This window comes from Kitasatospora sp. SC0581 (assembly GCF_048159585.1).
Lineage (GTDB): Bacteria > Actinomycetota > Actinomycetes > Streptomycetales > Streptomycetaceae > Kitasatospora.
The window spans coordinates 1-55445 of record NZ_JBLRWA010000007.1; the positions used below are offsets into that span (position 1 = coordinate 1).

Annotated in this window: 53 protein-coding genes and 1 pseudogene (1 of these 54 running past the window's edge); 33 read left to right on the top strand and 21 right to left on the bottom strand. The window is 72.8% G+C overall.

The window, feature by feature from the left end:
* Nucleotides 1-138 precede the first annotated feature (138 nt).
* A complete protein-coding gene (locus tag ACLWS4_RS14040) occupies nt 139-336 on the bottom strand; it encodes a DUF397 domain-containing protein (protein ID WP_375874809.1) in 198 nt (65 codons plus the stop codon).
* Nucleotides 337-349: 13 nt separating this feature from the next.
* Complete coding sequence (locus ACLWS4_RS14045) at nt 350-1201, bottom strand: helix-turn-helix domain-containing protein (RefSeq protein WP_416874266.1); 852 nt, start codon at nt 1199-1201, stop codon at nt 350-352.
* A gap of 189 nt (nt 1202-1390) precedes the next feature.
* Here ACLWS4_RS14045 and ACLWS4_RS14050 point away from each other — a divergent pair, with 189 nt between their 5' ends.
* Entirely contained in the window at nt 1391-1735 is a 345-nt protein-coding gene (locus ACLWS4_RS14050; protein WP_416874267.1) for a hypothetical protein, read from the top strand.
* Nucleotides 1736-1744: 9 nt separating this feature from the next.
* Here ACLWS4_RS14050 and ACLWS4_RS14055 read toward each other — a convergent pair whose 3' ends face one another.
* On the bottom strand, nt 1745-2626 hold the full coding sequence (locus tag ACLWS4_RS14055; protein WP_416874268.1) for an alpha/beta fold hydrolase: 882 nt from the start codon (nt 2624-2626) through the stop codon (nt 1745-1747).
* A 56-nt stretch (nt 2627-2682) separates the two neighbouring features.
* Between ACLWS4_RS14055 and ACLWS4_RS14060 the strand changes: the two genes are divergently transcribed.
* From ACLWS4_RS14060 to ACLWS4_RS14070, 3 genes are all read left to right on the top strand, one after another.
* Nucleotides 2683-3282, top strand: coding sequence for a TetR/AcrR family transcriptional regulator (locus tag ACLWS4_RS14060; protein WP_416874269.1), 600 nt, complete (start codon nt 2683-2685; stop codon nt 3280-3282).
* A gap of 109 nt (nt 3283-3391) precedes the next feature.
* The gene (locus tag ACLWS4_RS14065) at nt 3392-3568 is read left to right on the top strand and encodes an e9imm peptide (RefSeq protein ID WP_416874270.1); all 177 of its coding nucleotides are present in this window, start codon (nt 3392-3394) and stop codon (nt 3566-3568) included.
* Between the two features lie 112 nt (nt 3569-3680).
* The gene (locus ACLWS4_RS14070) at nt 3681-4301 is read left to right on the top strand and encodes a plasmid pRiA4b ORF-3 family protein (protein ID WP_416874271.1); all 621 of its coding nucleotides are present in this window, start codon (nt 3681-3683) and stop codon (nt 4299-4301) included.
* Nucleotides 4302-4463: 162 nt separating this feature from the next.
* Here ACLWS4_RS14070 and ACLWS4_RS14075 read toward each other — a convergent pair whose 3' ends face one another.
* Nucleotides 4464-4751 carry a barstar family protein gene (locus ACLWS4_RS14075; RefSeq protein ID WP_380742932.1) on the bottom strand — a complete coding sequence of 96 codons (288 nt, stop codon included), beginning with the start codon at nt 4749-4751 and terminating at the stop codon, nt 4464-4466.
* 130 nt (nt 4752-4881) lie between these two features.
* On the bottom strand, nt 4882-5376 hold the full coding sequence (locus tag ACLWS4_RS14080; protein ID WP_416874272.1) for a hypothetical protein: 495 nt from the start codon (nt 5374-5376) through the stop codon (nt 4882-4884).
* A 127-nt stretch (nt 5377-5503) separates the two neighbouring features.
* Between ACLWS4_RS14080 and ACLWS4_RS14085 the strand changes: the two genes are divergently transcribed.
* Nucleotides 5504-5890, top strand: coding sequence for a hypothetical protein (locus ACLWS4_RS14085; RefSeq protein ID WP_416874273.1), 387 nt, complete (start codon nt 5504-5506; stop codon nt 5888-5890).
* Nucleotides 5891-6062: 172 nt separating this feature from the next.
* Entirely contained in the window at nt 6063-6602 is a 540-nt protein-coding gene (locus ACLWS4_RS14090) for a GNAT family N-acetyltransferase (protein WP_049650069.1), read from the top strand.
* 134 nt (nt 6603-6736) lie between these two features.
* Here ACLWS4_RS14090 and ACLWS4_RS14095 read toward each other — a convergent pair whose 3' ends face one another.
* Entirely contained in the window at nt 6737-7654 is a 918-nt protein-coding gene (locus ACLWS4_RS14095) for a phosphorothioated DNA-binding restriction endonuclease (RefSeq protein WP_416874274.1), read from the bottom strand.
* A 181-nt stretch (nt 7655-7835) separates the two neighbouring features.
* On the opposite strand from ACLWS4_RS14095, the pseudogene ACLWS4_RS14100 reads away from it, so the two are divergent.
* A pseudogene (locus ACLWS4_RS14100) lies at nt 7836-8246 on the top strand (DUF5959 family protein).
* A 592-nt stretch (nt 8247-8838) separates the two neighbouring features.
* Nucleotides 8839-9090 (top strand): hypothetical protein, encoded by a 252-nt coding sequence (locus ACLWS4_RS14105; RefSeq protein ID WP_375874798.1) that lies wholly within the window; start codon nt 8839-8841, stop codon nt 9088-9090.
* A 72-nt stretch (nt 9091-9162) separates the two neighbouring features.
* Here ACLWS4_RS14105 and ACLWS4_RS14110 read toward each other — a convergent pair whose 3' ends face one another.
* From ACLWS4_RS14110 to ACLWS4_RS14120, 3 genes are all read right to left on the bottom strand, one after another.
* Entirely contained in the window at nt 9163-9843 is a 681-nt protein-coding gene (locus ACLWS4_RS14110; RefSeq protein WP_416874275.1) for a lysophospholipid acyltransferase family protein, read from the bottom strand.
* A 109-nt stretch (nt 9844-9952) separates the two neighbouring features.
* Complete coding sequence (locus ACLWS4_RS14115; protein WP_117487049.1) at nt 9953-11554, bottom strand: purple acid phosphatase family protein; 1602 nt, start codon at nt 11552-11554, stop codon at nt 9953-9955.
* Between the two features lie 151 nt (nt 11555-11705).
* Entirely contained in the window at nt 11706-13217 is a 1512-nt protein-coding gene (locus tag ACLWS4_RS14120; RefSeq protein WP_416874276.1) for a purple acid phosphatase family protein, read from the bottom strand.
* A gap of 574 nt (nt 13218-13791) precedes the next feature.
* Here ACLWS4_RS14120 and ACLWS4_RS14125 point away from each other — a divergent pair.
* Nucleotides 13792-14409, top strand: a complete 618-nt coding sequence (locus ACLWS4_RS14125) for a transglycosylase family protein (protein WP_117487051.1) — start codon at nt 13792-13794, stop codon at nt 14407-14409.
* A 143-nt stretch (nt 14410-14552) separates the two neighbouring features.
* On the opposite strand, the gene ACLWS4_RS14130 is transcribed toward ACLWS4_RS14125, so the two are convergent.
* The 4 genes from ACLWS4_RS14130 to ACLWS4_RS14145 all read right to left on the bottom strand — a co-directional run bounded on the left by ACLWS4_RS14130 (nt 14553) and on the right by ACLWS4_RS14145 (nt 20093).
* Entirely contained in the window at nt 14553-16574 is a 2022-nt protein-coding gene (locus tag ACLWS4_RS14130) for an amino acid transporter (protein WP_375877115.1), read from the bottom strand.
* Nucleotides 16575-16826: 252 nt separating this feature from the next.
* A complete protein-coding gene (locus ACLWS4_RS14135; protein WP_416874277.1) occupies nt 16827-18446 on the bottom strand; it encodes a multicopper oxidase family protein in 1620 nt (539 codons plus the stop codon).
* Between the two features lie 146 nt (nt 18447-18592).
* Nucleotides 18593-19105, bottom strand: coding sequence for a hypothetical protein (locus ACLWS4_RS14140; RefSeq protein ID WP_416874278.1), 513 nt, complete (start codon nt 19103-19105; stop codon nt 18593-18595).
* Nucleotides 19106-19199: 94 nt separating this feature from the next.
* The gene (locus ACLWS4_RS14145) at nt 19200-20093 is read right to left on the bottom strand and encodes a LysR family transcriptional regulator (protein ID WP_117487055.1); all 894 of its coding nucleotides are present in this window, start codon (nt 20091-20093) and stop codon (nt 19200-19202) included.
* Nucleotides 20094-20228: 135 nt separating this feature from the next.
* Between ACLWS4_RS14145 and ACLWS4_RS14150 the strand changes: the two genes are divergently transcribed.
* Nucleotides 20229-21311 carry a YncE family protein gene (locus ACLWS4_RS14150; protein WP_416874279.1) on the top strand — a complete coding sequence of 361 codons (1083 nt, stop codon included), beginning with the start codon at nt 20229-20231 and terminating at the stop codon, nt 21309-21311.
* A 37-nt stretch (nt 21312-21348) separates the two neighbouring features.
* Here the strand turns inward: ACLWS4_RS14150 and ACLWS4_RS14155 are convergent, their stop codons facing one another.
* Nucleotides 21349-22395 carry a VanZ family protein gene (locus ACLWS4_RS14155; protein ID WP_416874280.1) on the bottom strand — a complete coding sequence of 349 codons (1047 nt, stop codon included), beginning with the start codon at nt 22393-22395 and terminating at the stop codon, nt 21349-21351.
* Nucleotides 22396-22796: 401 nt separating this feature from the next.
* Here ACLWS4_RS14155 and ACLWS4_RS14160 point away from each other — a divergent pair, with 401 nt between their 5' ends.
* The 10 genes from ACLWS4_RS14160 (at nt 22797) to ACLWS4_RS14205 (ending at nt 32487) form a co-directional block, all read left to right on the top strand.
* Nucleotides 22797-22937: a hypothetical protein gene (locus ACLWS4_RS14160; RefSeq protein WP_158077701.1), complete on the top strand. Its 141-nt coding sequence runs from the start codon at nt 22797-22799 to the stop codon at nt 22935-22937.
* A 34-nt stretch (nt 22938-22971) separates the two neighbouring features.
* Nucleotides 22972-23289 (top strand): hypothetical protein, encoded by a 318-nt coding sequence (locus tag ACLWS4_RS14165; protein ID WP_074002493.1) that lies wholly within the window; start codon nt 22972-22974, stop codon nt 23287-23289.
* 183 nt (nt 23290-23472) lie between these two features.
* Nucleotides 23473-25113: a Rieske 2Fe-2S domain-containing protein gene (locus ACLWS4_RS14170; RefSeq protein ID WP_416874281.1), complete on the top strand. Its 1641-nt coding sequence runs from the start codon at nt 23473-23475 to the stop codon at nt 25111-25113.
* Nucleotides 25114-25124: 11 nt separating this feature from the next.
* Nucleotides 25125-26195, top strand: a complete 1071-nt coding sequence (locus tag ACLWS4_RS14175) for a glycosyltransferase family 2 protein (protein WP_416874282.1) — start codon at nt 25125-25127, stop codon at nt 26193-26195.
* Nucleotides 26192-27289, top strand: a complete 1098-nt coding sequence (locus tag ACLWS4_RS14180) for an NAD-dependent epimerase/dehydratase family protein (RefSeq protein ID WP_416874283.1) — start codon at nt 26192-26194, stop codon at nt 27287-27289. Before ACLWS4_RS14175 ends, ACLWS4_RS14180 begins: the two co-directional genes overlap by 4 nt.
* Before the next feature lie 20 nt (nt 27290-27309).
* Complete coding sequence (locus tag ACLWS4_RS14185) at nt 27310-28329, top strand: decaprenyl-phosphate phosphoribosyltransferase (protein ID WP_375877123.1); 1020 nt, start codon at nt 27310-27312, stop codon at nt 28327-28329.
* Nucleotides 28323-29486, top strand: a complete 1164-nt coding sequence (locus tag ACLWS4_RS14190) for an endonuclease/exonuclease/phosphatase family protein (protein WP_079272117.1) — start codon at nt 28323-28325, stop codon at nt 29484-29486. Before ACLWS4_RS14185 ends, ACLWS4_RS14190 begins: the two co-directional genes overlap by 7 nt.
* Nucleotides 29479-30498 carry a glycosyltransferase family 2 protein gene (locus ACLWS4_RS14195; protein WP_117487062.1) on the top strand — a complete coding sequence of 340 codons (1020 nt, stop codon included), beginning with the start codon at nt 29479-29481 and terminating at the stop codon, nt 30496-30498. Before ACLWS4_RS14190 ends, ACLWS4_RS14195 begins: the two co-directional genes overlap by 8 nt.
* Entirely contained in the window at nt 30495-31553 is a 1059-nt protein-coding gene (locus tag ACLWS4_RS14200; RefSeq protein ID WP_416874284.1) for a lysylphosphatidylglycerol synthase domain-containing protein, read from the top strand. Before ACLWS4_RS14195 ends, ACLWS4_RS14200 begins: the two co-directional genes overlap by 4 nt.
* Nucleotides 31528-32487, top strand: coding sequence for an aldo/keto reductase (locus ACLWS4_RS14205; RefSeq protein ID WP_416874285.1), 960 nt, complete (start codon nt 31528-31530; stop codon nt 32485-32487). The genes ACLWS4_RS14200 and ACLWS4_RS14205 overlap by 26 nt, the downstream gene beginning before the upstream one ends.
* Before the next feature lie 64 nt (nt 32488-32551).
* Here ACLWS4_RS14205 and ACLWS4_RS14210 read toward each other — a convergent pair whose 3' ends face one another.
* The 3 genes from ACLWS4_RS14210 to ACLWS4_RS14220 all read right to left on the bottom strand — a co-directional run bounded on the left by ACLWS4_RS14210 (nt 32552) and on the right by ACLWS4_RS14220 (nt 36407).
* A complete protein-coding gene (locus tag ACLWS4_RS14210) occupies nt 32552-33529 on the bottom strand; it encodes a helix-turn-helix domain-containing protein (protein ID WP_049656999.1) in 978 nt (325 codons plus the stop codon).
* A 181-nt stretch (nt 33530-33710) separates the two neighbouring features.
* Nucleotides 33711-34412, bottom strand: coding sequence for a YoaK family protein (locus tag ACLWS4_RS14215; protein ID WP_388045120.1), 702 nt, complete (start codon nt 34410-34412; stop codon nt 33711-33713).
* A gap of 114 nt (nt 34413-34526) precedes the next feature.
* Nucleotides 34527-36407 (bottom strand): amidohydrolase, encoded by a 1881-nt coding sequence (locus ACLWS4_RS14220; protein ID WP_416874376.1) that lies wholly within the window; start codon nt 36405-36407, stop codon nt 34527-34529.
* Nucleotides 36408-36882: 475 nt separating this feature from the next.
* Here ACLWS4_RS14220 and ACLWS4_RS14225 point away from each other — a divergent pair, with 475 nt between their 5' ends.
* The 3 genes from ACLWS4_RS14225 (at nt 36883) to ACLWS4_RS14235 (ending at nt 39003) form a co-directional block, all read left to right on the top strand.
* A complete protein-coding gene (locus tag ACLWS4_RS14225; protein WP_388045119.1) occupies nt 36883-37545 on the top strand; it encodes a hydrolase in 663 nt (220 codons plus the stop codon).
* 29 nt (nt 37546-37574) lie between these two features.
* A complete protein-coding gene (locus ACLWS4_RS14230) occupies nt 37575-38057 on the top strand; it encodes a DoxX family protein (protein WP_380462156.1) in 483 nt (160 codons plus the stop codon).
* 181 nt (nt 38058-38238) lie between these two features.
* Nucleotides 38239-39003 carry a GPR1/FUN34/YaaH family transporter gene (locus ACLWS4_RS14235; RefSeq protein ID WP_416874286.1) on the top strand — a complete coding sequence of 255 codons (765 nt, stop codon included), beginning with the start codon at nt 38239-38241 and terminating at the stop codon, nt 39001-39003.
* Nucleotides 39004-39225: 222 nt separating this feature from the next.
* On the opposite strand, the gene ACLWS4_RS14240 is transcribed toward ACLWS4_RS14235, so the two are convergent.
* Complete coding sequence (locus ACLWS4_RS14240) at nt 39226-39780, bottom strand: Dps family protein (RefSeq protein WP_388045117.1); 555 nt, start codon at nt 39778-39780, stop codon at nt 39226-39228.
* A 251-nt stretch (nt 39781-40031) separates the two neighbouring features.
* Here ACLWS4_RS14240 and ACLWS4_RS14245 point away from each other — a divergent pair, with 251 nt between their 5' ends.
* Nucleotides 40032-40868: an alpha/beta fold hydrolase gene (locus tag ACLWS4_RS14245; RefSeq protein WP_416874287.1), complete on the top strand. Its 837-nt coding sequence runs from the start codon at nt 40032-40034 to the stop codon at nt 40866-40868.
* 283 nt (nt 40869-41151) lie between these two features.
* On the opposite strand, the gene ACLWS4_RS14250 is transcribed toward ACLWS4_RS14245, so the two are convergent.
* Nucleotides 41152-42039, bottom strand: coding sequence for a helix-turn-helix domain-containing protein (locus ACLWS4_RS14250; protein WP_416874288.1), 888 nt, complete (start codon nt 42037-42039; stop codon nt 41152-41154).
* Nucleotides 42040-42649: 610 nt separating this feature from the next.
* Here ACLWS4_RS14250 and ACLWS4_RS14255 point away from each other — a divergent pair.
* The 9 genes from ACLWS4_RS14255 (at nt 42650) to ACLWS4_RS14295 (ending at nt 53319) form a co-directional block, all read left to right on the top strand.
* On the top strand, nt 42650-43108 hold the full coding sequence (locus tag ACLWS4_RS14255) for an SsgA family sporulation/cell division regulator (protein ID WP_416874289.1): 459 nt from the start codon (nt 42650-42652) through the stop codon (nt 43106-43108).
* A gap of 139 nt (nt 43109-43247) precedes the next feature.
* Complete coding sequence (locus tag ACLWS4_RS14260; RefSeq protein ID WP_416874290.1) at nt 43248-45998, top strand: helix-turn-helix transcriptional regulator; 2751 nt, start codon at nt 43248-43250, stop codon at nt 45996-45998.
* A 417-nt stretch (nt 45999-46415) separates the two neighbouring features.
* On the top strand, nt 46416-47153 hold the full coding sequence (locus tag ACLWS4_RS14265; protein WP_416874291.1) for an alpha/beta fold hydrolase: 738 nt from the start codon (nt 46416-46418) through the stop codon (nt 47151-47153).
* Between the two features lie 130 nt (nt 47154-47283).
* On the top strand, nt 47284-48471 hold the full coding sequence (locus ACLWS4_RS14270; RefSeq protein ID WP_416874292.1) for a sugar ABC transporter substrate-binding protein: 1188 nt from the start codon (nt 47284-47286) through the stop codon (nt 48469-48471).
* Nucleotides 48443-49381 (top strand): carbohydrate ABC transporter permease, encoded by a 939-nt coding sequence (locus tag ACLWS4_RS14275; RefSeq protein ID WP_416874293.1) that lies wholly within the window; start codon nt 48443-48445, stop codon nt 49379-49381. Before ACLWS4_RS14270 ends, ACLWS4_RS14275 begins: the two co-directional genes overlap by 29 nt.
* Nucleotides 49378-50196 carry a carbohydrate ABC transporter permease gene (locus ACLWS4_RS14280; protein WP_416874294.1) on the top strand — a complete coding sequence of 273 codons (819 nt, stop codon included), beginning with the start codon at nt 49378-49380 and terminating at the stop codon, nt 50194-50196. The genes ACLWS4_RS14275 and ACLWS4_RS14280 overlap by 4 nt, the downstream gene beginning before the upstream one ends.
* Before the next feature lie 119 nt (nt 50197-50315).
* Nucleotides 50316-51272, top strand: coding sequence for a helix-turn-helix domain-containing protein (locus tag ACLWS4_RS14285; RefSeq protein WP_416874295.1), 957 nt, complete (start codon nt 50316-50318; stop codon nt 51270-51272).
* A gap of 439 nt (nt 51273-51711) precedes the next feature.
* Nucleotides 51712-52638, top strand: a complete 927-nt coding sequence (locus tag ACLWS4_RS14290) for a ribosome-inactivating family protein (RefSeq protein ID WP_416874296.1) — start codon at nt 51712-51714, stop codon at nt 52636-52638.
* A gap of 279 nt (nt 52639-52917) precedes the next feature.
* On the top strand, nt 52918-53319 hold the full coding sequence (locus tag ACLWS4_RS14295) for a YccF domain-containing protein (RefSeq protein ID WP_416874297.1): 402 nt from the start codon (nt 52918-52920) through the stop codon (nt 53317-53319).
* An 81-nt stretch (nt 53320-53400) separates the two neighbouring features.
* Here ACLWS4_RS14295 and ACLWS4_RS14300 read toward each other — a convergent pair whose 3' ends face one another.
* Together ACLWS4_RS14300 and ACLWS4_RS14305 are read right to left on the bottom strand one after the other, a co-directional pair.
* Nucleotides 53401-53832, bottom strand: coding sequence for an SRPBCC family protein (locus ACLWS4_RS14300; protein WP_049656735.1), 432 nt, complete (start codon nt 53830-53832; stop codon nt 53401-53403).
* A 64-nt stretch (nt 53833-53896) separates the two neighbouring features.
* Nucleotides 53897-55445 carry the 3' portion of an AMP-binding protein gene (locus tag ACLWS4_RS14305; RefSeq protein WP_416874298.1) on the bottom strand. It continues 83 nt past the right edge of the window, so 1549 of the gene's 1632 nt are visible here — the last part of the coding sequence; its start codon lies beyond the right edge, outside the window; its stop codon occupies nt 53897-53899.

The window sequence follows — 55445 nt, forward strand, 5'->3', positions numbered from 1 at the left end:
GCGCCGGCCCGCCGCCCCCGCCGGTGGGGGGGGTTCCTACGCCGCCGGCCCCTCCTACCCCCCCACGCTGGGGGAATGACGGCGGCCCGTGCCCCAGGACGCCTGGGGCACGGGCCGGAAGGGTGCACTCCGCACAGGTCACGTCGTCAGGTGGTCGAACTCCCCCGCCTTGACGCCGCACAGGAGTGCGCCGAGCGCGCCGGGCGAAGTGGAGAGGACGATGCCGGGGTCATCGCTCTCGCGGATCTGAACAGCTCCGTCGGCGACCGCTGCGACGTAGATGCAGTTGGCGGCGTCGCCACTGAACGAGGACTTCTGCCAGTTGTGGAAGGCCATACTCAGTCCTGTCTCAGATACGCTGCGCGACACGGCGGATGAGGTCGCGGGATGGATCGGGCTGGAGCGCGATCGTCTCCAAGCGGTCCATCACAGCCCGATACTTAATCAACTGCGGCTCAGTGTCGATGAACTCGGATCGATCTCCATCAACCTGGACACTGTCCAATCGTGCGACCTCGGCCTCGAAGTACACAATCCCGGCGCCAGAGCCGGGGTAGCTTCCGGTATCGAACGGAATCACCCGCAGGTCGATGTGAGGTTGCTCGCTTACGGTCAGCAGATACTCCAGTTGCTGACGAGCGACCTTCGGACCGCCGAAGCCTATGCGCAGAGCTGCCTCGTGGACGATCGCAGACAGCGGGACCGGCTGCTCGCCATGGAGCACTGCCTGCCGTTTGATTCGGTGGGAGACGAGGTGTTCCACTTCCGGTGGCGAGAGGGGTGGAACGACGTCCCGAAAGAGCGCGCGAGCGTGTTCCGGGGTCTGGAGGAGTCCGGGGATGTGAATCGCGGAGGCGATCCGCATCGCTTGCGCGTGATGCTCGAGTTCCGCCAGGTCGAGCGCTCCGGCCGGGAGGATCTCGCGGTACTCCTCCCACCAGCCACGCGTGCGGCCGCCAGTCATGTGCGTCAGTGCCTCGATCAGGGCGTCGTCCGCGCAACCGTAGAGACGCGCCAGGGTCCGTACGCGGTCCGCGCTCACCGGGTACCCGCCGGATTCGATGTTGCTGATGCGGGACTGCGGGGTGCCGTGCAGTTCCCCGGCTCGTGTGACCGAGAGTCCCGCCTGCTCGCGCAACCGGCGCAGCTCCGCGCCGAGTCGCCGCTGCCGGATGCTCGGCGGAGTCTTGCTGGGCGGCATCCGCTGTCTCCTCGCTCTCGACCGCCATCGTCGGCGCCCGTCACCCATGGGAGTGGTAGTGATACAGATTCCTCAAAGGCGGTGGACTACATACTACCGACTGGCTACTTTTGACTCTGCGTCATGGATGCCCGCTGCCGGCGGTGACAGCAGTGCGGCGTCCAACTCCCCTACATGTAGGAGACTTCCATGAGCGCTACGCCCTCGCCAAACTCCCGCCCGACCACGCTCCGCCCGCCGGTCGAACCGACCTTCGAGCAGGAGCTGTGCGGGCTCGTGCTCGACACCGCGCCCCGGCTGTTCGCCGTCGTCCAGGTGTGCGGCAACGACGCTGACGGGTGGGTCGCGGCCTGGGGGCTCGCCGACTCGGACGGCCGGAGCCACGTGATCAGTATCGATGGGCGGACGCGGATGACCCTCCCCTCGCCCGAGCGGGCCGTGCGCCACTTCTCCAGGCGGCCGGGCATCACCGCCCGACTGATCTGGCTCTCCCCGCCGGAGGCCGCCACCGTGAGCCATGCCGCTGCGGCCTGAACCTCCCCCCTACTCCCGCTCGACAAAGGCCAGCAGGCGCTCGTTGACCAGCTCGGGCTGCTCCAGGTTGAGTCCATGCCCGGCACGTTCCAGAATCTCCGCCCGCACGCCGGGGATCAGGCGGGTGACCCGCTCCACCACCTGGCGCGGCCGCAGCAGCGCACTGCGCCTACCCACCAGGACGAGCACCGGCAGCTCGATCGACGCCAACTCCTCGTCCGTGAACGGCCGGGCCGGCGGGCGGCCGCCCGGCTTGTAGCTCCGCATGGCGAGCATCAGCGGTGCGATCATCTCGCGCGGCGCGCTCAGTGCCGGGTTGGCCAGCAGCCGGCCGACGGCCGGGCGGAGCGGGCGCGGGGCGAGCAGGCCGAACAGGCCGCCGACCATGTGGGCGTAGAACCGCGCGGGGACCTTCTCGATCCCGCCCGGGTCGAGCGGCGTGACCGAGGCCAGCCGCTCGGGCGCGTGGATCGCCTGGTTGAGCGCCAGCCAGCCGCCGTACGACACCCCCACCAGGTGGACCCGCTCCAGCCCGAGGCCGGCCAGCACCTCCCCCAGCCAGGCCGCGTTCTCCTCCGACCCGGCCGCGACGGCGCGTTGCACGCTGCGACCCGGGTCGTCCAGGGTGTCGATCGCGTAGACGGGGTGCCGCTCGCCGAGCGCCGCGATCTGCGGGTACCAGTTGGACGGGTGCCCGGCGTGGCCGTGCAGCAGGACGATCGGCTCGCCGGTCGTCGCGCCGTAGCGGTGGACGTGGACGCTCCCGTACGCGGTCTCGACGTCGAGTTCCCGGCGCGGGCCCGGCCAGAGTTCCATCGCCCGGTCGTACGCCTCAAGGAACTTCGCCCGAGCCGGCTCGCTGACGAAGTGTCCGACGCTGGTCCTGGTCATGATCCCTCCCTGTTTGATGGTATGGTTGTACCACAAAAAGATCCGGAAGGAACCCGATGCCGAAGCTGGTGGATCACGAGGAGCGGCGGGCCCACATCATCGACGCCCTGCTCCGCTCGGCGGCGAACAGCGGCCTGCACTCCGTCACCATGCGGTCGGTGGCCATCGAGGCCGGCGTCTCGGTGCGCCTCGTGCAGTACTACTTCGACACCAAGGAGCAGTTGCTGCTCGCCGCCATGACCCGGCTGACGGCCCGCATGGGCGAACGCGTCCAGCGGCGCGTCCGCGCGATCGGCGCCACCGACCCGCACGGCATCATCGAAGCCGTCCTGCTCGAAGCCGTCCCCACCGACGAGGAGAGCCGGGCCTTCCACCTCATCCACACCGAGTACGCGGTGCTCTCCGTCACCGATCCGGCGCTCGGCGGGCCCCGGTTCCTCGCCGCGCCCAACGAGATGGAGGCCTTCCTCACCGCCCAGCTGACCGCCGCCCAACAGGCCGGAACCGCCGACCCGCAGCTGGACCCCCGCCAGGAGGCCGTCGTCCTCCTCGCCGTCTCCGCCGGCCTCGGCCTCAGCGTCCTGCTCGGCCAGCGAACGGCGGAGGCCGCCGCCACCGTCCTGCGCTACCACCTCGGGCGGCTCTTCCCCGGCTAGGAATCTGTCCGGTCGATCACGTGACTCACTAGACTCTCTCCTCATCCCGGAGGGGGTGGCTGAAGCAGTGATGACTCGTGAGTCGGCCCTTGCGATGGTGCAGAAGATCATGGATGGGGACTGCTACAACGACGCCGAGATCGACCGCACGCTGGAGGCACTGGACAGGGGTCTTGGCTGTCCGAGCGGCTACGTCAGCGACTTGATCTACTCGGCCGACGGGCCGGAGCCGACAGCGGCCGAGGTCGTCGAACTGGCCCTGGCCCACCGACCGTTCGCGCTGTGAGAACGACAACCGCTCGGACGTGCTTCAGCCAGTGCAGCGCATCGTCACGCGGGCGGGTGAGCCGACGGCCGACGCCCGTACGGGAACCGGTGCCGCTGACAGGATGGCGGCCATGTCGAACACCAGGCGCGTGAAGCCGCCCACCCGTTCCCGGACCGCCCCGGGAACGTCCGTCCACACGATCAAGGTCACCCTGTCCGGCTCCAAGCCCCCGATCTGGCGTCGCCTTCAGGTGCCGTCGGGCACGGATCTGCGGCGGCTGCACGACCTGGTCCAGGCCTCGTTCGGCTGGGAGGACTACCACATGTGGGCCTTCGAGACCGGGCGGGAACGGTACGGCGTCACCGATCGGGACCTGGGGATCCGCAACGCGACGGCGATGCGCCTCGACCAGATCGCCCCCGGCGTCGGCACGCGGTTCCGCTACATCTACGACTTCGGCGACAACTGGGAGCACGACATCCTCGTCGAGGCCGTAGGAGACGCCGAACCCGGTGTCTCCTACCCTCACTGCCTCACCGGCCGACGGGCCGGCCCGCCCGAGGACTGCGGCGGGATCTGGGGATACGAGTACCTCGTCGAGGTTCTCACCGACCCCGGCCTCGAAGAACACGAGGAACGACTCGAATGGCTCGGCCTCGACTCGGCCGACCAGTTCGACCCCGCCGCGTTCGACCCAGCCGAGATCAACACCGCCCTGGCCGACTACACGACCGTACTCGTCCACGACTGAAACCGGACCGCGCCCAGCCGATCGCGCCCCCACCCCCGCCGGGGGGGCGATCAAGACCCTCGCAGGATCAACGCGGTGCTGCACCGGTAGTGCTTTGTCAGGTCAGTGCTGGTCTTGGCCTGGGTCAAAGCACTACAGGAGCCTGACTCTTCGACGGGTTGGTCAGTGGACGACGAGCCGGTTCTGCTCTCCGTCGAAGATGTCAGCCAGGACGTCGGCCTCCCTCCGGTGCCCTTCGAAGAAACCCCGCCGGTCGACGTGCACGACCAGGATGTCGTGGCTGTCGATCACCTCGGAGATGCCCCGGGTCTCGATCGTGTCCGACCACGCGTTCAGATTCCGGCCGAACCACTCCGGCAGCCCGCAGGGCTCGCTCACCGCGTCCCAGAAGTCGTTCAGTGTCTCGATCCGCCGACCGCGCAGGTCGACTATCAGCTCGCTGTCCGTCATCCCAGCAGGGTAGCGAGCCGACTGCCGGCCAAGAGACACACTCCGACCGAGGAAGCCTCGAGAGTGCTACCGGCCGGCGGTGATCGACGGCTGCCCGACGGATGCCGGACCGACCCGGTCGACGCGGTCGTCAGAAGTAGCCGAAGAAGCGGTCCGACCAGGTGGGCCGCTGAATGTACGAGGGCAGTCGGCTCGGCCCGTCGTAGTCGCTCTCCAGCAGTTCCTCGGCAACCACGACATAGCCGAGTTCGACCAGCGCCCGGTTGACCCTGGCGAGGTCCGCGTCGTCCAGCTTGCCCTTGGCCTGGGCTTCCTCCGTCCCGAGGAAGACGCCCGGGTTGTCGGCGCAGACCAGCGCCAGTGAGCCGAACTTGCTGACGCAGACGACGATCCGGGTTCCGCAGACGGTCGCGTCCCCGGGAACGACGACACGTCCGTACTCGCTGGAGTCCTGGGCGTCCTGCTCAGCCGGGCAGGGAGCAGCGAAGTCGCCTTCGAGTCGAGCCACCAGAGCACCGAAGCGAACCGCGGTCCCGCGACGGTCGTAGCGCTGCGGCCACTCCAGCCACGCCGGATCATCGAGCTCGCGCAGCAGCGCCGGCAGGTCCGCTTCGCTCTCGGTCATGCGCTCATCCTGGCGTGGCAGCCGCCCCCGGAACAGTCCCGGGCACCGGCACACTCACCGCTCCCCGACCTCACCCGCTCAGATTCAGTAGCATCAGGGATTCCGATCATGAAGGAGTGCCGACCGCGTGAGACTCGTCAGCGACCCCGTGTACGGTGAAGTGGATCTGACGGCGTCGGCGGAGGAGCTGAACCGTCTGGCGGACGCGGTGGCCGAGGGCAAGGGGCTTCTCGGCTCGACCTCCTCGCCGGACGCCGACGCCCTGGCGGGGATCGAGGTGAAGGGGACCGCCGGCCCCGGTGTCCTTGTCCGTCTGGACTCCGAGCGGCAGTTCCTCGTGATCAGCGGTGACTCCGCCGGCCGGGCGGTACTCGCGGGCGACCTGCGCGGCATGGCCTCCGCCGAGGACGGCGGCCACCTCCACATCGACTACTTTCCCGGGCACTTCTACCTTGCCGAGGGTTCCCTGCCGCTGGTGGTCAACAGTCCGCACGGAGGCATGCCGACCCGCTGAACCGGCCGTTGGTTGTTCGTGGTGACCGAGGATCCGACCAGCGGGATGCCCGCCGGGGCGGTGGTCGCTTCGTCAGTCCTGGAGCCGGCCGAGCAGTCTCCTCCTGAGCGGCGGTAGCGGTCCCGGAGAAAATGGATTGCCTTGGGGGCGGCGCTCACGTTGGCTGGGCAGCATGGCTGAACTGCGTACCGATCGCCTCGTGCTCCGTCGATGGCAAGACTCCGACCTTGAACCGTGGGCGGCTATGAATGCCGATCCTGAGGTTCGGGAGCACTTGGGCGACCTGCTCACCCGTGAACGGAGCGATGCCTCCGTGGCGCGGTTCCAGGCCGAGTTCGACCGGCGAGGCTACGGATGGTGGGCGGTTCAAGTGCAGGCCACGGGCGAGTTCATCGGCTTCGCGGGCTTGGACCAGGTGGATGATGACATGCCGTTCACGGGGGTAGAGATCGGTTGGAGGCTCGCTCGCTCGGCCTGGGGCCAGGGTTACGCCACCGAGGCCGCCCTGGCCGGTCTTGCCTTCGGCTTCGAAACGCTTGAACTCCCCGAGATCCTTGCAGTGACGACCGCCACCAACATCCGTTCCCAAGCAGTGATGCGCCGGATCGGCATGACCCGCGACCCGGCCGACGATTTCGACGACCCCACCGCGCCCGAAGGGCCATTGCGTCCGAACGTGCTGTACCGAATCGCGCGTGGTGTGAGGGCCTGACGCGCTCCCTCCTGGTCGGTCGACCTGCGCACACGGACAGGCTCAGCCACCACACCCCCAACGGTCGCATCGGACGTCTCCGGACATCCAACTGCTCGAACCGCCGATCCGGCGAACCTTCCCGGTCAGTACGACTAGACCAAGGCCCCCTGCTCCGCGGGCCGGCGCGGGACGCCGTGGAACACCTGGCGCATGTGCCACTGCCGGTGGCGGTCGGCGACCGGGGGGCGGCCGGACTGGGGGCCGATGAGCGGGCGGCCGGAGAGCGCGAGCACGTGGCGGCGGCTGGCCTCGCTGCGGCCGAAGAAGCGGTCGGAGACCAGGATGCGATGGCCCTCGCCGAGGCCCAACACGCCCTTGTCGAAGAGCTTGTGGTGCAGTGAGCACAGGCACAGGCCGTTGTCGACCTCGTCCGGCCCGTCGTGCGACCACCAGCGCACGTGCGCGGCCTCCAGTCCGACCGGGCTCGCCCCGAGGGCGCCGTCGTAGCCGCAGAAGGCGCACTGGAACTCGTAGGCGGTGAGTATCAGTTCACGCATCCGCCGGTCGCGCTGCCGCCGGGCCGCGGCCTCGGGCCCGCCCACGGCCCCGGTCTCGGCCCGCTCCAGGTCGAGGCCGACCGCCTCGCAGAGGTCGGCGTGCAGGGACGTCGGGAAGTGGGCGTCCAGCAGCACCCGGGCCATCCGGCCCAGCAGGGCCGGCTCCTCGCCGAGCGCGGCCCGCAGCGCGGGGGCGAGCCTGCCGGCGGCCCCGCTCGCCCGGAGGACCCCGACCCCGCTGCCGGGGCTCCCCGGCCCCTGGTCGGTGCGGACCTCCCACACCCCGTCGCTGACCAGGTGGTGGAACGGGTAGGCGGGGGTCGTCGGACGCGGCGGGCCGTACTCGACGAGCAGCCGCTTCAGCTCCTCCTCGACCGCGCTGTACCGCAGTTCGCCGCCGGCGTCCCGCTGGTAGCCGCCGAGCGCGTAGAGCAGCAGCAGCGGCTTGTGCGGCGCACGCTCGCCGCCCTTCGTCCAGCGCCTCAGCCGCGCCACCCGATCGAGCCAGTCCATGTCGGCCAGCGTAGTTCGCGGCACGACGAAGGGATCACCCGGGCCGACGGGTCTGCCCCCGGCTCCCCGAGCCGGTCGAGGTCACTCCGGCCGGAATGCGCTGGCCTCGAGCGTGGCGGGTGAGCCACGATGCCCTCTCGTGCCGGTTGAACGGGGGAGAGTCATGGCTGAGGTGGCTCCGATGGATCTTGTCGTTCTCGCTGACGACGAGGGCAACGGCGTCGGCATCACGGTCCTGGGGCGGCACCCGCGATGGTCCGGCGGGCTTGCCGCCGAGATCGCCGTGGCGACGCCCTTCGTGAGTGGGCGCATCGACCTGGTGCTGTCGGCCTCGAAGTTGGAGGAGTGGGGCCTGGCCCTGGACAGGCTCGATGTCGGCCAGGACATCGAGTGGATCTAGATGGACAGCGGACCGTCCGTCTTCATCCAGCTCACCGGTGAGCGCGGGTGCCCCGAGGTGGTTGTCGAGGACGAGTCGGGCTCGATGGTCACCGTGCGGGTTCCGATCGACCTGCCGGAAGGGTGGATCGCGGACCACCGCGAACGCCTCCGGAACCTGCTGGACGCCTGGAGCCCGATCCCGTCAGTGTAGGGATGGCAACGGCCCGGCCTGCTGTCGGCCGGAGGCGAACTGGTCGTACTGGTCGTACTGGTCGAGGAGTTCGGACGTCGCGGCTTGGTCCGGCGCGACCTCCAGGGCTGCGGCGAGGTGGTGGCGCGGCGGGCGGGGCCGGGTCGAAGGATCGGTGGAATTTTTTTCCGGATCGACCGGATGCCAACCACCCAACGGCGGCAGGCATTGTCGGCATGCCATCCAAAAGTGCCCACGAGAGCGGCCCGTCCCGCAAAGTTCGGACTTGCGGGCTGGAACGGCGTCGAAATGTGGTGCGCTTCTTTCTGCGGCGATTTCACGAATTCGCAGGTGGAGATGTGTGCTCCGTAGACGAAACCATGGCTCTGACCTGCGGAGATCAGCAATAATTTATATCAATCTGCACTACTCCAACGGCCGGTACAGGACCGTCGCTTCGGAATCAGGAGGCGGTCCACACCCTGCCCGAGCGTGGGTATCCTCGTCACCGGACCCGCAGACGGGCATGAAATGGGCGCCGCTCCCTCGCCGGAACGGCGCCCGTATGCCTCATCGGGTTCGAAATCCGTTATCCGATCCGGAAGGCATTGCCATGCTCTCACAGGAAACACCCGCACCGACCCCGTCCCGGTCGCGGCGACTGCACCTGCGGGTGACCGCCGGCGGTCTCGGCAGCCTGGCGACGGCGGTCGACCTGGGCCTCGGGTGGCGTCTCGTCCGGGCCGGGATGGGCGCGCCCCAGGCCGGGGCGATCTGCTTCGGCCTCCTGGCCGTCCCAGCGTTGGTGGCGCTGACCGCCGTCCTGTGGTCCGCCGACCGACTGGAGGCCTCGCCCCGGAGCTGACCGGGCGAGGACGGTCCGGGCACCCAGTTAATTTACTGGGTGCTCTGACTGCCCTCGCCCGGAAGGGAGTTGTCACAGATCACGTGATCCGTGACCTACCCGGCCCGCCGCACCGCCGCGCCGCTGCTGCGCCGTGCGCCAGGCGGCGGTGACGGCCTGGTGGGCGGCGGCGGTGGCCTCGGGGATGTCGCCGGGCAGGTGGAGCGGGGCGCCGAGGTGGACGTGCAGGGCGGGGCGGCGTACGGGGGCGGTGGCGAGTCCGGCGAGCTGTTTGGCGGTGCCGCCCGAGCTGAGGCGGCGGGCGCCGCACTGGCCGAGCGGCACCACGGGGGCGCCGGTCGCCGCCGCGAGCCGGGCGAGGCCGGTGCGGAAGGCGCCCGGTTCCGCGTCGCGGGAGTCCCGGTGCTTGGGCAGGCCGCCCTCGCCGTAGATGAGGACGACCCGGCCGGCCGCGAGCGCCGCCGCGGCCGCGTCGAGGGCTTCGGCCGCCCGGGCCGTGCCGCGGTGGACGGGGATGTGCCCGCCGGAGCGCAGCACTCCGCCGAGCACCGGTACCCGCCACAGTCCGGCGGTCGCCATCACCACCGGCTCGGTGCCCAGGCGGCGCAGCGCGGCCAGCACCACGCCGGGGTCGGCGGCCGAGGTGTGGTTGGCCGCGACGACGCTGCCCGGGACGACCGGGCCCGGCGTCTCGGAGGTGACGGACAGGCGCCCGAGGACGGGCACCAGGGCGGCGGCGATCCGGCTGAGCATGGCGGGCCCTCCGTGGCCTCCGGCGTCGTGGGACCGCCATCGTCCCGGCACACCGGCCCCGCCCGCCTGAGTAGCGGTACTCAAACGGGACCGGGTGCCGGCCGCCGGGTCAGCCGCGCTGTACGGTGACCCGGTCCACGGCGGTGCCGTCCTCGGTGAGCGAACGCACCTCCATCCGGGCGGGCCTGCCCGCGACGGCGGGGGTCACGTCGACCGCCACCAGGCAGTAGCCGGTGTACCGGACCCTGGACCAGGTGACCTTGACGGTCTGGTTGTGGCCGCTCCGGTCGGAGACCACCATCGGCACGGGCTTGTCGTTGGCGCTCTCGTGCCCGAGGTAGGTGTCGGCGGCGGGGAAGGAGTAGAGCCCGCCGCCACCGCCGCCCGCGACGACGTAGGTGGTGCCGTCCTTGACCGGGTCGACGGTGTCGCCGGAGGCGACCTTGCGGGTGGGCTTGCCGGCCCGGATGGGGTCGGTCCGCTCGTAGACGTGGTTGTGGCCGCTGAGCACCAGGTCCACCTGGTACTTGTCGAACAGCGGGGCCCAGTCCTGCTGCGCACCGAGCTCGGCCCCGTTGTCGTGGCAGGTGGAGTACGTGCACTGGTGCAGGTAGACGACGATGAAGTCGATGCCGGTGTCGGCGCGGAGCGCGGCGAGCCGGCTCTCCAGCCACTTCTTCTGCTTGCCCTTGGTGTAGTCGAGGTTGGCGGGGGTGTTGTAGCAGACGTCGTTGCCGTCGAGGCTGATCAGGCCGACGTTCTGGTAGCGCCAGGAGTAGATGCCGGTGGACTGGCTCCAGGCGTTGTCGGGCGTGGTGAAGCGGGCGCGCATGCCGCCGTAGCCGTCGGTCCCGTACCAGGGCTCCATCTCGTGGTTGCCGATCGCCGGCATCCACGGGGTCCGCGCGGCGACGGGTTCGTTCTGCACGAAGAAGGAGTCCCACAGGCGGGCGTCGTACGCGTCGCTGGTCTTGCCGCTGCCGCCGGCGTTGGCGTAGGAGAGGTCGCCCATGTGGAGGTGGAAGGCGGGGTCGAGGCCGGCGATCAGGTTTCCGGTGGCCGCCGCGTTGTACCCGATGCCCTGGTCGCCGAAGGCGGTGAAGGTGAATCCGGCGCCGCGGCCGGGGGCGGGCGCGGTGCGGAAGCTCGCCACGTCGCCGAGCCGGGCGCCCTGGCCGGCCGGGTCGTAGCCCTGGTGGCCGACGACGTAGTAGTAGGTGGTGTCCGGGATCAGCTGGTCCAGCCGCGCGTGCAGGTAGTACTGGGTGACGGTGGTGGGCTTGACGAGGGGCTGGTCCTCGACCGGCTTCTGCCAGGAGAGCTTGCTGACCAGGGTGCGGACCTCGGCGGCGATCGGGGCGCCGTAGTCGCCGGGCTGGACGCCGATGCGGACGAACGGCGCGGTCACCGCGTCCGGCACCTGCCAGGAGACGACGACCTGCTGGGACGGGTCGGCCCCGTAGGCGAGGTGCCGGCCGAAGGGCCGCAGCGCGGACCCGGCGGTCCGCTCGCCCCGGGGCGCGGGGACGGTCGGGGCGGCGGGGGAGGTCGGGGTGACGGGGAGGGTCGGGGTGGCGAGGGCGGTCGGGCGCGGGGCCGCCAGGGCGGTGCCCGGCAGCAGCAGGCCGCCGGCCGCGAGGGCAGCTCCGCCCGCCGCGCCGGCTCGGAGGAGGTCGCGCCGGGAGTGCCGTGGGGTCTCGGTCTCGGACATGACATCAAGTTAGGAAACTTCCCTAACCTTTGACAAGAGGTCCGGCATCACCGGACGTGTTTTCGATTCCCTTTCGCGGTAGGCGAGTTGGCGCGACAGCGAGGGCCCGCCGCGCACCGGGCGGCGCGGCGGGCCCTCGACGACGGGTGCGCTACCGGCGGGCGCCGGCGACCGACCGGCCCTGCGAGCCCTCGCCCTGGGAGTCCTCACCCTGGTCGTCGTCGCCCCAGCCGTCGCTGCGGTCGCGGTACAGGGTGAAGCGGTCGTACAGCACCGGCGTCGGGAGCGGGGCGGCGGCGGTGGCCGGGACGGAGTGGTAGTAGCTGACGGTGATGGCGGTCCGGCCGCCGGGCACCGCCCCCGGGTCGACGTCGAAGACCGCGACGCCGTAGGGGTAGCGGGTGTCCGGGTCGGTGACGGCGGACCAGTGGGCCTTCTCCTTGGCGTCCGGGTCGGCCTTGTAGGTGAGGCGCTGGGTGCGGACGGTGGCCTCGCGGACGCCGTCGGCGTCGGCGGGCAGGTAGACGTCGTCGTGCCCGGCGGTGCCACCGCCGCCGAGGATCAGGTGGACGGTGCCCTGCGAGGTGTCGATCTGCCGCAGGTCGTCGTCGGCGACGGCCGGCGTGAGCAGGCCGCCCGGGGCGGTGCCGCGCACCGGGTGGGTGCGCTCGTAGTCGTGGTCGTGGCCGGCCAGCACGAGGTCGACGCTGTGGCGGTCGAGCAGCGGCAGCAGCTTCTCCCGGATGCCCATGTCGCCGCCGTGGCTCTGGGCGGAGGAGGACATCGCGAACTGGTGCAGGTAGACCACGATCCAGTCCACCGAGCTGCCGCCCCGGGCCCGCGACAACAGCCGGTCCAGCCAGCGGAGTTGGGCGCCGTCGCTGTACCCGCTGATGTAGATCGACTGCCCGGTGGCCGGGTCGATGCTGGCGTCGTCCTCGACCGCGATCTCGTTGCCGTCCAGGCTGACGAAGAGCACCGAGCCGATCTGGAAGCCGTACCAGGTGCCGCAGTGGTCACGCGTGCCGTTGTCCGGCAGTTCGAAGCGGGTCAGGTAGGAGGCGTAGCCGAGCTCCCCGCCACCCGCCTCGACCTCGTGGTTCCCGGGTGTGGGCATCCACGGGCGGTGGGCGGCCGATCCGGACATGTTGTTCATGAACGCGTTCCAGGCCTGCGGCTGGCGCTGCGGGTTGTTGTTGGCGTACGCGAGGTCGCCGTTGAGCAGGTGGAACAGCGGGTCGAACCCCTCGACCTGACGGACCGCCGCCGCGCCGTGGATGGAGGACTTGCTGAACACGTTGTCGCCGGTGCCGAGGTCGCCGAAGCTGGTGAAGCGGAACGCGGCCCGACCGGGCGCGGGAGCGGTGCGGAAGGTGCCGCGGACCGGCTGGGCGCCGTCGTGCAGCACCTCGTAGACGTACGTCGTGTCGGGCCGCAGGCCGTCCAGGCGGGCGTGGTGGGTGAAGGTCTCGACCTTGTTGAGGCCGTCCACGTAGCTGCGGCTGCGCGCGTGCACCGTCCGGCCGGCGCCTTCGCGCGGGGTGCCGATCCGCACCCGGGGACGGTTCACGGACGCCGCCGTCGCCCAGGAGACCGTCATCTCGCGGGAGGGCTCGTCGCCCCACTGGAGGTGCACCTGCTCCGGGCCGGGCGTACCGGCCACCGCCGGCTGGGTCCACAGCAGGGTGGACGCGGGCAGTGCGGCGAGCGCACCGGCCGCCGCACCGGTGCGAAGGACCGTCCTTCGAGACGTACGGGATGTGCGGGAAGTACGAGAGGGTTGTGCCGCCACTGCCGCCTCCTGGGCTCGGGGAAACGCCGAGGAGGCTCCCAGCCGCACCGCACGGCCGGGTCACGCCCAGCCGTGCGGACGGCGAACGGCAGCCGAACGGCGGGTGGCCGGGAACCCTCGGTGCACGACCTTGTCCCCGGTCGGCCGGGCGGCGCGGGAGCCCCGAGGTCGCGGCACGCGGGCCGGGGCCGCGACGACGGCTGTCGGCGCCGGAAGCGGGCGGCAGGCGCACCAGCGGCGAGGTGACGAGGCACCAAAGCGACGAAACGGCAAGGCGACGAGGAGTACGGCCGGTCGGCCGCCGACCACCGGGGTGGCCCCGGGCCGCCGTGCGGGTGACCCGTCGGACGTGTCGTCCACGGAACGCACCGTCCGGCGTGCATGGGTGGGAGTGCGCCGCCCCCGTGGACGGCGCCGGTCTTGTCCCCGAGTCTGAGAGCCGCCCATGCCTCCCACCGTTCGCCTGCGCCGCATCGTCCCGACCGCGCTCTGCGCCCTCACCGTGGCCCTCGCCGCCCCCGCGGCCCACGCCGCGCCGCCAGGCCGCGACAGCCGGTCCGACCCCGGGAGGGAGGGCGGCGGCTCGTACGACTGGGACCGCGTGGCGGCCTGCGAGAGCAGCGGAAACTGGCGCATCAACAGCGGCAACGGCTACTACGGCGGCCTCCAGTTCGACCAGCCCACCTGGCGGGAGAACGGCGGCCTCGGCTACGCCCCGCGCGCCGACCTCGCCACCCGCGAGCAGCAGATCGCCGTCGCCCAGCTCCTGGCCGAACGTCGCGGCCTCTCCCCCTGGCCCGTGTGCGGCGCCCGCGCCACCCACGGCCAGGGCCGCGACAACGCCCCGCCGCCCCCGGCCCACGCCCACACCCACACCCACGCCGCCCCGGTCGAGTCCGAGGACGGCACCTGGACGGTCCGCGAGAACGACACCCTCGCCGACCTCGCCGAGTCCCTGCGCGTCCCCGGCGGCTGGCCGGCGCTCTACGAGCTCAACCGCGACGCGGTCGGCGAGGACCCGGACCTCATCCATCCCGGACTGGTCCTCGAACTCCCCTCCTAGGACCGGTCGAACCCGACCGCCGCCCGCGCCCGCCCAGGCGCGGGCGGCGGTCCGTCGTTCCGCCCCGGACACGCCGCCGGCCCGTCCGCTCACCAGGAGCGGACGGGCCGGGGCGTTACGGGCTTTGCAGCAGAAGCGGGCCGTCAGCCGACGTGGACGCGCGGGCGGCGCGAGCGGTCCGGCTCGGCCTCGCGCAGCACCTCGCGGGTGACGGGTGCGACCTCGCCCTGTCCGAACAGGAAGAACCGCAGGAACTGGGCGAAGGGGCTGCCCTCGGTCCACTCGAAGTAGAGGTGCGGCTGCTGCCCGGTGCGGTCCCGGATGTTGAGCGCCAGCGCGGCGAGCGCGTTCGGGATGCTGGAGCTCTCCAGGGTGAGCACCCGGTAGCGGCCGTGCAGCACCTCGCCGCGCACGGTCAGCGCGGCCTCGAAGTCGGAGGCGTCGCGGACGGTCACCTCGACGAAGACCAGGTCGTCCTCGCCGGGGATGTCGTTGTCGGCGCGGATCTGGTGGATCTTGTCGCGGTACTCGGCGAGGTCCCGGCTGTTCGGCTCGTTGGCGATCAGCCGCAGCGGCCGGTGGGCGTAGTCCCTGATGAAACGTTCCGCCACGTCGTCCAGGGCGACGCTGGTGACACGCAGCTCGAAGGCGCGGCGCAGCCGGGAGAGCAGCGAGACCAGGACGATCCCGGCGATGAAGCAGGCGCCGATCTTCAGGCCGTCCGGCCGCTCCAGGCAGTTCAGCACGGTGGTGTAGAGGAAGATCGCCGCGATGACCGCGAAGGCGACCGTCCAGCCGCGCTCGCGCTTCTTGTGCGCGGCGATGGTCACCGCGATGGCGGCGGAGCTGATCAGCACCAGCACGCCGGTCGCGTACGCGCCGCCCTGGGCGTCCACGTCGGCGTCGAAGATCCAGGTGACCAGGAAGCCGATCAGGGTCAGCACGATCACCATCGGCCGCACCGCGCGGGCCCAGTGCGGGGCCATGCCGTAGCGCGGCAGGTAGCGGGGCAGCAGGTTGAGCATGCCCGCCATGGCGGAGGCGCCGGCGAACCAGAGGATCGCGATGGTGGAGAGGTCGTAGACGCTGCCGAAGGCGCCGCCGAGGTACTCGTGGGCCAGGTACGCCAGGGCACGGCCGTTGGCGTCGCCGCCGGCCTTGAACTGGTCGGCCGGGATGAGCAGCGTGGTGATGAAGCTGGTGGCGATCAGGAAGCAGCTCATGATCACGGCGGCGGTGGTCAGCAGCTTGCGGGTGCCGCGGATCCGGCCCGCCGGGTTCGCCTCGGTGTCGTCGGGGTCGCCCTTGATGTGCGGCATCACGGCGACGCCGGTCTCGAAGCCGGACAGGCCGAGCGCCAGCTTCGGGAAGGTCACCAGGGCCACGCCGACCATGACGATCGGGTTGCCGTGCTGGGCGGTCAGCGCGTCCGTCCAGTCGGTGACCACGTGCGGCGCCGAGACGATCTTCCAGAGGCCGACGGCCACCACGACCACGTTCAGCACCAGGTACGTCCCGACCAGGAAGACCGCCAGGCCGATCGCCTCGCTGAAGCCCTTGAGGAAGACCGCGCCGAGCAGGGCCACCAGGACCAGCGTGATCACCACCTGCTTGCCGCCGAGGAAGCCGGTCAGGTGCGGGTTCTCCACCAGGTGCGCGCTCGCGTCGGCGGCGGACAGCGTGATGGTGATCAGGAAGTCCGTGGCCGCGAAGCCGAGCAGCGCGAGGACGAACAGCTTGCCCTTCCAGAACGACAGCAGCCGCTCCAGCATCGCGATCGAGCCCTCGCCGCGCGGGCTTTCCTTGGCCACCCGCCGGTAGACCGGCAGCGCGCCCAGCAGGGTGACCACCACCAGCACGATGGTGGCGATCGGCGACAGCACGCCCGCGGCCAGGGCGGCGATGCCCGGCTGGTAGCCGAGCGTCGAGAAGTAGTCCAGGCCGGTCAGGCACATCACCCGCCACCAGCGCTGGCCGGCGGGCGTGCCGTGCGCGGCGGAGTCCCCCGCCGCCGCGCCCCCGGTCGGCGCCTCCGGGGCGCCCTCGTCGGCGGACTGCCGCGCGGGCTTCTCCGCGGTCACGTCCTCCAGCAGCCAGCTGCGGAGGCGTATTCGCGCCGACGGCGCGTCCGACTCCGCCGTCTCCGTCGAACCCGACGAAACCACCTTGCACCTCTTGTTTAAAGACCCCGTAAAAACGCCGTCGGGCGACGGCAGTGCGTCAGGCTATGCGACCGGCGTTAAGGATCCGCTACCGGGCCGCGTTAAGAAATCGTCATGACGCCGCAGGTCGGTGCCGGTGGCACGCCGGAGTGCGCCGGGTGCCGGAGACGGCGGGACCCCGAACCGCCGGAGCGGTTCGGGGTCCTTTCAGGGTGGAACCCGGGCACTTTCGCGCGGGGGGGGGGGAGTCCGCGATCAGGCCCGGTAGCCGAGGACGGTCATCATGCCCGTCTCCGCGTGGTAGACGTTGTGGCAGTGCACCATCCACAGGCCCGGGTTGTCGGCGTCGAAGTCGACGGCCAGGGTCGTGCCCGGCAGCACCACCGCGGTGTCCTTGCGCGGGCCGTCCCCGGGCAGCGCGAAACTGTGACCGTGCAGGTGGACGGGGTGCCACATGGCGGTGCTGTTGCGGAACTCCAGCCGCACCCGCTCGCCCGCCGCCACCGGGTAGCGCTGCGCCGGGTCGTACCGGCGGCCGTTGAACGCCCAGTCGGCCTTCGCCATCCCGCCGGTGAGCTCCAGCCTCACCGTGCGGTCCGGCGTCTTGGCCGGCAGCTGGACGTCCGGGGCGGCCCTGAGCTGCCCCGCGGTGACCAGCCGGCCGTCCAGCTCGGCCGGGCGGACGGCGGCGTCGGGCGCGGCGCCGCCGCCGGTGCGCAGCACGGCCAGGGCGGTGGCGTTCTTGCCCTCGGCCAGCGCGGTCAGCGGGAAGGCGCCGTCCTTGGCGGTCACCAGCACGTCGTAGCGCTCGCCCATGCCGAGCAGCAGCGCCTGGGTGGTGGCCGGTTCGACCGGGAAGCCGTCGGTGTGGGTGACGGTCAGCTCGTGGCCGCCGAGGGCGACCCGGTAGGCGGTGTCGCCGCCCGCGTTGACCAGCCGGATCCGGATCCGGTCGCCGGGCTTGGCGGTGAAGGTCTCGGGCGCGGTCGCGAGCCGGCCGTTGACCAGGTGGAACGGGTACGCGACGTCACCGGCGTCGCCTCCCAGCAGCGGGCTCTGAGCGCCCATCAGCATCCGGGACGGGCCGGCGGCGTTCGGGGTGCCGCCCGGGGCGCCCGGGGTGCTCCCCGCGCCGGGCATCCCCGCCATGTCGTGGCCGGAGCCGCCCGAGTGGTCCATCCCGCCCATGCCCCGGGCGAGTTCGGCGAGGACGGCGTCCGGGGTGCTGCCGTCGACGCCGTCCACCCAGTCGTCCAGGACGACGACCCACTCCTTGTCGTAGGCCAGCGGCTCCCTGGGGTCCTCGACGATCAGCGGGGCGTACAGGCCGCGGTCCTGCTGGACGCCGGAGTGCGGGTGGAACCAGTACGTGCCCGGGTGGGCGAGCGCGAAGCGGTACTCGAAGGAGGCGCCGGGCCGGACGTCGGCCTGGGTCACGCCGGGCACGCCGTCCATGTCGTTGCGCAGCGCGAGGCCGTGCCAGTGCAGCGTGGTGGGCTGCGGCAGGTGGTTGGCGAGGGTGACGGCGAGCGTGTCGCCGAGGGTGGCGCGCACCTCCTGGCCGGGCAGGCGGTCGCCGTACGCCCAGCTGCGGACGGTGCGGCCGCCGAGGTCCAGGGTGGTCTCGGTGGCGGTGAGCGCGACCTTCCGCTCCGGGCCGGGGTTGCGCCGGGCCTCGGCGGCGGCGACCTCGGGGCCGTTCGGGGCGAGGTAGCCGGCCGGGGCGGCGGCTCCGGTCGTGCCGCTCGTGGGGCCGTGGTCCATGGACCCGTGGTCCATGCCCTTCATGGAGCCGGAGGAGCAGGCGGTGAGCAGGCCGGTCCCGGCGGCGGCGAGCGCGGCGCCGAGGACGGTACGACGGGTGGGTGTGCGCATGGCGGAGTGCACCTCGTGCGGTGTGTGGGTGTGCAGGACGTCGCGTCGGCCGTTCCGTGCGCGGGCGCTGCGGGGCGCGAGCGGGCGCGTGGACGTGCGCGCGGGCGCTCCAGAGCGGGCGCGGGCACGGGACGGCGGGCGCGCGGCTACTGGCGCAGCACCGAAAGTCTGGTGAGGAGTATCCGCCCGCCCCCGGGCGGGGGCAGCGCGCGGACGGCCCGCAGCAGTCGGGCCCGCACCTCGGCGGCGGCGTCGCCGCTGCGGCGCAGCAGCGGGCCGGCGAGGAGCAGCACCAGGGTCCAGCCCGCCAGGACGGCGAGGCAGACCGCCATCGGGTCCATGCCGCCGGCGATGGTCGGGTCGACGGCGGAGGCGGCCGAGATGGCGGGGTCGACGGCGGAGGCGGCCTCCATGGGCGTGGCGGCCGGGCCGTGGTGGACGGCGGCCGCGGGGTGCACCGGGTGCACGGCCGAGGCGTGCGTCCCCGCTCCCTCGTACCCGCCGGAACCACCGTGCCCGCCGTACCCGCCGGAACCACCGTGCCCACCGCCCGGATGGCCGAGCGTGTGCATCGTCACGATGCCGAACAGCAGCGCGGCGAGCAGCAGCAGGCGCGGCGCCCACGGCACCGGCGGACCGAACGGCCGTGACCGCACCATCCTCCGCCTCCTGTCCCCAGCCGCCGCCATGTACCCCGGCAGGGTATCCCGGCCGCACACCGCGGACCGAGCCGGGGCGCACCCCCGCGGGGGTCTACTCCGGCCCCAGCACTGCGGCCGCCACGTGCTCGCGGAACCAGCGGTGCCCCGGATCGGCCGAGTTGCGCGGGTGCCAGGCCATCCCCAGCTCCAGCGGGGCGAGTTCCAGCGGGATCGGGAAGGTGCGCAGGCCCAGCGCGGCGACGGTGTCCGGCAGCCAGTCCTCGGGGACGAGGGTGACCAGGTCGCTGTCCCGGGCGAGCAGCATCGCGCCGGTGTGGCTGGGCACGATGACCGCCACCCGGCGCCGGAGCCCGAGGTCAGCGAGCCCGGCGTCGATCGGGCCGAGCCGTTTGCCGCGCCGGGAGACGCCGATGTGGTCGGCGGCGGCGAACCGGCGGGCGGTGATCCGGCGGCCGTCGAACAGCGGATGGCCCGCCCGGGCGAGGCCGACCAGGGGAACGCGGAGGAGCTGCCGGGTGCGGACCTCCGTGTCCAGGTGGCCGAGCACGCCCAGTTCGACGTCCACCAGCCCCTGCCGCAGCGCCGGCCCGTCCTCCAGCGCCTCCGGCAGGAAGACCACGTCCACCCGCGGGGCCTCCGCCCGGACCCGCTCGACGAGGGCGCCCGCCGTCCGTACCAGCATCAGTTCACCGGCCTGCAGCGTGAAGGTCCGGTCGAGGTGGACGGGGTCGAAGCCGGCGCCGGGGCGCAGCACGCTGTCGCAGCCGCGCAGCAACGCGCCGACCTCCTCCCGCAGTTCGAGCGCCCGCGGGGTCGGGACGAGGCCCTGCCCGGCGCGCACCAGCAGCGGGTCCTCGACGGCGCGGCGCAGCCGGGCCAGCATCCGGCTGACGGCCGCCGGCGAGGTGCCGAGCCGCTCGGCGGCGCGGGTCACGCTGTTCTCCTGGAGCAGGGCGTCCAGCGCCCGCAGCAGGTTGAGATCCATCGGCCGTCCGCTCCTGACCTGGGTCTTTGCATTCCGGGCAACTATCCGATGCCGATCCTTGCATGGCTCCCGCCGCGGCTGCCGACGACAGTGGAAACGACCGCGAAACCGCGAAGCCCTCCCCGAGGAGTCCTCATGTCGCAGCCCTCCCGTACCGACCGCACCGAGCGTGCCGACCGCTCCGACCGCACCGACCGCACCGGCGACGTCCTCGCCGTCGTCAGCCAGAGCGGCTCGAACATCCTGTTCTTCGACGCCGCCACCGACCGGCACCTCGACACCGTCCGGGTCCTCGCCCAACCGCACGAGCTCTGCTTCGACCCGACCCGGCGGCTGCTCTGGTGCACCAGCGCCTACCACTCGGGCTACTACGGCGCCAACAGCGGCCGCCGCACCGAGGTGACCGTCATCGACGCCGACACCCGGCGGGTCGTCGACGTGGTCGACCTCGCCCCCGAACACGGCCCGCACGGACTGGCCCTGGACACCGCCCGCGGCCGGCTGTACGTCAGCGTGGAGGGCGGCCCGGACCGGCCCGGCGGCGTCGTGGTCATCGACACCGGGACCCGCCGCCCGATCGGCCGGATCGACACCGAGGCGCCCGGTCCGCACTGGTTCGCCATCACCCCGGACGGCCGGACCGGCTTCGCCACCAACAAGGAGGCACCCTTCGTCTCGGTCGTCGACCTCGACCGGGGCGTGCTGACCGCCAAGGTCGAGGTCCCCGGCAGCGAGGGCCTGGCCGTCTCCCCGGACGGCACCCGGGTCTACGCCGCCGGCCCGTACTTCTCGACCACCGCCACGCCCGCCCCGACCCCCGGCATCCGCGTCATCGACGTCGCGACCGCCTCCGTCACGGAGGTCCTCCCGACGGACTCCCCCGCCCTGCCGGTCCACCTCACCCCGACCGGCAGGCTGCTGGCCGGCGAGGTGCGCAGCGTCCCCGAGGCCGGCTCCCCCCTGGGGCGCCAACTCCCCGGCCGTCTCACGGTCTTCGCCGCCGACGGCCACCAGCGGCTCGGCTCCGTCGAGGTGGGCCTTTTCCCGCTCACCGTCACCTCCTCCCCCGACGGCCGGCTCGCCTACGTCTCCTGCGCCGTCTCCTCCACCGTCGACGTCATCGACCTGGAGGCGCTGGAGCCGGTGGCCCGGCTGGAGGTCCCCCGGCTCGGCGAGGCGGGCGCGCACGGCCTGGCATACCTGCCCCGCCCCGCCTGAACCCCGGGACGGACCACGGGAGTTCGAGGACCAGGGACTACGAGGCGGCTGTCAGGATGCGGCCGTCGGCGCCCACGGTCAGGTCGAGGCGCACCGCCGGCTGCCCGGCGGCCGTACCCTCGCGGCGGTAACCAAGCGTGCGGGCAGCACCGTTCGGGCCGGCGGGGGTGACGGTCGGGGTCAGACCGGCGATCCGGTCGGCGAACCAGGTGTCGGCGAAGGCCCGGCCGGCGGCGACGACCTGCTCCGGGGTGAGGGTGGGCGAGCCGGCCGCGTCGGCGGAGGGTGTGGCGGCGGCGACGGCGAGCAGACGGCCGCTGGGCTGCTCGATCCGGAGGTCGCCGCGGTCGGTGCTGACGTCCATGATCTGCTGGGTGAGCCCGGGGTCGGCGGTGGTCGTGGTGGTGTCCACCAGCGTGCGCGGGCCGAACACGCCCTCCGCCACCCGCTGCGCCGTCGCGATGTCGTCGGACGGCGGGGCGAAGAGGCCCGGCGAGTCCCGGTACGTCCGGATCCCGAAGTGGACCACCAGCCCCGCCCCCGCCAGCCCGACGGCGCCCAGCACCAGCCCGTGGACCAGGTCCCGGCGCAGCCGGGGCAGCCCGCGCCGCCGAACCAGCAGCCAGCCGGCGGCGAGCAGCGTCCCCAGCAGCGCGCCGGCCGCGTTGTCGACGAAGTCCGCAGCGTCGCAGGCGCGTCCGGTCCCGAGCAGGGTCTGGACGACCTCGGTGACGGCGGACAGCACCGCGCAGCCCGCGAGCACGGTGACCGGCCGTCGGAAGAGCAGCACGCCGAAGAACGCCAGTGGCAGGTAGAGCGCGATGTTCATCAGCCCCTGCTGCGCCGTCGCGTCGGCCCACATGCCGGGCCCGATCGTGCAACTCGGCGGCCCCGAGTACCCGGTGGCCGTCGGTGTCAGCGTCACCGCCAGCTCGCCCGCCAGGCTCAGTCCCCACAGCACCGCCGTCGGGACCGCCATGCCTCTCCGGCGGGCCCACCGGGCGGTGCCGAGGGCGAGCGCCGACCCGAGGACGGCGAACACGAGCAGGAGGGCGGGGACGGCCGAGTAGCTTGCTTCGATCATCAGGTCTTCCGGGTCAAGGGTAGGCAAAGGAACGCTACCCCAGTCGTGGCACCGGCCTGCTCCGGCCCCGGACCCACCCTCAGGTCCCTCGCGAGACCGAGCCGTCCACGCGAGGGACCTGCACGTATTCCCTCCCGGGGGCGGCCGCCGGCTGTCCGCATCGCGGAACGCGGGACGGCGGCGGGCTGACACCTTCCGCCTGACCGAAACCTGCCAAGTCGACTGCCGCGCAGCTCATCCGGGGTCGGCGCGACGTCCCCTTCCTGGCCCGAAGCTGCCACGCGTTTGGTGTCACCCTGAACCCGTGTGAGCGCGCCGGGGCCCGTGCGAATCTTGGGACCACCGAGGCCGCGGACGAACGAGAGCGGCCCGAAACCCCCCAGGATTCGGAGGACTTCCCCATGTTCACCTCCGCGCGTTCCCGCGGCCCCGTACGCCGGACGACGACCGGGCTCACCACCGCGCCGGTCGCCCCGCTTCCCTTCCGCCCGCTCCCGCAGGCCTTCCCGGCCGCGGTGGGCAGCGGCTTCTCCTGGGGCTGACCGGCCGGTTCCCCCAGAGCTCCCAGGACTTCCGGTGCACCTCGTCGGCGTGCTGCTGACCGCCGCGACAGGCGGGTCGGCGGGCGCCCGGCCGACCGTCGGGGCCGTGCTCTCGGCCCTGGACAGCGTCACGTCCGCCCGCGACGGCGTCGAGCACCTCCACGTCCACATCACCCCCCGGGGTGTCCGGTTGACCTTCTACCTCGCCGGCTGCGACCTGACCGACGCCGTCGGCCGCGCCATCGCGATCGCCCACCGGGCCGTCGCCGGCCCGACGGCGCTCGCCCGGTTCGCCGTCGCGGACTTCAACGTGCTCGACCGGCCCGCCGGCCCGCGGCGCGACACCCACTGACGGCCGCTGACGACCGCTCACGGCCACTCACGCCCGTCCACGACCGCCGACAGGGCCCACGGACGGCCACTGACGCCCGCCCGGACGGCACCGCGGCCGCTCCCCCAACGGTGGCTCCCCCCACGGCCGTTGCCTCTCCCCGGCCGCCTCCTCCTGAAGTCGCTCGACCGCCATTGGAGACTCATGCGCATCACATCCGTCGGCCACGCCGGCCTGCTCGTGGAGACCAGTGCCGGGCGCATCCTCTGCGACCCCTGGTTCAATCCGGCGTTCTTCGCCTCGTGGTTCCCGTTCCCCGACAACGAGGCGATGGACACCGCCCAACTGCACACCGCGGAGTACCTGTACGTCTCCCACCTCCACCACGACCACTTCGACGCCGAGTGGCTGCGGACCCGGATGTCCAAGGACACCGTGGTGCTGCTGCCGGACTACCCGGTCCGCGACCTGCGGACGTCCCTGGAGGACCTCGGCTTCCGCCACTTCGTCCAGACCCGGGACCTCGAACCGACGCAACTGGACGGCGGCGTCCAGGTGATGGTCAACGCGCTCACCTCGCCGACCGACGGCCCGATCGGCGACTCCGCTATCCTCATCGACGACAACGGCACCCGGATCCTCAACCAGAACGACGCCCGCCCGGTCGACGAGCCCCGGATCAGGTCCTTCGGGCCGCTCGCCGGGCACTTCCTCCAGTACTCCGGGGCGATCTGGTACCCGATGGTGTACGACTTCCCCGCCCGGATGAAGCAGACCGTCGGCCGCCGCAAGCGCCGCAACGGCATGGCCCGCGCCCTGAACTACGTCGAGCAGTACGGCGCCGAGCACGTCTTCCCGTTCGCCGGGCCGCCCTGCTTCCTGGACGAGGAGCTCTTCCACCTCAACGACCTGGACGGCGACGACGCCAACATCTTCCCCGACCAGTGGGTCTTCCTCGACTTCCTCCGCGAGCGCGGGGTGACCAACACCCACCTCCTCCTGCCGGGCACCGTGGCCGAGTTGGGCCCGGACCGCAGCTGCCGGCTGGAGCAGGTCGACGAGCGGACGGTCGCCCGGATCCGCGACGACCGCACCGGCTACCTGCGCGAGTACCAGGCCCGCCGGGCCGACCGGATCCGCGCGGAGAAGGCCGGCTGGCCGACCACCCGCACCGACCTGCTGGCCGGCCTGCGGGAGTGGGTGGAGCCGCTGCTGCAGTACGCCGACCGCACCTGCGAGGGCATCAACGGCCGGGTCCTGGTCGAGGTGGTGGACACCCCGGACGCGACCGGAGCCGAGGAGGGGGCCGACGGCGGGACCGGAGCCGGGGCCGCACCCGCCGAGCAGATCCTGTTCGACTTCCTGGACCGCCGGGTGGCCCGCTGGGCGGGCGAGGAGTGCCGCTACCGCTTCGAGCTGCCCCGGCCGCTGGTGGAGCGGATGGTCGCCGAGCGCTGCCCCGACTGGGCGAACGAGCTGTTCCTGTCCTGCCGCTTCAAGGCCGCCCGCAAGGGACCTTTCAACGAGTTCGTGACCACCTTCTTCGCCTCTCTCTCGACCGAGCGGATGGCCTATGTCGAGGGCTACTACGCGGAGTTGAGCCAGACCGAGGAGCGCGCCCGGGCCGGCGACCACGTCGTCCAGCGGCTCTGCCCCCACCTCAAGGCGGACCTGGTCCGGTTCGGCTCCCACCGGGACGGCATCCTCACCTGCCGCCTGCACGACTGGGAGTTCGACCTGGCCACCGGCCGCTGCCTGACCAGTGACGACCGGAAGATCATCAGCGAGGCGCGGGTCAACCCGTCCGACGATGACCCGGACCTGCCCGAGATCCCCGCGGCCTGAACAGGACAGACATGACCCTTCCCCTGGTGTCGGTGGTCATCCCGCTCTACAACGACGCCCGCACACTGCCCGCCTGCCTGGACGCGGTGACCGCCCAGACCTACCCCAACCTCGAGATCGTCGTGGTCGACGACGCCAGCACCGACGACTCCGCCCTGGTGGCGGAGAAGTACCCGTGCCGACTGGTCCGCCAAAAGCGCAACGCGGGGCCCGCCGAGACCCGCAACCGCGGTGCCCGGGAGGCCCGCGGCGAGATCGTGTTCTTCCTGGACGCCGACGTCGGCCTCTCCCCGACCTCGGTCGCCGCCGCGGTGGAGCGCCTCGCCGCCGACCCGGAGACCGGGTCGGTGTGCGGCATCACCGCCAAGGAGCCGCTGCTGCCGACCACCCGGGTCGGGGACTACCGGATCCTCCAGTCGTACTACTGGCGGATCAGCTCCGAGGGCACCGTCACCCCCTGGTTCTCGGCCCTGGCGGCCATCCGCCGGTCGCTGTTCCTGGACTCCGGCGGGCTCAACCCGGCCCTGCGCCAGACCGAGGAGATCGACTTCGGCGTACGGCTGTCGGCCACCCACCGGATCGAGCTCAGCTCCGCGGTGGTCGGGCGGCACAACGACGAGGAGCAGCTGTCCGGGCTGGTCCGCAAGCTGTTCCGCCGGGCGCGCCTGCGGGTGCCGCTCTACGTGGACCACCGGGGCTTCATGCGCGGGTTCGAGACCCGCTCCCGGGCCGTCGCCGCGCTCGCCGCGGCCGGCGCGGTAGCCTCGCTGCCGCTGGCCCTGGTGTCCCGCCGGACGCTGCCGGCCACCGCCGCCCTGGCGGCCGGCGCGGTGCTCGCCGACCGCGGCTTCCACGCCTTCCTGGTCCGCGAGCGCGGGGTCCCGACGGCGGTCGCGTACACCGCCCTGCACTTCGCGGCGGGCACCGCGGTGACGGCGGGCGCGGCGGTCGGGGCCGGCCAGTGGCTGCTGAGCCCGCGGTTCCGGCGGCTGTACCGGCGCCAGGAGCCGCCGGCGGGCGCCGCCCGTCCGCCGCTCGCCGGTGCCCCCGGCCCGACCACCCCGCCGGCAGGCCGCCCGTGACCACCGACAGCCCCAGGGCCGCCGAAGGCCCCCGCTCCACCGCCCGCCCCCAGCGCGTACTGCTCACCGGCGCGGCCGGCTTCCTCGGCAGCGCCCTGGTCCGACGGCTCGGCAGCTCGCCCGTCCACCGGGTGGTCGCCCTCGACCGCCGCCCGCTGCCGCCCGGACTCGCCGCCCTGCCCTCCGTGGAGGCGGTGGTCGGCGACGTCCGGGACCGCACCCTGCTCGGCCGGCTGGCGGCCGAGGCCGACGTGGTGGTGCACGGCGCCGCCGCCCTGCCGAGCCACCCGGCGGCCGAGATCCGCTCGGTGGACGTCGACGGCACCCGCACCGTCCTGGACGCCGCCCGGCGGGCCGGGACCGACCGGGTGCTGCACATCTCCTCCACCGCGGTGTACGGCCTGCCGGAGCGCACGCCGACCCCGGAGACCCACCCGCTGGTCCCGGTCGACCCGTACAACGCCGCGAAGATCGCGGCCGAGCGGCTGTGCGCCGACTACCGCGACCGGGGCATGTGCGTGCCCGTCCTGCGCCCGAAGACCTTCATCGGCCCGGGCCGGCTGGGCGTCTTCGCGATGCTCTTCGACTGGGCGCTGGACGGCCGGGGCTTCCCCGTCCTCGGCGGCGGCCACACCCTCAACCAGATGCTGGACGTCGAGGACCTCTGCGACCTGGTGACCGCGGTGCTGACCCTGCCGGGCGAGCGGGTCAACCGGGAGTTCAACGTCGGCGCGGCCGAGTACGGCTCGTTCCGCGAGGACTGCCAGGTCGTCCTGGACCTCGCCGGCCACGGCAAGCGGGTCGTCCCGCTGCCGCTCGGCCCGGCGAAGGCCGCCCTGCGGACGCTGGCCGCGCTGCGGCTGTCCCCGGTCTACGGACGCCTCGTCCAGAAGCTCACCCGGGACTCCTGCGTCGACATCACCGACGCCCGCGAGGTGCTCGGTTTCACCCCCCGCCACTCCAACGCGACCGCCATCGAGCGCAGCTTCACCTGGTACCGCGCGAACCGGTCCGCCGTGGCCGGCACCACCGGCCGGACGCACTCCGACCGCTGGCGCGAGGGTGCCCTGCGCACGGTCAAGGTCCTCTTCTGACAGCAGCGAAGGGAACGGAAGTGAGTACTGCGAGCGAGTACCGCAAGGGCCTCGTCGGCCCACCGGTGCATCCGCCCGACGGGGCCACCGGCCCCCCGCCCGCCGACCTGCCCGAGGAGCCCGGCGGGTCCGGGCTGCCCGGGGAGCCCCGGCGCGGCTCGCTGGTGCGCGGCCTGCTCCGGCTGGTCAGACCGTTCCAGTGGCCGAAGAACGCGGTCGTCCTGGTACTGCCCCTGCTGGCGTCCGGCGCCTCGCCGTGGCCGGCCGTCGCCGACGCCCTGCCCGTCCTGGTCCTGTTCGTCCTCGCGTCCTCGGCCACCTACGTCGTCAACGACCTCGCCGACCGGGAGCGGGACCGCCGCCACCCGGTCAAACGCCACCGCCCGATCGCCTCCGGGGCCGTCCCGGTCCCGGTCGCCATCGTGCTCGGCGCCGTCCTCTACCTCGCCCTGCTGGCCGGCTCGGCGGCCGCGGGGGCCGCCGCCGTCCCCGTGCTCGTCTACGCGGTCACCAACATCCTGTACAGCTTCGTCCTCAAGCACGTCTCGGTGGTCGACGTCTTCGTCATCGCCACCGGCTTCGTGCTGCGGGTCTGCGCCGGCGCGATGGCGGCCTCCGTCCCGATCTCCTCCTGGTTCCTGCTCTGCGTCTTCTCGGTCTGCATCCTGCTCGGCTTCGGCAAGCGCCGGCACGAGCTGACCTCGGTGCAGGGCGGGCCCTCGGAGCTGCACCGGCCGGCCCTGCGCGCCTACTCCGTCCCGTTCCTGAACAGCATGGTCACCTTCGCCGCCTCGGTGACCGTGCTCGCCTACGTGTCCTTCCTGCAGAGCGACGCCGCGGCCGGCGGCATGCGCCAGCTGCGGATCCTGCTCTCCACCCCGCTGGCGGTCTTCGCGATCGCCCGCTACCTGCAGATCCTGCTGGTCAGCGAGGGCGGCGGCGAACCGACCCGGACCCTCTTCACGGACCGGACCATGCTCGCCGTCGGCGGACTGTGGCTGACCGGCTTCGGACTCCTGCTGGCGGTGCAGTCATGGTGACGGCCCCTCAGCCCGGGCGCTTCGCGCTCCCCCGGCCCCGGCGGTCCTGGTTCCTCGCCGACCGGGCCGCCACCTGGCCGGTCCGGCTGCTGGCCGCGGTGAGCGCGGGGTGGTTGCTGTTCTGCGCGCTCCAGGAGGCCCTGACCGGCCGGGCCTGGTTCTGGGTCGTCCCCGGGGCCGCCCCGCCCCCGGTCCTGCTCGGCGTCCCGCTGCTGGTGCTGCTGGCCGCCCTCGCCCTCCGGCTGCGCCGCGGCCGCGGCCGGGTGCGCTGGCCCGCCGTCATGGGCGTGCTCTCGCTCGCCGTCGGGCTGGACCAGTCGGGGCTGACGCTGGCCGCGGCGACGGCCGACCGGACGGTGCCGCCCGGCGCGATCCACGTCGTCGCGCAGAACACCGAGTACTGGGGCTCCGACGTGGACCCGGACCGGTTCTACGCCTACCTCAAGGCCCAGAACGCCGACGTGTACCTGCTCCAGGAGTACCTGCACTGGGACGACGCGGCCGGCGCCGACGGCGCCCGCGAGGTGGACGACACCGCCCGGCTGAAGCGCGAGTTCCCGGGCTACCAGGTGGTCACCCGGGGCGAGTTGGTGACCCTCTCCCGGTTCCCCGTGGTGGCGCAGCCGCCGGTCGGCCCGGACCAGGAGCTGCGGGCGCGCGGGGAGGGCGACTGGTCGCGCGTCTTCGCCGGGGCCAAGGTGCTGCGCACCGACCTCGCGGTCAACGGCTCGGTGATGTCCTTCTACAACGTCCACATGCTCGTGCCGGTCGCCTACGGGATGCCCCCGCAGGACTTCCCGGCCGACGTGCACCGCCGGCAGCGGGAGCGCCGGCAGCAGTTCGACGGGCTGGTCCGGGACGTCCGGGCCAACCCCGACCCCCTGTTCATCGCCGGCGACTTCAACACCAACGCCGGCATGGGCGACCTCAACGAGCTGCGCGGCCTCACCCAGGACGCGGCGGACGCGGGCGACACGGTCCTGCCGATGTCCTGGGACGCCGGCAGCTGGCACGACTGGTGGCGCTTCGACTGGGCGTTCACCGCACACGGCTCCCGGACCCACCGCTACTCGCTGAGCAGCCCCGAGGGCACATCCGACCATCTCCGCCAGGACGCCTGGATCACCGGGCCCGCAACGGGAGGCACACATGGCTGATCCGGACGCACGCACGGCCGACGCACGACCAACGGTGTCGGTGATCATCCCCAACTACAACTACGAGAAAACCATCGCGGCGGTCGTCGAGTCCGCCCTCGCGCAGACCTACCCCGTGCACGAGGTGCTCGTCGTCGACGACGGCAGCTCGGACCGCTCCCCGGAGATCGTCCGGCGCTACCCCGTCCGGCTGATCACCCAGCGCAACGGCGGGGTGTCCGTCGCCCGCAACCGCGGGGCGGCCGAGAGCACCGGGGAGATCCTGTTCTTCCTGGACTCCGACATCGCGCTGGACCCGGACGCGGTCGCGAACGCCGTGGCCCTGCTGGCGGAGCAGCCCGACCTCGGCTGCGTCCACGGGGTGGTCGGCAAGCGGGCACTGTTCGACGACGGCCCGGTCGAGCGCTACCGCGTCCTGCACGAGTACTGGTGGCGCCGGCGGGCCACCGGCCGGGTGCGCACCGTCTTCTTCGCCATGTGCGCCATCCGGCGGGAGGTGTACGAGGAGATCGGCCCGCTGGACGAGACCCTGCGGGAGTCCGAGGACGTGGAGTACAGCGAGCGGCTGGCGGCGAAGTACCCGATCCTGCTGACCGAGCGCATCACCGGCCGGCACGACGACGTGGAGCGGCTGGGCGCGCTGCTCGGCGAGCAGTACCGGCGCTCGCAGCTGCTGGTGGCGTTCGCCGGCGCCCACCGCTTCAGCCCCGGGGCGCTCAAGGCGAACCGGATGCCGGGCGTACTGGCCACCGCCGCCACCTGGGGGAGCCTGCCGCTGCTGCTGCTCACGCCCAAGGCGGCCGTCCTCCCGGCGCTGGGCGTGGCCTGGTTCGCGGTGGCGGACCCGGGGCTGGCCCGGTTCGTGGTGCGCGACCAGGGGCTGCGGTACTACCCGGTGTTCGTCGGCTACCACTTCCTGCTGCACACCGCGCTGGTGGCGGGCGTCGCCCGGGGCGCGGTACGGGCGCTCACCGAACGCGGCTTCCGGCGGCCGCGGCACCCGGCGTCATGACGGACGGTGTCACGAAGGACGGCGTCGCGACGGACGGTGTTACAGCGGACGCGTCCGGGGGCGGTCCGGCCGGCCCGCCGCGGGGCCGGCGGCGGCTGCTGACCGCCGTCCTCCTGGTGGCCGGCGTCGCGGGCCTGGTCGCGGTGGCCCGCAACGACGCCTGGAGCCTGGTGACCAGGATGGCGGACGGCTGGTCCCTGGCCCTGCTGGCGCTGTCCGTACTGACGAACGTCGGCGGACTGCTGCTCGGCCTGCTGTCCTGGCGGGCCGTCCTGGACGACCTGGGGCCGCCCGTCGGGCTGTTCGGCAGCGCCCGGATCTTCTTCTGCGGGCTGCTCGGCAAGTTCCTCCCGACCCCGGTCTTCGGGCTGCTCGCGCACATCCAGCTGGGCGCCGAGTACGGGGCCACGGCCGGACGGATGGTCACCACCTACGTGGTCAGCCTGGGCATCACCATGCTGACCGCCTGCCTCGCCGCGCTCGGCATCGCGCCCGCCGTGCTCGGCGGCAACACCTGGTGGCTGGCCCTGCCGGTCCTGGTGCTGCTCTGCTTCGTGGTCCGTCCGGGCCTGATCGGCGCGGCGGTGGAGCACGGCGCCCGGCTGTTCCGCCGGCCGCCGCCGTCCGGGCGCAACTCGCCCCGCGCGGTGCGGGTTTCGCTCGCCCTGGCCCTGCTGTCCTGGTTCTCGGCCGGCCTGCACCTGTGGCTGATCGTGGTCGCCCTGGGCGGGCCGCCCGGCCGCTCGCTGGCGGCCTGCGTCGGGGGGTTCGCGCTCGCCACCGTCGCGGGCACGCTGACGATCGTCCTCCCGGACGGCCTGGGCGCCCGGGAGATGGTCCTGGTGCTGTCGCTGTCGACGGTCGTGCCGGTCTCCACGGCCGGCGCGGCCGCGATCGTCTCCCGGCTGGTCTGCACAGTGGCCGAACTGGGCACCGCCGGGGTAATGATTCTGGTGACCAGGTCGCGGCGGGGCACTGCCCCGGCCGCGCCCGGCGACACCACTGCCGATCCCCCTGGAGGGAAGACTGATGCGGTACCGCAGCCTCGGAGTTGACGGCCAGTCGGCCAGCGTTCTCTGTCTCGGCGCGATGACCTTCGGCACCACCGTCGACGAGGAGACCGCGACGGCGATCCTCGACCGGTTCACGGAAGCCGGTGGGACGTTCATCGACACCTCGAACAACTACGCCTTCTGGGCGCCCGGCGCGAACGGATACGAGAGCGAGGAACTGCTCGGCCGCTGGACGGCCCGCCGCGGCAACCGCGACGACCTGGTGCTCGCCACCAAGCTCGGCGCCCGCCCGGTGCCCGGACTGCCCTTCCCCGAGCACATCGAGGGCCTGTCCGCCCGCGCGGTGCGGGAGGCGGCGGAGGGCAGCCTGCGCCGCCTCGGCACCGACCGGCTGGACCTGTACTACGCGCACGTGGCCGACCCGGCCACACCGGTCGAGGAGACCATGGGCGCCTTCGCCGGGCTGGTCGCCGACGGCAAGGTCACCGCCCTCGGGTGCAGCAACCACAGCGCCGCCCAGCTGGCCGACGCCAACGACCTTGCCGCCGACCGGGATTGGCCCGGCTACCGGTGCGTCCAGCAGCGCCACAGCTACCTGCGGCCGAGGCCCGACGCGGACTTCGGCGTCCAGAAACACGCCGACGAGGCCCTGCTCTCGTACCTCGCGGCGCGGCCCTCGATGGCGCTGCTCGCCTACTCCCCGCTGCTCGGCGGCTCGTACTGCCGCCCGGACCGCCCGCTGCGCGCGGAGTACGAGCGGCCGGAGACGAAGGCCCGGCTGGCCGTACTGGCGGAGGTGGCCGAGGAGACCGGCGCCACCGTCAACCAGGTGGTGCTGGCCTGGCTGATCGGCCACCCCGTCCCGACCGTCCCGGTGGTCGGCGCCAGCTCCGTCGCCCAACTGGAGGAGAGCCTGGGCGCGTTGGACCTCGTCCTCGACGAGGAGCAGCGCCGACGGCTGGACACCGCGGCCTGACCGGACCTCCCGCCAGCCGTCGGGGCCTGTCGTGCGGGACAGGCCCCGGCCCCGTGCCCGTCGGTCAGAGCCAGCCCTCCTTGGCCGCGCGCACCCCCGCCTCGAACCGGCTGCGAGCGCCCAGCCGGTTCATCAGCTGGGAGCTCATCCGGCGCACCGTGCGCAGCGACAGCCCGAGCCGCCGCGAGGCCACCTCGTCGGTGCAGCCGATGCTCAGCAGGAGCAGCAACTCCCTTTCCTGGGGCGTCAGATCGTGCTCGTTGCGGCGCGGGTCCTGACCGAACGGCGTGCCCGCCGCCCAGAACTCCTCGAACAGCAGGGCCAGCGCGCTCACCACCCCCGGGGTCCGCACCTCCAGCGCGCCCGCGCGGCCGTCCTGCGGGTCGATCGGCACCAGCGCGGTCTCCCGGTCCACCACCACCAGCAGCAGCGGCAGGAAGGGCACCGTGCAGGCCTGCCCGCCGAGCCGGGTGAACCAGCGGACGTACTCCAGCGTCGCCGGGTCGTTGCGGAAGCTCTCCTGGTAGACGCTCCTGATCCGCACCCCGCGTTCCAGCGCCTGCCGGTCCAACGGCTCGCTGGCGTCCATGGTGTCCGGCAGCTGGGCGCCGCCGGGCAGCAGCGACAGGCACTCGCGCTCGGCGGTGGAGGCCAGGTCCTCCAGCCGCTTGCGGACCATGTCCAGCCCCTCCAGCCGGTGGATGACCTCGTACCGCGAGGCCCGGTTGGCGTTGAACCGGGCGCTCAGCGCCGTCACCGCCTGCTCGGCGGACTCGATCTGCCGCTGGCGCCGGCTGAGGTCCGCGGTCGCCCGCGAGAGCAGGAACCCGAACCCGACGTCCGGGTTGAACGGCACCGCGTCCCGGCAGCCGTCCTCCAGGTTCACCAGGTCCAGCTCGGCCAACCGGTTCAACGCGACCCGCACCCGTTCCTCACTCCACCCCAACCGCTCGGCCATGTCGACGACCCGGAACCCCGGCTCCTCCACGATCAGCCGGTACACCGCCTCCGCCGACGGTTCGATGCCCAGCACCTCAAGCACAGCAGATACCCCCGTATGGTCCCGCTCGTCACCACAGGGAGGCTAAGCCAGCTAGCCGACTAGGTCTATACCAATATTTCTCGGATGCCCACCGCCCCGCCCCGGGAACCCGGCCACCGCCCCACGCCCCCGAGGAGCACCCCTCAGGGGCGTGGGCACGGCCGCCCGTGGGTTCACGGCATCAGTCGCGGTGGACCAGCAGGGTGCCGCCGGCGAGGACGGCGCTGGCGACCAGCGCCCAGGCGGTCTGTCCGTGCAGGACGAGGACGGCTCCGGGGGCGGCGCCGGCGAGCATGGTGACGACGGAGAGGATCTTCCTGCGCTGGCGGGCGGCGGCGCCCCCGGCGAGGCGGGAATCGGCGGCCAGACCGGTCAGGGTGAGGGTCAGCACGGTGGTGGTGAGGTCCGGCACGCCGAGGCTGCGGACGGTGCCGTTGCGGATGCCCATCGCCAGGGCGAGCAGGGCGATCACGACGTACTGCGCGGGCCCGTCCGTGCCCCGGACGAAGACGACGGCGGCGGCGACGCCGTAGAGCGCGGCTTCCAGGGCGAAGACCGTGCCCAGCCGGGCAGCGCGCCGGGGTCCGGGGGGCCGGGTGGCGAGCCGACCGGCCAGGAGGGCGCCGAGGAGGAAGGCGGCGAGGGAGGTCAGGGAACCGGTCACGGAGAAGCCGGGCGCTCCGGCGAGGGCGAAGGCGATGACGACGACGTTGCCGGTCATGTTCGCCGTGAAGACGTGGCCGAGGCCGAGGTAGCTGACGGCGTCGATGAGACCGCTGACCAGGGTGAGGCCGAAGAGGGCCAGGGCGAGCGGGTGGCGGTCGTGGATCTGTGGTCCGGGTGGTGGGGTGGTGGTGCGGGAATCGGCTGCGGGCGTGGTCACGACGGCTCCTCGGTCCGGCGGGGGGGGATGACGGGCGGGGACAAGCGGCCGGGGACAAGCGGCCGGGGACACCGCCGCGCTCCGGCGGTGCCCCCGGGCTGGTCCGGCTCCTGATCAGAAGAAGCAGGGATCCAGCGGCACCTGCGCCTGTCCGGGCAGCGCGAGGCCGCGCGCCGCGCGCCAGGCGTGCTGCTCGCCGGAGGCGGCCACGGCCTCCAGCACGCCTTCGGCCTGGCGGACCCCGGCGGCCAGGCCGGGGGCGGGGGTGGCGTGGTAGCCGCCGAAGCGGGTGACCGGGCTCCAGGAGGGCGTCACCGCGGGCAGGCCGGGGGCCAGGCCCTGGTGTTCCGCGGCGGCGTGGACGATCCGCCCGCCGACCACGGTGAGGACGGACTCGATGTGCGGGATGTCGGCCTCGGGCACGGTGAAGTAGTCGGCGCTGAGCAGCGCGAGGTCGGCGTAGCTCCCCACCGTCAGACGGCCCTTGACCTCTTCCTCACCGGTGAGGCGGGCCCCGCCGAGGGTGTAGAGCTCCAGGGCCTGTTCGCGGCTGAGCCGGTTGTGCTCGGCCGCGAGGCGCCGCCCGGAGACGGCCCGGCCGGAGACCAGCCAGTGCAGGGAGACCCAGGGGTTGTAGGAGGAGACCCGGGTGGCGTCGGTGCCCGCGGCGACGGTGAGGCCGCGGTCCAGCATGGCGCGCAGTGGCGGCGCCTCGGCGGCGGCGGGGGCCCCGTAGCGGGAGACGAAGGCCTCACCCTGGAAGGAGAGGCGGTTCTGCACCGAGATCGCGCCGCCCAGGGCCGCGATCCGGTCGAGGCTGTCCGGGCTGACGGTCTCCGCGTGGTCGAAGAGCCAGCGGCCGCCCTGCGGGAAGAGGCCCTCGGCGGCGAGCTTCTCGAAGACCGCGAGGTCGCGGCGGATCGTCTCGTCGTAGGTGGCGTGCAGCCGGAAGCCCCAGCCGTGCTCCGTCAGCAGCCGGACAGCCTTCTCGAACTCCGTCTCGTAGGAGCCGAGTTGTGGCCTTGGTTCGGTAAAGTTCTCGAAGTCGGCGGCGGCCCAGGTGAGGTTCTCCCCCGCTCCGTTGAGGCGCAGCCAGGCGTCACCCTCCCCCGGGCGCACGGTGTTGACCCAGCGGGTGAGGTCGTCCAGCTCCTGCCCGGCGGTCTGCGGGAAGAGGTGGTAGGCGATGCGCAGGCTCAGTTCGCCCCGACGGGCGAGTTCCATGACGGTGCCGTAGTTCTCGGGGAAGCTCTGGAAGCCGCCGGCGGCGTCGATCGCGGAGGTGAGGCCGAAGCGGTTCAGCTCGCGCAGGAAGTGCCGGGTGGAGCCGATCCGGTCGGCCTCGTCCAACGTCGGGGCCTTCGCCAGGGTGGAGTAGAGCAGCAGGGCGCCCGGGGCGGCGATCAGCAGGCCGGTCGGTTCTCCGTCGTGGCCGCGCACGATCTGGCCGCCGGTCGGGTCCGGGGTGTCCCGGGTGAAGCCCGCGGCGCGCAGCGCGGCACGGTTGAGCAGCGCCGACTGGTAGAGGTGCAGCACGAAGACGGGGGTGTCGGGTGCCGCCGCGTTGAGCTCCCCCAGGGTGGGCAGCCGACGCTCGGCGAACTGGTCTGCGGACCATCCGCCGACCACCCGCACCCACTGGCCGGGCGGGGTGCGCTCGGCCTGCAGTCGGAGCATGGCGAGCGCCTCGCGCAGCGTCGGGACGCCGTCCCAGCGCAGCTCCAGCACGTAGTTGAGGCCGCCGCGGATGACGTGCAGGTGCGCGTCGTTGAGGCCGGGGACGGCCCGACGGCCGAGCGCGTCGACCACCCGGGTACCGGGGCCGACCAGCGGAGCGACGTCCGCGTCGTCGCCGACCGCCTGGATCAGTCCGTCCCGGACGGCCACGGCGGTGGCCTGCGGGCGGCGCGGGTCGTTGGTGTGCACCTTGGCGTTGCGGACCACGAGGTCGGCGGGCTGCTCGGGAGCGCCGGGGCGGATTCCGGCGACGGGCATGGTGGACAAGGGAGGTCCCTTCGTTGGGTGGTGTTCGGTGGTGGGGGTTGCGGGTGTGCGCGGGGTCAGTGGAATCCGAGCGCGGAGGGAGTCACTGCCGGGCGCTCGTGCTCGGTCGGCGCCCGTCCCGCGGTCGGGTCGACTGTCACGTGGCCGACGCTGAACATCCCGAACTGCATGGGCTGCCGCCTTTCCGCTGGCTGCTCGCGGCCCGACGGGGCCACCCGGCGAAACCTAGGCAGCCGACGGTGCGCGAAGGACTTCCGCAGCGCATGACCAGTGGCCCCGCAGCGCACTGAGGCGCTCGACCGGCTCGCCTCGGCCCGTCGTGCGTTGTCAGGACAGTCCCGGGCGCACAGCGGGCAGAACACCGGGGGCGGCCCGCACTAGCGTCGTTGGACGAGGCACCCCGGCAGTCCGGGCAGATGCCTGATGCAGCGTCAATTTTCTTTGCTCACAAGGAAAGAGGAGACCCATGGTCGACTTCGCCAACGTCCACGCCGCCCCGAGCCCCGACCTGCTCACCCCCGACAACGCGATGATGCTGTTCGTCGACCACCAGCCGCAGATGTTCTTCGGCACCGGCAGCGGCGACCGCACCGCGATCATCAACGCCACGGTCGGCCTGGCGAAGGCCGCGAAGATCTTCGGCGTTCCGACGGTGCTGTCCACCGTCGCCGCCGAGTCCTTCTCCGGCCCGATCCTCCCGCAGCTCAAGGCGGTGTTCCCCGACCAGGAGATCATCGACCGCACCAGCATGAACGCCTGGGAGGACGAGGCCCTGGTCGAGGCGGTCAAGGCCACCGGCCGCACCAAGATCATCCTGTCCGGCCTGTGGACCGAGGTCTGCCTCGTCCTGCCGGCCCTCTCCGCGCTGGGCCAGGGCTACGAGGTCTACGTCGTCGCCGATGCCTCCGGCGGCGTCAGCCCGCTGGCCCACGAGCACGCCCTGCAGCGGATGACCGCCGCCGGCGCCGTGCCCGTCACCTGGATCCAGGTCCTGCTGGAGCTCCAGCGCGACTGGGCCCGCGCCGAGACCTACGTCCCGGTGACCGAGCTGGTCATGGAGCACGGCGGGGCCTACGGCCTGGGCCTGGTCTACGCCCACTCCATGATCGACCCGCACGCCGCCGGCTGACGGACCGCACCGAACCAACGGAGTCCGACATGAACACCGGCCTTCTCCTGCTGCGCCTGGTCGCCGGCCTGCTGATCGCGGGCCACGGCGTCCAGAAGATCAGCTTCCACCTCGGTGGCGGCGGCCTGGAAGGCGGCAGCGCCGAGTTCCGGGGCGACGGCTTCCGCGGCGGCAAGCTCACCGCGCTGTCCGCCGGCGGCACCCAGATCGGGGCCGGACTGATGCTGGCCGCCGGTCTGCTCACCCCGCTGGCCGGCGCGGGCCTCATGGGCGTGATGACGGTCGCCCTGACGGTCAAGTGGCCGCACGGGCTGTGGGTGCAGCACGACGGGTACGAGTTCCCGTTCGTCCTGATCGTCATCGGCGCGGCGCTGACCGCGACCGGCCCCGGCCAGTGGTCGGTCGACGGCGCCCTCGGCCTGGCGCACTGGCCGCTGTGGTGGCTGCCCGCGGCCGTGGTCGCCGGGGTGGGCGGCGGCCTGGCCACCCGGCTCGCCCTGCACCGCGCCTGAGGCGGCCGCGACCGGCGGTCCCGGGCCCCTGGCGGCGCAACCGCCCAGGGGCCCGGGACCGCCGGGTACACCGACGCGCGGCTGAGGCGGACGTCGCAGCCGAAGTCACAGAGCAAACGGGCGGCCGCCGAGGCGGTTGTCGCCCCGAGGACACGAAGTACCGAGAGCAAGGAGCGAAATCATGGTGGTGGCGTCGAGAGAAGACGAGCGGGTGCGCGAACCGGACCCGACGGTGGCCGGGATCGAGACGCCCACGGGCACGGAGGCGGTGGCCGGCACCGGAGCCGAGCCGGACGTGCACGCGATGACACGGATCACCCTGCGGCCCATCGCCTCGCCGATGCCCCTGGGCTTCTTCACGGTGGCCATCTCCTCCGTCGTGACCAGCAGCCTCCAGCTCGGTCTGATCGACGGCGCGAACCGGCAGGCCGTGGCGCTCACGGTCTTCTCCGCCTTCGTGCTCCAACTCCTGGTCAGCATCCTCGCGTTCGGCGCGCGTGACGTCATCGCGGCGACGCTGATGGGCGGATTCGCCGGCGCCTGGCTGGCCAACGGCCTGGTCACGTCGACGGACGCCCACGGCGGGGCGCAGGTGCTCGGCGTGATGAACCTGGTGTTCACAATCTTCGCCGCGCTGATGGCATCGGTGGCCAAGCCGAAGAAGGTGCTGTGGCTGCTCCTGCTGGTCGCCGTGCCGCGCTACTTCGTCGCCGGCGTCTACGGCCTCTCGGGCGCGGCCTGGCTGGGCCACGCCGCCGGGGCACTCGGCCTGCTCCTCGCGGCGGTCGCGATGTACGCCGCCTACGCCCTGATGCTGGAGGAGCTTCGCGGCCGGGAGGCCCTGTGGATCGGACGCAGCGGTCCCGTGCGGGACGCCATGCACGCGGGACTGGCCGACCAGCTGAACCGGCTGGAACAGCAGGCGGGTGTGCGCCGGACCCTGTAGCCGGCGGCCCGTCCGACCGCCCGGATCCGCCGGCGGAACGCGATTCGGCTGTGCTCGTACCCGAGGACCGGGTACGAGCACAGCCGAATCGCATTTCGTCCACGGCCCGCGGAGTCCGCGACCCCGGAGCCGGTGGACGGCATGGAAAAGTGCCGGGCCCGCCGACGAGCGGACCCGGCACTGAGCGGGCCGGGCCCGCCGACGAACGGTCCCGGCCCGCGGTCACGCCCCGGTCTCGGGGGTGACGACCAGGTGCTCGGCGAGGAACCAGACCTGGGTCTCGCCGGTGCGGATGATCTGGGAGACCAGGAGGTCCTGGGTGCCGTCGTCCCCGAGCCCCGCCGTACGGGTGGCGGCGTCGCGGACGTCTGCGAGGATGGTCTCGTGCGCGTCGAGCAGGCGCGAGAGCATCGAGTGCACGTCCTCCGCGCCGTCCGGCGGGCGCGGCACCCCGGTGATCAGCGCGGCGTGCCGGGGGTCGCCCACGGCGACGCCGCCGAGCGTCTGCACCCGTTCGGCGAGCGCGTCGACCAGCTCCAGCTGCTCCCGGGCGTGCTTGTCGAAGAGCAGGTGCAGCTGGTAGGCGGTCGGCCCGCGCATGCCCCAGTGGCACTTCTTGTACAGCGAGTACAGGAACTGGGTGTCCGCGAGGACGCGGTTGAGCCGCTGGCACGAGTACTGCCGGGCGTCGTGGGAGAGCGCGATCGGCAACTGGGTGACGGTGCCGAACTCCTGGATCTCCGCCGCGTGTTGGTGAAGGTGTGGCTGGCTGCTCATGGTGCTCCTGGGAATGGCCGGATGGTTCGGGGATCAGGTTAGGAACGCGCGGGCCCTCGGCCTGTCCCGACGGCGCACCGCCTGCGTTCCTTCCGCGCACCCGCAAAGGATTCGGGCCTGTGTGAATCGCCCGGCGCACCCGGAGCGCTCTCGGGCGACACCGGGTGCTCTCCGAGGCAACCGGCCGGTGACAGCCGCCCCTAGCGTGAGCCCCATCGCAGCCATCCGCTGACCGAGAGATAGGAAAAACCATGCCGTTCATCACCGTTGGCCAGGAGAACTCCGCCTCCATCGACCTCTACTACGAGGACCACGGCACCGGGCAGCCGGTCGTCCTGATCCACGGCTTCCCGCTGAGCGGACACTCCTGGGAGCGGCAGAGCGCCGAACTGCTGGCCGCCGGCTACCGGGTCGTCACGTACGACCGGCGCGGCTTCGGCCAGTCCTCGCAGCCGACCACCGGCTACGACTACGACACCTTCGCCGCCGACCTCAACACCGTGCTGGAGACCCTCGACCTGCGGGACGCCGTGCTGGTCGGCTTCTCGATGGGCACCGGCGAGGTCGCCCGGTACGTGTCCACCTACGGTTCGGCCCGCATCGCCAAGGTCGCCTTCCTGGCCTCCCTGGAGCCGTTCCTGCTGAAGACCGACGACAACCCGGACGGCGTTGCCACGAAGGACTTCTTCGACGGCATCGTCGCCGCCGTGAAGGCCGACCGGTACGCCTACTACACCGCCTTCTACCAGGACTTCTACAACCTGGACGAGAACCTCGGCAGCCGGATCAGCGAGGAGGCCGTCCGCAACAGCTGGGACGTCGCGGCGAGCGGCGGGTCCTTCGCCGCTTCGGCCGCCCCGACCACCTGGTACACGGACTTCCGCGCCGACATCCCGCGCATCGACGTCCCCACCCTGATCCTGCACGGCACCGGCGACCGCATCCTGCCGGTGGAGAACACGGCCCGGCCGTTCCACCGCGCGCTGCCCTCCGCCGAGTACGTGGAGATCGAGGGCGCGCCGCACGGCCTGCTGTGGACCCACGCCGAGGAGGTCAACACCGCGCTGCTCGCCTTCCTCGCGAAGTGACCCGGGCGGCCGCCGTCGGGGGACGGCGGCCGCCCGCCCCGTCGTCGGTACAGCCGTCACCGGTCCCAGGCCCGGCCGGCGACGGCGGTAGCGACCACTGACCCGCGCCCGGCGCCCGCTTCCCGCGGGCGCCGGGCGCGCACCATGTCGCGATGGTCCGGTTCCCGGGCGGCCACGTCGCGGAGATCCGCACCGACCGCCGACCTCCGTACCCTGCACACGGCGCTGCACCGCCCGTCCTCACCAGGACGGGCGGTGCAGCGCCGTGTGCACGGTGTCGCGATCAGGAGGCGGGGTGGTCGCCCTCGGTCCGGGTGGCGTAGGCCTGCCACTCACGGGGCGAGATTCCGAAGGCCTCGCGGAACGCCCGGCTGAAGTGGGAGTGGCTGACGAAGCCCCAGCGGTGCGCGACGGCGGACACACTGGCCTGCCGACGGGACGGGCGCCCCAGCTCCCGACGGCAGGCGTCCAGCCGGCGCCGTCGCACCCACTGACCCACGGTCATCCCGTCCTGCTGGAAGAGCTTATGGAGGTAGCGCACCGAGATGTGCTGCGAGCGGGCGATCGATCCGGGCGAGAGGTTCGGGTCGGCGAGGTTCTGCTCGATGTGGACGCGGATCCGGGACAGCAGCTCGGCCGGGCCGTTGGGGTGTTCCGGGTCCTCCCGGTCGAGCAGCTCGGTCACCAGGATGGCGACGATGTCGGAGGCGCTGAGCGCGAGGTGGTGGTGCGGCCGGGCCCGGTGGGCCCGCGTCCGGGTGGCCAGGGTGTGGAGGAACCGGGACGCGAGCGAACCGATCCCCTCGTTCCCCCGCGCCATCAGCCCGCCCGCGCGCCGGACGTCGCTCTGGCGGACACCCAGATAGAAGCAGGGGACGCGGAAGCGGACCATCCGGCAATCGGAGTCCCGCAACAGGCCCGCCGGGTGCGGGGTGGCGCTGATCAGCAGGTCCCCCGGAGCCAGCACGGTGCTGGCATCGCCACGTCGGACGGAGGCCGCGCCGTGGACGTGCAGGGCGACGTAGAGGCAGTCCTCGGGATCGGTCCCGGGCGGCGGGGGGAGGATGTCGATGCAGCCGTTGCCGCCACCGCGGGCGGCCTGGCCGAGCAGGTGGGCTTCGGCTTCGGGCGCGGGGGTTGCGGGCAGGGGCGAGGGACCCGACTGGTTCACGGGAGACTCCGACCGGTTGGAAGTGGTGCTGTGCGAATGCCGGCGAGAGCGGCTCGCCGCACGGCGGGGCGGCGGCGCCGGACAACGGGGCGCTCAGGAGGGGACGTTCTTCTGGCGCCATTCATACAAGGAGCGGAACAACTGGACAAACATTCAACAAACCGGGCTTCCAGCGGCTCCGCCGACCTGGAGGGCGCTCATCCCGAGCGGCGTCCGCTCCTCCGCGAAGGCCTTGACGGTGCCTCGGACTGAACGCCAAAGAGCTTGCCGGGCAACGAAGTTCGGCCACCGGCAGCGACCCGGCGGCGATCGGTGGAACCGCCTGACCGCACCGCTCCCCTCCAACGGGAACGGCCACGACGAACCCGCTTCCCGGCCGGCCCGGCGGCCGGGAAGGTGCACGGGTCGTCACGTCGCCGTGCACCGCCGGAACATTCCCGCCGACCCCCTTTCCTAGCCTGAACGGCGGATCCGCCACCTCCGGGTCCACGGCATTCCCCGGGGCCCGGGCCGACCACCGCGCCGCCCCGCCCGGCCCCGCCCCACCTCTCGCGCGCCGGCACCCGACACTCGCCCCGACACCGACACCGACACCGCCCCAGGAGAATCCATGCCTGCCCACCAGTCGCTGCCCGGCTCCTCCCAGCCCCGCCCGGAGGCCACCTGCACCGAGGTCCTCCTCGACGCCCGACTCGTCCTGGGCGAGCACCAGTCCCTCGACGTCCCCGTGCGCCTGGGCTACCGCAGCGACGACCCGATGGCCGTCGCGCTCGAGTTCCTCGGGCCGGCCGCCGAGGCGGGCGTCTGGCAGTTCTCCCGCGACCTCCTCTGGGAGGGACTGCAGCGGCCGGCCGGCCACGGCGACGTCCGGATCTGGCCCCCCTGCACCTGCCACGGCCGGGCGGCCCTGCGCGTCATGCTCCGCAACGGCGACGAGGTCGTCCTGATCGACCTCCCGTCCCGTCAGGTGCGGCGCTGGCTCCGCCGGGAGACCTTCGCCCTCGTCCCCCCGGGCACCGAGGCCGACGCGATCGACTGGGACGCCGTGCTGCCCGGCCGCACCGGCTGAGGGTCCCGCTGCCGCCACCTGCGGCGCAGCGGCCGACCACCACCGCGTACCCTCTGGTAGCGCCTGGGACAGAAGCTCGGGACGACGGCACGGCCGGAACCCGACTCCGGTCGGCGTGGGTGGACGGGAAGAAGCTCGAATGGCAGGGTCAGGCGGTCCGCTGTCCCATCGTGGTCTGCGCGGCCGCGAGGCCGAGCTCGCACGGCTCCAGGCGCTGATCACGTCGGTGGCCGGCACCGGCAGTGGCGGACTGGCCCTGATCCAGGGGGAACCGGGCATCGGCAAGACCACCCTGCTCGCCGAGGCCGTCTCCCGGGCCGCCGCGGCGGGGTTCTCCGTGGGCCTCGGCAAGGCCGACGAGTTGCACCACATCGTGCCGTTCTCGTCGTTGGCGGCCAGCATCCTGCACAGTGACCGGCCGCTGCTGTCCGGCGACGACCTCGCCGATCTCGCCCGCAACCACGACCAGCGGATCTGGTTCGTGGAGCGCCTGGCGGAGGCGATCGAGGCCCGGGCCGCCGACGCCCCGGTGCTGATCGGTCTGGACGACGTGCAGTGGGCCGACGCACTGAGCCGGTTCGCCCTGCAGCAGTTGCCGGCCCGCCTGCGGACCTCGCCGGTCCTGTGGATGCTGACCGGGCGCCGTGAGCCCGCGGGCCCGGCGGAGGAGATCGTGGCGGCCGCCGCCGGCGACCTTCCGACGGTCGCGGTGTCGCTGGGCCCGCTGTCCGGCGCGGCCATCGGCCAACTGACCGACGACACGCTCGGGCCGGCGGTCGACCCGTGGGTGCGGGACCTGCTCGACGGCGCCGGCGGCAACCCGTTCCTGGCGGTCGAGATGCTGGCCGGGCTGCGGGCCGCCGACGCCGCGCAGGACGTCGTACCCTCCCGGCTCGTGGTCGGCGTGCGCGGCAGGCTCCGGTCCCTGCAGCCCGAGACGCTGTGCTTCCTCCAGATGGGCGCGGTGCTGGGCCGCCGGTTCGGCTTCGACGACGCCGCCGTGCTCTGCGACCGCCCGGCCGCCGCCCTGCTCCCGGCGCTCGAGGAAGCGGTGCGCGCCGAGCTCCTGGACGACGACGGCGACCACCTGGTCTTCCGGCACGATCTGCTGCGCCAGGCGGTCTACGCCGACATCCCGCCGTCGGTCCGCAAGGCCCTGCACCGCGAGGCCGCCCACCGCCTGGTCGCCGCGGGCCGGCAGCCGGCCGACGCCGTGCCGCACATCCTCAGGGGCGCCGTGCCCGGGGACGAGGAGGCCGTGGCGCTGCTGCGGCGAGCGGCCGAGGACGTGCTGGCGGTCACCCCCGGCCCGGCGGCCGACCTGATGCTGCGCGCCCTCGAACTGACCCCGGCGGCAGGGGCGTTGAAGTTCGAGGTGGGCGAGCAGGCAATCCTGTGCCTGACCCGGGCCGGCCGTGACCGCGAGGCGCTGGAGACCGGCGACCGGCTGTTGGCCGACCGGCCGCCGCTGGAGGCCTTCGGCCGGCTCCAGTCCGCCCTGGGAGGGGCGCTGTGGACCATGGACCTCGCCGACGAACTGCGCCGCCGGGCCGAGGCCGCGCTCGCCGCCGGCGGCTCCGCCCCGGAGATCTGCGCACGGCTGGCCGCCCTGCGCGCCCTGGCCCTGTCCCGGGGCCGCGACGTGGCCACGGCACAAGAGGCCGGCGAGACCGCGCTGCGCACCGCCATCGAGATCGGCGACCGGGAGGCCCACGTGCTGGCCCTGTCGGGGCTGGGCGAGATCGCGCTGAACGCGGGGGACAGCACCGTCGCGCTGGAGCGCTTCGCCGCGCTGAGCGCCATCGACTCCACCTTCCTCCCCGAGGAGGTCGTCGCACACGTGCACATGGACGACTTCGCCTCCGCCGAGCGTCTGCTCCTGCGGGCGGCGGACCGGGGCGGTGCCGTGCGTCAGGCCATGCTGCTGTGGGCCCAGGGCCAGCACGACCTGGGGCTCGGCCGGCTCGACGACGCCGAGGCCGGCTTCGTGACCATGGAGCGCCTGGAGGACGAGGTGCGGGTGCCCGTCCAGCAGCTGAACGGCCGGGTGATCCGCTCCCGGATCGCCCTGCTGCGCGGCGACCGGGAGGCGGCCGGCGAGCACCTGCTCGCCGCCCGGGAGCAACTGGCCGTCAAGCCGAACCCGGGCAACACGGCCGCGGTGCGCTTCCTGGAGGCCGTCCACGCCGAGGCCGACGGGGACGTCGCACTCGCCGTCGACCGGATCCGCCGGGTGCAGGAGCAGGGGCCCTTCATGCGGTGGCGGCTGCTGCGCGACTGGGTCGACGCCGCGGTCCGGATGTCCCTGCGCGGCGGGGAGCAGCGGCTCGCCGAGGACCTGGCCGCGCAGGCCGAGGCCCACGCCGGACGCAACCCGTCCGTGCCGACCGCCACCGGCATAGCGGCGCACGCCCGCGGGCTCGTACGGAACGACCCCGCCGTGCTCGAACAGGCCGTGGACCTGCTCGGGGCGAGCCCCCGCCCGCTGACCCGGGCCGCCGCCCACGCCGATCTCGGCCGGGCCCTCCTGGCCGCGGGGCGACGACGCCGGGCTGCGGCCGCGCTGACGCACGCGCAGGACGCGTTCGCCGAGTCGGGCGCCCACGCCGCGGCGGCGCAGGTCCACCGCGTCCTGGAGGGCGCCGGGGCCGACACCCGCCGGACGGCGACCGTGCTGCGGCGCCCCGTCCAGGGCTGGGGTGCCCTCACGGCCTCGGAGGAGAAGGTCGCCCGCCTCGTCGCCCAGGGCCACACCAACAGGTCGGCCGCCGACGTGCTGGTGGTGTCCCCGCACACCGTCAACACCCATCTGACGTCCGTGTTCCGCAAGCTGTCGATCGGCTCCCGGGTCCAGCTCGCCAACCTGGTCGCCTCCCTCCCCGAGGCCTGAGGGGCATCAGGTGGGTGACGGACAGCGGGGGCCGCGTCGTCGCGGGCGCCGGCGGGCCGCCCCGGGCACCGTCGCGGCCCCTGGAGACGGGGCCGGGGTCGGCGGGGCGGAGCTGAGTCGTTTCAGCACGGTCTTCTCGGCGTCTCCGAAGTAGTGGTCGCTCAGGTCACTCGCGGCACGAGGCTAGGGCCGCCCGACCGCCGGGTTTGTCCGACCGCGCACCGCCGTTCGCCCGAGAGCGCACAGACCGTCCCGGTCGTCGCCCGGGATCGTCGAGCAGCCCGCGCTTGACCGCCGGACGGTCCGCCAGGGCTCGCCACGCCCCCTGGTACGTTCACGCGATGCCCCGCCACGGCCGGTCCGCTTGGCTGGACCTCCGCCCTGTCCCGCTCCGCCGCCCAGTCGAAGGCCACCGGCATGCACAGACCCACCCCCGTTCCACCGACCGTCGTACTGGTGCACGGGGCTTTCACCGACGCCTCGTCCTGGTCGGAGGTCATCGGCCCGCTGCGCGCCGCCGGTCTGACGGTGCACGCCCCCGCCAACCCGCTGCGCGGCCTGGCGCAGGACGCCGCGTGCGTCCGCAGCCTGCTGCGCGAGCTCGGCACCCCCGTCGTCCTGGTCGGCCACGGGTACGGCGGCGCGGTCATCACCCAGGCGGCCGACGACTCCGACCAGGTGGTGGCCCTGTGCTACGCCGCCGCGTTCGGCCTCGACGCCGGCGAGTGCGTGCTGGACATCACCGACCGCTTCGCCCCCTCCCCGCTGGCCGACGCGACCGTCACCACCACCCTCCCCTCCGGGGCCGACAGCGAGGTGTCCATCCGCCCGGAACGGTTCCGGCCGCTGTACGCCGACGACCTGTCACCCGCGGCCGGGCAGGCGCTCGCCGCGGCACAACGCCCGATAGCCCGCGGCGCGCTGACCGACAGGTCGGGCTCGCCGGCCTGGGCGGACAAGCCGTCCTGGTACGCCATCGCGACCGCCGACCGGATGCTCAACCCCGCCGCCCAGCGCTTCATGGCCCAGCGCATGGCGGCCACCGAGTACGTGCTGGACGCCTCGCACGCCCTCCCGCTGTCGCGGCCCGACGCCGTGGCGGCGATGATCCGGGAGGCCACCGGGCACGCCCTGGGTACTCCGGGGGGTGTTTAATATGCGTTCGAACGGAGGGGTCCGATCGGACCCTCCCCCCCAGGCACCCGGCAGAGGCACCAGCATGATTCCACCGGCCAGATCGTCGGCTCGGCGGATCGCCGCCCTCCTGACCGGGATACTCCTCCTGGTGCCGGCCGCCACCGGGTGCGGTCGCCCCACCGGCGCCGGGCAAGCCGGGGGCGAGGTCACCACCATCACCGCGCTCGACTACTACACCGACCGGACCGAACACGCCCAGTGGGGCGACCTGCTCACCGCGTGCGGGCGGACGGTCGGGGTCCGGGTCGAACAGACGAGCGTCCCGGGGGCGTCCCTGATCCCCAAGGTCCTGCAGCAGGCCTCCTCGCGGACCCTCCCCGACCTGCTGATGCTCGACAACCCCGACCTGCAGCAGATCGCCCGGGCCGGCGCGCTGACCCCGCTGGACGGCTACGGCATCGACGCCGACGGCTTCGCCCCGGGCATCGCGTCCGCGGGCAGCTACCAGGGCAGGCTGTACGGGCTGGCCCCCAACGTCAGCACCGTCGCCCTGATCTACAACAAGGACATGCTCTCCGAGGCCGGCCTCGCCGTCCCGCGGACCTGGGACGAGCTGAAGGCCGCCGCGGCCGCGCTGACCCGTCCCGGGCGCTACGGCATGGCGGTCGACGCGAACGCCACCTTCGAGGGCACCTGGCAGTTCCTGCCCTTCCTGTGGTCCAACGGCGGTGACGAGCGGCGGTTGGACGCCCCCGAGGCCGCGCAGGCGCTCCAGCTCTGGGTCGACCTGGTGAAGAGCGGGTCCATGTCGAAGTCGGTGCTGAACTGGACCCAGGCCGACGTCCACGACCAGTTCCTCGCCGGACGGACGGCCATGATGCTCAACGGCCCGTGGCGCGTCCCCGCCCTGGAACAGGATGCGGACCTGCACTGGGGAGTGGCACCCGTACCCGTCCCCCGTCCGGGGCAGACCCTGGTCACCCCGCTCGGCGGAGAGGTATGGACGGTGCCGCAGAACCCCTCCAAGGCCCGGCAGGAGAAGGCCGCCCAGGTCCTCGCCTGCCTGAACTCCCCCTCGAACATGCTCACCGTGGCCCGGGATCACCACACCGTGCCCTCCCGCACCGCGGTGGCCGCACAGCACGCCGAGGAGAACCCGTCGGTGGCCGCCTTCGCCCAGAGCGTGACGGCGGCGCGCGCCCGTACCAGCGAGCTCGGCGTCGAGTGGCCCAGGGCGGCGACGGGGATCTACACCGCGATCCAGTCCGCGCTGACAGGCGAACAGACACCGGAGGAAGCCCTCGGCCATGCGCAGCAGACCGCCGCGGGCCGCTGACCCGTCGCCGGTCCGGCGCGGGGAGCGATGGACCCGGTGGCTCTTCATCGCGCCCGCCGCGGCGTACCTGCTGCTGTTCTTCGGCTACCCGATCGTCGACAACCTCGTGACGGGCTTCCAGCAGTACACCGTCACGAGCTTCTACACCGGTGACGCCCCGTTCACGGGCCTGCGGAACTACGCGGCGGTCCTCTCCTCCTCCGCCTTCCCCCGGACCCTGCTGACCACGGCCGTGTTCACGGCGGGCTCGGTCCTGGGGCAGTTCGCCCTCGGCCTGGCCTTCGCCCTGTTCTTCCGGCGCCGCTTCCCGCTCGGCGGCGTGCTGCGGTCACTCCTGCTCCTGCCGTGGCTGCTGCCGCTGGTCGCCTCCGGAACCGTCTGGAAGTGGATGCTCGAGCCCGACACCGGAGTCGTCAACGCGGTGCTGCGCGGCCTCCACCTCACGTCGTCCGGCGTTCCCTGGCTCACCGGCACCTCCCAGGCGCTGCTGTCGGTGGTCCTGGTCAACATCTGGGTCGGCGTCCCCTTCAACACCGCGATCCTGTACGGCGGTCTGCAGGACATCCCTCCGCACCTGTACGAGGCGGCGAGGCTGGACGGCGCCGGTCCGCTGGCCTCGTTCCGCCACATCACCTGGCCGCTGCTGCGGCCGGTGGTCCGCGTGGTGCTCGTGCTGGGCGTCGTCTACACCGTCAAGGCCCTGGACGTCATCCTGGTGGTCACGGGCGGCGGGCCGGCCGGCGCCACCGAGACCATCGCCACCCAGGCCTACGAACTGTCCTTCCGGCAGTTCGACTTCGGGCGCGGCGCGGCGATGGGCAACCTGCTCATCGTCCTCTCGCTGGCGTTCGCCGTCCTCCACCTGCGCGCCGACCGTCGCGCCCGGACCGTCGGAGAGTCGCTCCCGTGAAACGCCCACCCGGCCGTGGCGGCCCGCTGTCCACCCTCGTCGGGATCGTCCTGCTCGCGCTGATGCTGTTCCCCGTCTACTGGATGGTGAACGCCTCCCTCCAGCCGGCCGGCAACACCCTGCGCGGAGGTTGGTTCCCGCTCCACCCGGACCTCAGCGGATACGCCACCGCGCTGCGCGATCAGGGGCGCAACCTCGTCACCAGCCTCACGGTGGCCCTCGGCAGCGCGCTGCTCAGCCTGCTGCTCGCCGCACCGGCGGCCCACGCGCTGGCCCGGTTCCGCCTGCGCGGCACCAGGGTCGTACTCCTGGGCGTCCTGACCACCCAGGCGGTGCCGGGCATCGTGGTGGCCAACGCGCTCTACGGCGCCTACAACGACCTGGGGCTCCTGAACTCCCGCCTCGGGCTGGTCCTCGCCGACTCCACCGCCGGCGTCCCCTTCGCGATCGTCGTCCTGCACTCGTTCATGCGGAGCATCCCCGAGGAGATCGTCGAGGCCGCGCGGGTGGACGGCGCCGGCCGACTGCGCGTCTTCCGTTCCGTGGTGCTCCCGTTGAGCCGGAACGCACTGATCACAGCCGGCGTCTTCACCTTCCTCCTCGCCTGGAGCGACTTCCTCTTCGCCCTCACCCTGACCACCACGGACACCGTCCAGCCGATCACCCTGGGCGTCTACCAGTACCTCGGCGCCCACACCACCCGCTGGAACGCCGTCATGGCCACCGCCGTCCTGGCCTCCGTGCCCGCCGCCGTCCTGCTCGTCGCCGCCCAGCGCCACGTCACCGGCGCCGCCACCGGTGCGGCCGAGAAGTGAGGTCACCCCCGATCTACTAGGTTCACGCGATGTCCCGCCCCGGGCCCGCTGACATGGTGGTCCGGACGGTACAGCGGTGGACAAGGCCACCGGTGGCCGACCGACCCGAGGGGAACCCGGTGCCCGCATCTCTCTCCACCGCGCGACTGTCCGCCTCCGACCGGGCGGAGAGCTGGCACGAGGCGGTGTCCCACGCCTTCGTGCCGATGGCCGTGGACCTCCTGGAAGAGGTTCCGTCGCCCGGGGCGATCGTCGGCCACCAACTCGGCCCGATCCGGATACTGCGGGTCCAGGCGGGACCGCAGGCGGTGACGCGCACCCGGCGCACGACCGCCGACGACGGCCCCCCGTCGCTGATCCTCAGCCTGCAGGAGCGCGGCACCGCGCTCAAGGAACAGGACGGCAGGGAGTCGGTCGTCCGGCCGGGCGACTTCTCCATCACCGACACCTCCCGGGTCTTCCACAAGAAGATCGAGGAGGGGTTCGTCTTCACCTCCTTCCGCTTCCCCCGCGCCGAGCTGGACGTCCCCGAGCGGGACCTCCGAGCCCTGACCGCCACCCCCTTCAGCGGCGCCGCGGGCAGCGCCGCCCTGGTCGCCACCTACTTCTCCCGGATGGCGCGCGAAGCGCCGGCCCTGGACGAGGCCGTCGGCCGACGGACCGCAGCCATCGCACTCGACCTGCTGGCCCTCCTCGTCGACGACCGCTCCGGCCGCTCCCGCCGACAGGCCCCGCGGAGCACGGCCTCCCTGGAACGGGTCAAGGACCACATCCTGCGCAACCTCCGCGACCCGGACCTCTCCCCGTCCACCATCGCGGAGGCCAACTTCATCTCGGTCCGCTTCCTCCACAAGCTCTTCCACCTCGAAGGCACCACGGTCAGCAGCTGGATCCGCACCCAACGCCTGGAGCGCTGCAGCCGCGACCTCCTGCGCCCGGTCGCCGCGGAACTCGGCGTCGCGGGCATCGCCCGCCGCTGGGGCTTCACCAGCTCCAGCCACTTCAGCCGCGCCTTCCGCGCCGCCTACGGCATGCCCCCCAGGGACTGGCAGGTCGGCAACGACCCGGCACGGTGACCTCCGCCGCCCCGCCGGCCGCTCCACCGGGTTTGACCGTCAGTGCCCGTCACTGTGCCGACTCTGCACCTCTCCGGAGGCGCGATGCCGGACGCGCGCGTTCGGGCGTGGGCGCTCTCCCCGAACGACGGACCTGCGGCACTGCCCCGCGCCCTGCTCTTCGAAGGTCATTGACTGCATGTCACATATCTTTGACATCAAGCGAGTTGACGGTCAAAGCGCCGCACCGTGGCGCCCCCCGCATCCCCGCCATCGATCCGACCGGCCGCCCGGCCCGCCCGGCCGCAGGCCGCCCGCCCGGGCCGATCGACCCGCCCCGGGTGCGACCCGCCGCGTGGCACAGTGCTGTCCGGAAGAAGAACCGCGGCATCCCGAACGGTGCCGCTCCCGGATCGGACGGATCGTCAGTCCGTCGGTCCGGCAGGCGAGAGAGAAGACGATGAAGAGGCACACCACCGTTCGCGCACGGCTCCGTTCGGTCCTCCTGGCGGGCGTGGGCCTGAGCATGGCGCTCACCGGCGTGCTCGGCGCGGCCGGAACCGCCGAGGCCCGCACCGAGTGGCGCCACATGTCCCACGTGTGGTTCGACCTGTCGGAAGGCCCCAGCGACAACGAGCGGATGCGGTACTCCAACTTCCTGGGAAGCCTGCGGGTGGCGGTCTCGGGTTACGGCTTGCAGCAGACGCAGTTGGAGGACATCGGTCTCGTCCAGGTCTCGCTGTCCGCGCTCGACGACCGGGGCCAGCGCCGCCACGTCGAACTCTGGATCAACCCCTCCAACCTCTACCTGTGGGGCTACTCCAACCAGTACGGCGACACCTATCAGTTCAACGACCTCAACGGTGCCCTGCAGTCGCGGATCTCGGAGACCACCACCCCGGCGCCGCCGGTCAGCCGTAACGTCCAGACCCTGAACTTCGGCTCCAACTACAACTCGCTCTCCACGGCGGCCGGCCGGGGCCGGGAGTCCATGCCCATCAGCTGGAACGACATGCGGGGCTCCATCCTGCACCTGGCGGGCGAGAACAACCCGTGGGGCAACCGCCAGGCGACCGCCCGGTCGCTGAGCCTGATGATCCAGTCGCTGTCCGAGGCCGCCCGGTTCAACGACGTCGAGGGCACCTTCCGCGCGGCGATGACCGACTGGAACGTGCGGAGCCTGCCGATCCAGCAGCAGTACCTGGAGAACTCCTGGGACGCCCTGTCCCGCTTCTACGAACGCAGCGCGGCGGGCCTGAACGCGACCCCGGTCGACATTCCGACCGTCGGGAGGGTCGACAACCTCGGCACCCTGCGCCGGTACGTGCAGATGACCATGGGCGGCCCCCACACCGACAACGGGGACTGGAACCACGACGAACTCTGACGGCCCTGCGCCGACCGCGGCCGGGCCCCGGCCGGAGAGAGCCCCCGACGGGAAGACCGGGTGCGGCACGCGAAGCCCTACCCGGCGAGGGCTCGCGCGCCGCCTCATCGCCAGGGGCCACGCGGCCGTGCGGTCCGTCACCGTCTCCCGAGGCGGCGACCGCTGGGACTGCCACCCGGACCGGCCCCTGAGGAACGACCCCTAAGGGCGTAGAGACGCGTACCGGCGGGCATGGCACGGTTGTAGTGCAACGTCATCAGCCGTGAGAAGGTACCGAGCATGAGTGCAATAAAGTTCATCCTCAATGTCATCTGGTTGGTTTTCTGCGGCATTTGGATGGCTCTTGCCTACGTACTCGCCGGAATCATCTGCTGCGTACTTGTCATTACCATTCCATTTGGCATCGCCTCCTTCCGGATCGCCGGCTTCATCCTGTGGCCGTTCGGGCGGACGGCGGTGGAGCGGCCGGACGCCGGGCCGGCGTCGTGCGTCGGGAACGTGATCTGGCTGGTCTTCGCCGGGTGGTGGCTGGCGATCGGGCACCTGGTCACCAGCATCCCGCTGTTCCTGTCGATCATCGGCATCCCCTTCGGGTGGGCCAACCTGAAGATGATCCCGATCTCGCTGATGCCGCTCGGCCGCGAGATCGTGCCGACGGACCGGGAGTGGGGCGCGCGGTAACCGGGACACGGACCTCGACGGCCGGCGACGGGCAGCAGCCCGCGCCGGCCGTCCGCGTTCGCGCGCGGGGGGGGGCGGGCGTCAGCGGCCGAGGCGGGACTCCAGGGCGCGCAGGTCCGCGGTGAGGGCGGACCGCACCGGGCGGGACATCAGCGGGCCGGCCAGGCGGAGGCCGCCGCGGACGCGGATGCGGGCGAAGGTGCCGGTCCGGGTGGGCTCGAAGGTGTAGGTGACGCGCATGGGCATCGGCCCGGCGACGGAGACCATGTCGAGCACCGTCGGCGGGTCGTGGCGCGACACGCGCAGCACGTACGAGAAGGACCGGCCCAGGAAGTGCGCGGTCCGGGTGACCTCGGCGCCCGCGCCGAAGCCGCCGGTGTCGGCCTCCCGGGTGAGGGTGGCGCTGCGGATGCCCCGGGTCCACTCGGAGTCGTGGCGCCAGTCCATCGCGTAGGCGGCGACCGTGGCGGGCGGGAGGGGGATCAGGCGTTCCACTGTGACGTCGAGCATGATCACACTCTCCCGCCGGGCGGGCCGGCGCGCTCCCCGGACTCGCCCGGGCGGAGGCGGGCCCCGGTCAGAGCCCCAGGATCCGCTGGGCCTGCGCCCGCATCTCGACCTTGCGGATCTTCCCGGTGACCGTCATCGGGAACTCCTCGACCACGTGCACGTAGCGCGGGATCTTGACGTGGGCGAGCCGGCCCGCGCAGTACCCGCGGACGGCCTCGGCGGTGAGCGGCTCGGCGCCCTCCCGCATCCGGATCCAGGCCATCAGCTCCTCCCCGTACTTGGCGTCGGGGACGCCGATGACCTGGACGTCGAGGATGTCCGGGTGGGTGTGGAGGAACTCCTCGATCTCCCGCGGGTAGAGGTTCTCGCCGCCGCGGATCACCATGTCCTTGATCCGGCCGGTGATGGCGAGGTAGCCGTCCCCGTCCATCACCGCGAGGTCCCCGGTGTGCATCCAGCGGGCGGCGTCGACGGCCTCGGCGGTGCGCTCGGGCTCGCCCCAGTAGCCGAGCATGACGGAGTAGCCGCGGGTGCAGAGCTCGCCGGGTTCGCCGCGCGGGACAGTCCGACCGGTGGCCGGGTCGACCACCTTGACCTCCAGGTGCGGGCCGACCCGGCCCACCGTGGCGACCCTCCGCTCGACCGGGTCGTCGACCCGGGTCTGGGTGGAGACCGGCGAGGTCTCGGTCATGCCGTAGCAGATGGAGACCTGCGCCATGCCCATCCGCCCGATGACCTCCTTCATCACCTCGCTCGGGCAGGGCGAGCCGGCCATGATGCCGGTGCGCAGGCTGCCGAGGTCGTAGCGCTCGAAGTCCGGGTCGGCCAGCTCGGCGATGAACATGGTCGGCACGCCGTACAGCGAGGTGCAGCGCTCGGCGGCGACGGCGGCCAGGGTGGCGCCGGGCTCGAAGGAGGGGGCGGGGATGACCATGCAGGCGCCGTGCGAGGTGGCGGCGAGATTGCCCATCACCATGCCGAAGCAGTGGTAGAACGGCACCGGGACGCAGATCCGGTCCTGCTCGGTGTAGGCGAGCAACTCCCCGACGAAGTATCCGTTGTTGAGGATGTTGTGGTGGGAGAGCGTCGCGCCCTTGGGGAAGCCGGTCGTCCCGGAGGTGTACTGGATGTTGATCGGGTCGTCGGGGGCCAACTCGCTCTGCCGTTCGGCGAGTCGGGCCGGGTCGGCGCGCCGTCCGGCGGCGGTCACCGCGTCCCAGTCGGGGCCGCCGAGCAGCAGGACGTGCTCCAACTCCTGACAGCGGGGCCGCACTTCAGAGATCATCCCGGCGTAGTCGGAGGTCTTGAAGCGCTCGGCGGCGACCAGCAGCCGGATGCCGGCCTGGTTCAGCACGTACTCCAACTCGTGGGCGCGGTAGGCCGGGTTGACCGTGACCAGGATCGCGCCGAGCTTGGCGGTGGCGTACTGGGTGAGCGTCCACTCGGCGCAGTTGGGGGCCCAGATGCCGACCCGGTCCCCCTTGGCGATCCCGAGTTCCAGCAGGCCGAGCGCCAGGGCGTCGACGTCGGCGGCGAGTTCGGCGTACGTCCAGCGGCGGGCGGTGGCCCGGTCGACCAGGGCGTCGCGCCCGGGGAAGGCGCGCACCGCGCGGTCG

Bases quoted from the DNA above. Each gene is read 5' to 3' on its own strand.
- ACLWS4_RS14040 (WP_375874809.1), bottom strand. From the start codon at position 336: ATGGCCTTCCACAACTGGCAGAAGTCCTCGTTCAGTGGCGACGCCGCC.
- ACLWS4_RS14045 (WP_416874266.1), bottom strand. From the start codon at position 1,201: ATGCCGCCCAGCAAGACTCCGCCGAGCATCCGGCAGCGGCGACTCGGC.
- ACLWS4_RS14050 (WP_416874267.1), top strand. From the start codon at position 1,391: ATGAGCGCTACGCCCTCGCCAAACTCCCGCCCGACCACGCTCCGCCCG.
- ACLWS4_RS14055 (WP_416874268.1), bottom strand. From the start codon at position 2,626: ATGACCAGGACCAGCGTCGGACACTTCGTCAGCGAGCCGGCTCGGGCG.
- ACLWS4_RS14060 (WP_416874269.1), top strand. From the start codon at position 2,683: ATGCCGAAGCTGGTGGATCACGAGGAGCGGCGGGCCCACATCATCGAC.
- ACLWS4_RS14065 (WP_416874270.1), top strand. From the start codon at position 3,392: ATGGATGGGGACTGCTACAACGACGCCGAGATCGACCGCACGCTGGAG.
- ACLWS4_RS14070 (WP_416874271.1), top strand. From the start codon at position 3,681: ATGTCGAACACCAGGCGCGTGAAGCCGCCCACCCGTTCCCGGACCGCC.
- ACLWS4_RS14075 (WP_380742932.1), bottom strand. From the start codon at position 4,751: ATGACGGACAGCGAGCTGATAGTCGACCTGCGCGGTCGGCGGATCGAG.
- ACLWS4_RS14080 (WP_416874272.1), bottom strand. From the start codon at position 5,376: ATGACCGAGAGCGAAGCGGACCTGCCGGCGCTGCTGCGCGAGCTCGAT.
- ACLWS4_RS14090 (WP_049650069.1), top strand. From the start codon at position 6,063: ATGGCTGAACTGCGTACCGATCGCCTCGTGCTCCGTCGATGGCAAGAC.
- ACLWS4_RS14095 (WP_416874274.1), bottom strand. From the start codon at position 7,654: ATGGACTGGCTCGATCGGGTGGCGCGGCTGAGGCGCTGGACGAAGGGC.
- ACLWS4_RS14105 (WP_375874798.1), top strand. From the start codon at position 8,839: ATGCTCTCACAGGAAACACCCGCACCGACCCCGTCCCGGTCGCGGCGA.
- ACLWS4_RS14110 (WP_416874275.1), bottom strand. From the start codon at position 9,843: ATGCTCAGCCGGATCGCCGCCGCCCTGGTGCCCGTCCTCGGGCGCCTG.
- ACLWS4_RS14115 (WP_117487049.1), bottom strand. From the start codon at position 11,554: ATGTCCGAGACCGAGACCCCACGGCACTCCCGGCGCGACCTCCTCCGA.
- ACLWS4_RS14125 (WP_117487051.1), top strand. From the start codon at position 13,792: ATGCCTCCCACCGTTCGCCTGCGCCGCATCGTCCCGACCGCGCTCTGC.
- ACLWS4_RS14135 (WP_416874277.1), bottom strand. From the start codon at position 18,446: ATGCGCACACCCACCCGTCGTACCGTCCTCGGCGCCGCGCTCGCCGCC.
- ACLWS4_RS14140 (WP_416874278.1), bottom strand. From the start codon at position 19,105: ATGGTGCGGTCACGGCCGTTCGGTCCGCCGGTGCCGTGGGCGCCGCGC.
- ACLWS4_RS14145 (WP_117487055.1), bottom strand. From the start codon at position 20,093: ATGGATCTCAACCTGCTGCGGGCGCTGGACGCCCTGCTCCAGGAGAAC.
- ACLWS4_RS14150 (WP_416874279.1), top strand. From the start codon at position 20,229: ATGTCGCAGCCCTCCCGTACCGACCGCACCGAGCGTGCCGACCGCTCC.
- ACLWS4_RS14155 (WP_416874280.1), bottom strand. From the start codon at position 22,395: ATGATCGAAGCAAGCTACTCGGCCGTCCCCGCCCTCCTGCTCGTGTTC.
- ACLWS4_RS14160 (WP_158077701.1), top strand. From the start codon at position 22,797: ATGTTCACCTCCGCGCGTTCCCGCGGCCCCGTACGCCGGACGACGACC.
- ACLWS4_RS14170 (WP_416874281.1), top strand. From the start codon at position 23,473: ATGCGCATCACATCCGTCGGCCACGCCGGCCTGCTCGTGGAGACCAGT.
- ACLWS4_RS14175 (WP_416874282.1), top strand. From the start codon at position 25,125: ATGACCCTTCCCCTGGTGTCGGTGGTCATCCCGCTCTACAACGACGCC.
- ACLWS4_RS14190 (WP_079272117.1), top strand. From the start codon at position 28,323: ATGGTGACGGCCCCTCAGCCCGGGCGCTTCGCGCTCCCCCGGCCCCGG.
- ACLWS4_RS14195 (WP_117487062.1), top strand. From the start codon at position 29,479: ATGGCTGATCCGGACGCACGCACGGCCGACGCACGACCAACGGTGTCG.
- ACLWS4_RS14200 (WP_416874284.1), top strand. From the start codon at position 30,495: ATGACGGACGGTGTCACGAAGGACGGCGTCGCGACGGACGGTGTTACA.
- ACLWS4_RS14205 (WP_416874285.1), top strand. From the start codon at position 31,528: ATGCGGTACCGCAGCCTCGGAGTTGACGGCCAGTCGGCCAGCGTTCTC.
- ACLWS4_RS14220 (WP_416874376.1), bottom strand. From the start codon at position 36,407: ATGCCCGTCGCCGGAATCCGCCCCGGCGCTCCCGAGCAGCCCGCCGAC.
- ACLWS4_RS14225 (WP_388045119.1), top strand. From the start codon at position 36,883: ATGGTCGACTTCGCCAACGTCCACGCCGCCCCGAGCCCCGACCTGCTC.
- ACLWS4_RS14230 (WP_380462156.1), top strand. From the start codon at position 37,575: ATGAACACCGGCCTTCTCCTGCTGCGCCTGGTCGCCGGCCTGCTGATC.
- ACLWS4_RS14235 (WP_416874286.1), top strand. From the start codon at position 38,239: ATGGTGGTGGCGTCGAGAGAAGACGAGCGGGTGCGCGAACCGGACCCG.
- ACLWS4_RS14240 (WP_388045117.1), bottom strand. From the start codon at position 39,780: ATGAGCAGCCAGCCACACCTTCACCAACACGCGGCGGAGATCCAGGAG.
- ACLWS4_RS14245 (WP_416874287.1), top strand. From the start codon at position 40,032: ATGCCGTTCATCACCGTTGGCCAGGAGAACTCCGCCTCCATCGACCTC.
- ACLWS4_RS14255 (WP_416874289.1), top strand. From the start codon at position 42,650: ATGCCTGCCCACCAGTCGCTGCCCGGCTCCTCCCAGCCCCGCCCGGAG.
- ACLWS4_RS14260 (WP_416874290.1), top strand. From the start codon at position 43,248: ATGGCAGGGTCAGGCGGTCCGCTGTCCCATCGTGGTCTGCGCGGCCGC.
- ACLWS4_RS14265 (WP_416874291.1), top strand. From the start codon at position 46,416: ATGCACAGACCCACCCCCGTTCCACCGACCGTCGTACTGGTGCACGGG.
- ACLWS4_RS14275 (WP_416874293.1), top strand. From the start codon at position 48,443: ATGCGCAGCAGACCGCCGCGGGCCGCTGACCCGTCGCCGGTCCGGCGC.
- ACLWS4_RS14290 (WP_416874296.1), top strand. From the start codon at position 51,712: ATGAAGAGGCACACCACCGTTCGCGCACGGCTCCGTTCGGTCCTCCTG.
- ACLWS4_RS14295 (WP_416874297.1), top strand. From the start codon at position 52,918: ATGAGTGCAATAAAGTTCATCCTCAATGTCATCTGGTTGGTTTTCTGC.